Annotated in this window: 46 protein-coding genes and 2 pseudogenes (1 of these 48 running past the window's edge); 22 read left to right on the top strand and 26 right to left on the bottom strand. The window is 46.0% G+C overall.

From position 1 onward, the window contains the following. On the bottom strand, window positions 1-21 hold the 5' portion of the coding sequence (locus ACN0T0_RS16510; protein ID WP_417227828.1) for an aminotransferase class V-fold PLP-dependent enzyme. It extends 1,275 nt beyond the left edge of the window; only the first 21 of its 1,296 coding nucleotides appear in the window; it begins with the start codon at window positions 19-21; its stop codon lies off the left edge, out of view. A gap of 367 nt (window positions 22-388) precedes the next feature. On the opposite strand from ACN0T0_RS16510, the gene ACN0T0_RS16505 reads away from it, so the two are divergent. Then, the gene (locus ACN0T0_RS16505) at window positions 389-1,294 is read left to right on the top strand and encodes a LysR family transcriptional regulator (protein WP_417227827.1); all 906 of its coding nucleotides are present in this window, start codon (window positions 389-391) and stop codon (window positions 1,292-1,294) included. Window positions 1,295-1,543: 249 nt separating this feature from the next. Here the strand turns inward: ACN0T0_RS16505 and ACN0T0_RS16500 are convergent, their stop codons facing one another. Next, entirely contained in the window at window positions 1,544-2,470 is a 927-nt protein-coding gene (locus ACN0T0_RS16500) for a choline sulfate utilization transcriptional regulator (RefSeq protein WP_417227826.1), read from the bottom strand. A gap of 137 nt (window positions 2,471-2,607) precedes the next feature. Here ACN0T0_RS16500 and betC point away from each other — a divergent pair, with 137 nt between their 5' ends. Together betC and ACN0T0_RS16490 are read left to right on the top strand one after the other, a co-directional pair. After that, on the top strand, window positions 2,608-4,131 hold the full coding sequence (betC, locus tag ACN0T0_RS16495) for a choline-sulfatase (RefSeq protein ID WP_417227825.1): 1,524 nt from the start codon (window positions 2,608-2,610) through the stop codon (window positions 4,129-4,131). Window positions 4,132-4,236: 105 nt separating this feature from the next. Next, the gene (locus ACN0T0_RS16490; RefSeq protein ID WP_417227824.1) at window positions 4,237-5,193 is read left to right on the top strand and encodes a choline ABC transporter substrate-binding protein; all 957 of its coding nucleotides are present in this window, start codon (window positions 4,237-4,239) and stop codon (window positions 5,191-5,193) included. Between the two features lie 118 nt (window positions 5,194-5,311). Here ACN0T0_RS16490 and ACN0T0_RS16485 read toward each other — a convergent pair whose 3' ends face one another. Then, window positions 5,312-5,548 carry a helix-turn-helix domain-containing protein gene (locus ACN0T0_RS16485; RefSeq protein ID WP_417227845.1) on the bottom strand — a complete coding sequence of 79 codons (237 nt, stop codon included), beginning with the start codon at window positions 5,546-5,548 and terminating at the stop codon, window positions 5,312-5,314. 387 nt (window positions 5,549-5,935) lie between these two features. After that, complete coding sequence (locus ACN0T0_RS16480) at window positions 5,936-6,817, bottom strand: LysR family transcriptional regulator (RefSeq protein WP_417227844.1); 882 nt, start codon at window positions 6,815-6,817, stop codon at window positions 5,936-5,938. Between the two features lie 97 nt (window positions 6,818-6,914). Between ACN0T0_RS16480 and ACN0T0_RS16475 the strand changes: the two genes are divergently transcribed. The 3 genes from ACN0T0_RS16475 to ACN0T0_RS16465 all read left to right on the top strand — a co-directional run bounded on the left by ACN0T0_RS16475 (window position 6,915) and on the right by ACN0T0_RS16465 (window position 10,373). Then, window positions 6,915-8,096 carry an MFS transporter gene (locus ACN0T0_RS16475; RefSeq protein WP_417227823.1) on the top strand — a complete coding sequence of 394 codons (1,182 nt, stop codon included), beginning with the start codon at window positions 6,915-6,917 and terminating at the stop codon, window positions 8,094-8,096. A 50-nt stretch (window positions 8,097-8,146) separates the two neighbouring features. Continuing rightward, window positions 8,147-9,061 (top strand): TIGR03571 family LLM class oxidoreductase, encoded by a 915-nt coding sequence (locus ACN0T0_RS16470; RefSeq protein ID WP_417227822.1) that lies wholly within the window; start codon window positions 8,147-8,149, stop codon window positions 9,059-9,061. A 370-nt stretch (window positions 9,062-9,431) separates the two neighbouring features. Continuing rightward, window positions 9,432-10,373 carry a LysR substrate-binding domain-containing protein gene (locus ACN0T0_RS16465; protein ID WP_417227821.1) on the top strand — a complete coding sequence of 314 codons (942 nt, stop codon included), beginning with the start codon at window positions 9,432-9,434 and terminating at the stop codon, window positions 10,371-10,373. Window positions 10,374-10,442: 69 nt separating this feature from the next. Here the strand turns inward: ACN0T0_RS16465 and ACN0T0_RS16460 are convergent, their stop codons facing one another. The 5 genes from ACN0T0_RS16460 to ACN0T0_RS16440 all read right to left on the bottom strand — a co-directional run bounded on the left by ACN0T0_RS16460 (window position 10,443) and on the right by ACN0T0_RS16440 (window position 17,862). After that, window positions 10,443-11,198: an SDR family NAD(P)-dependent oxidoreductase gene (locus ACN0T0_RS16460; protein WP_417227820.1), complete on the bottom strand. Its 756-nt coding sequence runs from the start codon at window positions 11,196-11,198 to the stop codon at window positions 10,443-10,445. Between the two features lie 9 nt (window positions 11,199-11,207). Further along, complete coding sequence (locus tag ACN0T0_RS16455; RefSeq protein WP_417227819.1) at window positions 11,208-11,975, bottom strand: SDR family NAD(P)-dependent oxidoreductase; 768 nt, start codon at window positions 11,973-11,975, stop codon at window positions 11,208-11,210. Window positions 11,976-12,681: 706 nt separating this feature from the next. Beyond that, on the bottom strand, window positions 12,682-14,457 hold the full coding sequence (locus tag ACN0T0_RS16450; protein ID WP_417227818.1) for a SulP family inorganic anion transporter: 1,776 nt from the start codon (window positions 14,455-14,457) through the stop codon (window positions 12,682-12,684). Between the two features lie 322 nt (window positions 14,458-14,779). Next, a complete protein-coding gene (locus ACN0T0_RS16445) occupies window positions 14,780-15,754 on the bottom strand; it encodes a DcaP family trimeric outer membrane transporter (RefSeq protein ID WP_417227817.1) in 975 nt (324 codons plus the stop codon). Window positions 15,755-16,287: 533 nt separating this feature from the next. Continuing rightward, window positions 16,288-17,862 carry a sulfatase-like hydrolase/transferase gene (locus ACN0T0_RS16440; RefSeq protein ID WP_417227816.1) on the bottom strand — a complete coding sequence of 525 codons (1,575 nt, stop codon included), beginning with the start codon at window positions 17,860-17,862 and terminating at the stop codon, window positions 16,288-16,290. A gap of 624 nt (window positions 17,863-18,486) precedes the next feature. On the opposite strand from ACN0T0_RS16440, the gene ACN0T0_RS16435 reads away from it, so the two are divergent. Together ACN0T0_RS16435 and ACN0T0_RS16430 are read left to right on the top strand one after the other, a co-directional pair. Continuing rightward, the gene (locus ACN0T0_RS16435) at window positions 18,487-20,145 is read left to right on the top strand and encodes a thiamine pyrophosphate-dependent enzyme (RefSeq protein ID WP_417227815.1); all 1,659 of its coding nucleotides are present in this window, start codon (window positions 18,487-18,489) and stop codon (window positions 20,143-20,145) included. 84 nt (window positions 20,146-20,229) lie between these two features. Next, window positions 20,230-21,651 (top strand): aldehyde dehydrogenase family protein, encoded by a 1,422-nt coding sequence (locus tag ACN0T0_RS16430; RefSeq protein ID WP_417227814.1) that lies wholly within the window; start codon window positions 20,230-20,232, stop codon window positions 21,649-21,651. A 1,130-nt stretch (window positions 21,652-22,781) separates the two neighbouring features. Here the strand turns inward: ACN0T0_RS16430 and ACN0T0_RS16425 are convergent. From ACN0T0_RS16425 to ACN0T0_RS16415, 3 genes are all read right to left on the bottom strand, one after another. Next, window positions 22,782-24,308: a tripartite tricarboxylate transporter permease gene (locus ACN0T0_RS16425; protein ID WP_417227813.1), complete on the bottom strand. Its 1,527-nt coding sequence runs from the start codon at window positions 24,306-24,308 to the stop codon at window positions 22,782-22,784. Window positions 24,309-24,364: 56 nt separating this feature from the next. Continuing rightward, window positions 24,365-24,943 carry a hypothetical protein gene (locus ACN0T0_RS16420; RefSeq protein ID WP_417227812.1) on the bottom strand — a complete coding sequence of 193 codons (579 nt, stop codon included), beginning with the start codon at window positions 24,941-24,943 and terminating at the stop codon, window positions 24,365-24,367. A 112-nt stretch (window positions 24,944-25,055) separates the two neighbouring features. Then, a complete protein-coding gene (locus ACN0T0_RS16415; RefSeq protein ID WP_417227811.1) occupies window positions 25,056-26,024 on the bottom strand; it encodes a Bug family tripartite tricarboxylate transporter substrate binding protein in 969 nt (322 codons plus the stop codon). 460 nt (window positions 26,025-26,484) lie between these two features. On the opposite strand from ACN0T0_RS16415, the gene ACN0T0_RS16410 reads away from it, so the two are divergent. The 5 genes from ACN0T0_RS16410 to ACN0T0_RS16390 all read left to right on the top strand — a co-directional run bounded on the left by ACN0T0_RS16410 (window position 26,485) and on the right by ACN0T0_RS16390 (window position 31,542). Next, window positions 26,485-27,315: a universal stress protein gene (locus ACN0T0_RS16410; protein WP_417227810.1), complete on the top strand. Its 831-nt coding sequence runs from the start codon at window positions 26,485-26,487 to the stop codon at window positions 27,313-27,315. Between the two features lie 15 nt (window positions 27,316-27,330). Then, a complete protein-coding gene (locus tag ACN0T0_RS16405; protein ID WP_417227809.1) occupies window positions 27,331-28,080 on the top strand; it encodes a TSUP family transporter in 750 nt (249 codons plus the stop codon). 174 nt (window positions 28,081-28,254) lie between these two features. Continuing rightward, a complete protein-coding gene (locus ACN0T0_RS16400; protein ID WP_417227808.1) occupies window positions 28,255-29,715 on the top strand; it encodes a sulfatase-like hydrolase/transferase in 1,461 nt (486 codons plus the stop codon). 110 nt (window positions 29,716-29,825) lie between these two features. Beyond that, window positions 29,826-30,992, top strand: coding sequence for an alpha-hydroxy acid oxidase (locus ACN0T0_RS16395; protein WP_417227807.1), 1,167 nt, complete (start codon window positions 29,826-29,828; stop codon window positions 30,990-30,992). Between the two features lie 370 nt (window positions 30,993-31,362). Further along, on the top strand, window positions 31,363-31,542 hold the full coding sequence (locus ACN0T0_RS16390) for a hypothetical protein (RefSeq protein ID WP_417227806.1): 180 nt from the start codon (window positions 31,363-31,365) through the stop codon (window positions 31,540-31,542). Between the two features lie 163 nt (window positions 31,543-31,705). On the opposite strand, the gene ACN0T0_RS16385 is transcribed toward ACN0T0_RS16390, so the two are convergent. Next, window positions 31,706-33,244, bottom strand: coding sequence for a sulfatase-like hydrolase/transferase (locus ACN0T0_RS16385; RefSeq protein WP_417227805.1), 1,539 nt, complete (start codon window positions 33,242-33,244; stop codon window positions 31,706-31,708). Between the two features lie 275 nt (window positions 33,245-33,519). Next, complete coding sequence (locus ACN0T0_RS16380) at window positions 33,520-33,993, bottom strand: MarR family winged helix-turn-helix transcriptional regulator (RefSeq protein WP_417227804.1); 474 nt, start codon at window positions 33,991-33,993, stop codon at window positions 33,520-33,522. A gap of 650 nt (window positions 33,994-34,643) precedes the next feature. Here ACN0T0_RS16380 and ACN0T0_RS16375 point away from each other — a divergent pair. Together ACN0T0_RS16375 and ACN0T0_RS16370 are read left to right on the top strand one after the other, a co-directional pair. Then, a complete protein-coding gene (locus ACN0T0_RS16375; protein ID WP_417227803.1) occupies window positions 34,644-35,555 on the top strand; it encodes a 2OG-Fe(II) oxygenase family protein in 912 nt (303 codons plus the stop codon). Window positions 35,556-35,732: 177 nt separating this feature from the next. Then, window positions 35,733-36,035 carry a DUF1330 domain-containing protein gene (locus ACN0T0_RS16370; protein WP_417227802.1) on the top strand — a complete coding sequence of 101 codons (303 nt, stop codon included), beginning with the start codon at window positions 35,733-35,735 and terminating at the stop codon, window positions 36,033-36,035. Between the two features lie 40 nt (window positions 36,036-36,075). On the opposite strand, the gene ACN0T0_RS16365 is transcribed toward ACN0T0_RS16370, so the two are convergent. From ACN0T0_RS16365 to ACN0T0_RS16355, 3 genes are all read right to left on the bottom strand, one after another. Then, window positions 36,076-36,222 (bottom strand): hypothetical protein, encoded by a 147-nt coding sequence (locus ACN0T0_RS16365; RefSeq protein ID WP_417227801.1) that lies wholly within the window; start codon window positions 36,220-36,222, stop codon window positions 36,076-36,078. Between the two features lie 66 nt (window positions 36,223-36,288). Then, entirely contained in the window at window positions 36,289-36,699 is a 411-nt protein-coding gene (locus ACN0T0_RS16360) for a tyrosine-type recombinase/integrase (protein WP_417227800.1), read from the bottom strand. After that, the gene (locus ACN0T0_RS16355) at window positions 36,686-36,916 is read right to left on the bottom strand and encodes a hypothetical protein (RefSeq protein WP_417227799.1); all 231 of its coding nucleotides are present in this window, start codon (window positions 36,914-36,916) and stop codon (window positions 36,686-36,688) included. Before ACN0T0_RS16355 ends, ACN0T0_RS16360 begins: the two co-directional genes overlap by 14 nt. Window positions 36,917-36,968: 52 nt before the next feature. Here ACN0T0_RS16355 and ACN0T0_RS16350 point away from each other — a divergent pair, with 52 nt between their 5' ends. The 4 genes from ACN0T0_RS16350 (at window position 36,969) to ACN0T0_RS16335 (ending at window position 44,290) form a co-directional block, all read left to right on the top strand. Beyond that, a complete protein-coding gene (locus tag ACN0T0_RS16350; RefSeq protein WP_417227798.1) occupies window positions 36,969-38,567 on the top strand; it encodes a type I restriction-modification system subunit M in 1,599 nt (532 codons plus the stop codon). After that, complete coding sequence (locus tag ACN0T0_RS16345; RefSeq protein WP_417227797.1) at window positions 38,557-39,891, top strand: restriction endonuclease subunit S; 1,335 nt, start codon at window positions 38,557-38,559, stop codon at window positions 39,889-39,891. The genes ACN0T0_RS16350 and ACN0T0_RS16345 overlap by 11 nt, the downstream gene beginning before the upstream one ends. Then, window positions 39,884-40,915 carry a virulence RhuM family protein gene (locus tag ACN0T0_RS16340; protein ID WP_067985520.1) on the top strand — a complete coding sequence of 344 codons (1,032 nt, stop codon included), beginning with the start codon at window positions 39,884-39,886 and terminating at the stop codon, window positions 40,913-40,915. The genes ACN0T0_RS16345 and ACN0T0_RS16340 overlap by 8 nt, the downstream gene beginning before the upstream one ends. A 75-nt stretch (window positions 40,916-40,990) precedes the next feature. Continuing rightward, entirely contained in the window at window positions 40,991-44,290 is a 3,300-nt protein-coding gene (locus tag ACN0T0_RS16335) for a type I restriction endonuclease subunit R (protein WP_417227796.1), read from the top strand. A gap of 241 nt (window positions 44,291-44,531) precedes the next feature. On the opposite strand, the gene ACN0T0_RS16330 is transcribed toward ACN0T0_RS16335, so the two are convergent. Continuing rightward, on the bottom strand, window positions 44,532-44,654 hold the full coding sequence (locus ACN0T0_RS16330; protein WP_417227843.1) for a hypothetical protein: 123 nt from the start codon (window positions 44,652-44,654) through the stop codon (window positions 44,532-44,534). A gap of 220 nt (window positions 44,655-44,874) precedes the next feature. Between ACN0T0_RS16330 and ACN0T0_RS16325 the strand changes: the two genes are divergently transcribed. Together ACN0T0_RS16325 and panC are read left to right on the top strand one after the other, a co-directional pair. Further along, window positions 44,875-46,257, top strand: a complete 1,383-nt coding sequence (locus tag ACN0T0_RS16325; RefSeq protein WP_417227795.1) for an aspartate aminotransferase family protein — start codon at window positions 44,875-44,877, stop codon at window positions 46,255-46,257. Between the two features lie 241 nt (window positions 46,258-46,498). After that, complete coding sequence (gene panC, locus ACN0T0_RS16320; RefSeq protein ID WP_417227794.1) at window positions 46,499-47,386, top strand: pantoate--beta-alanine ligase; 888 nt, start codon at window positions 46,499-46,501, stop codon at window positions 47,384-47,386. Window positions 47,387-47,525: 139 nt separating this feature from the next. Here panC and mmsA read toward each other — a convergent pair whose 3' ends face one another. From mmsA to ACN0T0_RS16295, 5 genes are all read right to left on the bottom strand, one after another. Continuing rightward, window positions 47,526-49,055 carry a CoA-acylating methylmalonate-semialdehyde dehydrogenase gene (gene mmsA / locus ACN0T0_RS16315; protein WP_417227793.1) on the bottom strand — a complete coding sequence of 510 codons (1,530 nt, stop codon included), beginning with the start codon at window positions 49,053-49,055 and terminating at the stop codon, window positions 47,526-47,528. Window positions 49,056-49,285: 230 nt separating this feature from the next. Next, on the bottom strand, window positions 49,286-50,587 hold the full coding sequence (locus ACN0T0_RS16310; protein ID WP_417227792.1) for a TRAP transporter large permease: 1,302 nt from the start codon (window positions 50,585-50,587) through the stop codon (window positions 49,286-49,288). A 3-nt stretch (window positions 50,588-50,590) separates the two neighbouring features. Next, window positions 50,591-51,244, bottom strand: coding sequence for a TRAP transporter small permease (locus ACN0T0_RS16305; protein WP_417227791.1), 654 nt, complete (start codon window positions 51,242-51,244; stop codon window positions 50,591-50,593). 111 nt (window positions 51,245-51,355) lie between these two features. Further along, the gene (dctP, locus tag ACN0T0_RS16300; protein ID WP_417227790.1) at window positions 51,356-52,345 is read right to left on the bottom strand and encodes a TRAP transporter substrate-binding protein DctP; all 990 of its coding nucleotides are present in this window, start codon (window positions 52,343-52,345) and stop codon (window positions 51,356-51,358) included. Window positions 52,346-52,947: 602 nt separating this feature from the next. Then, window positions 52,948-54,411: a PLP-dependent aminotransferase family protein gene (locus ACN0T0_RS16295; protein WP_417227789.1), complete on the bottom strand. Its 1,464-nt coding sequence runs from the start codon at window positions 54,409-54,411 to the stop codon at window positions 52,948-52,950. A gap of 429 nt (window positions 54,412-54,840) precedes the next feature. Here ACN0T0_RS16295 and ACN0T0_RS16290 point away from each other — a divergent pair, with 429 nt between their 5' ends. Further along, the gene (locus tag ACN0T0_RS16290) at window positions 54,841-56,247 is read left to right on the top strand and encodes a PLP-dependent aminotransferase family protein (protein WP_417227788.1); all 1,407 of its coding nucleotides are present in this window, start codon (window positions 54,841-54,843) and stop codon (window positions 56,245-56,247) included. Window positions 56,248-56,295: 48 nt separating this feature from the next. Here ACN0T0_RS16290 and ACN0T0_RS16285 read toward each other — a convergent pair. The 3 genes and pseudogenes from ACN0T0_RS16285 to ACN0T0_RS16275 all read right to left on the bottom strand — a co-directional run. Beyond that, window positions 56,296-56,547 (bottom strand): annotated as a pseudogene (locus tag ACN0T0_RS16285) (transposase domain-containing protein); the annotation flags it as partial. Between the two features lie 12 nt (window positions 56,548-56,559). Continuing rightward, window positions 56,560-56,772 carry a hypothetical protein gene (locus ACN0T0_RS16280; protein ID WP_417227787.1) on the bottom strand — a complete coding sequence of 71 codons (213 nt, stop codon included), beginning with the start codon at window positions 56,770-56,772 and terminating at the stop codon, window positions 56,560-56,562. A gap of 89 nt (window positions 56,773-56,861) precedes the next feature. Continuing rightward, a pseudogene (locus ACN0T0_RS16275) lies at window positions 56,862-57,071 on the bottom strand (transposase); the annotation flags it as partial. Window positions 57,072-57,671: the final 600 nt, after the last annotated feature.

Raw genomic sequence — 57,671 nt, 5'->3', positions numbered from 1 at the left:
TTTCGAGTGGACGTTTTTCATGGATAAACCCTGCTGACTGATATGGTGGATATAAAGCAAGTACTCAACTGAGATTTTCCGAATGCTGTATAACCTTGGTAATCAGTCTAAAAAAGCTAATGCATAAAAAAAAGCGAATAGTTAGAATATTTTTTGAGTCTTTTTTTTCATATATTGGTTTTGTAATATCACCTTTACCCATAACCCTTACAATTAGCCTTAGACTAATCATCGAAAAAAGTGATATATATTTATCCTTAAGCATCTCTTTAGGGAAAACAACTGCTACTTATAGCTAGATTCCATAATATTGAGACATATACCAAAATATTCAGTGTCTTGATCCTCGTTGCGCAGTGGGGTTTTTAGAGAAAAAGGCGATCGGATAATGATTACATTCAAACAAATTGAAGCGCTCTTCTGGATATCAGAGTTGGGTAATTTCGCAGCAGCCGCTGAAAAACTACATACGACGCAGTCTGCAATTTCAAAAAGAATCAATGAGTTAGAAACGACGTTCGGTATGTCAGTATTTGATCGTTCCCGCCGCAATGCCAGGCTTACAGAAAAAGGTAGTGAGCTATTGCTGATGGCAAAAGATCTAATTGAGATGCGAGACGAAATGCTTGAGCGTATGGCTAATCCGCAAGTTCTGCATAAGCGTTTCCGGATTGGTGTTACGGAATTGACAGCACTAACGTGGTTACCAAAACTGGTAAAATTGATAGAAGAGAACTATCCACGCTTAATTCTTGAGCCGCAAGTTGAACTGAGTTCTGTGTTGTTCGATAAGATGAGCGATGATTCACTAGACTTTATTATTGTCCCTGATATTCATGAGGATGCACGTTTTAAGGTGCAACCACTCGGATCCGTAGAAAATGCTTGGATGTGTACACCTGATTACACTGATATTCAGGCGCCAATAGCGTTGCAAGATATTGCTCAGTTTAACGTGCTTATGCAGGGTGCGCGGTCTGGTACAGGACTTATCTACGATCGGTGGTTTTCACAAAATAAAGTACAAGCCAGCCAGGCATTAATTAGCAGTAATCTAGTTGCACAGCTTGGTCTGACATTATCCGGTTTCGGTATTACCTATTTACCATTAAAGGCCATGAACTCATTAATTGAGCAAGGGCAGCTTCGAACCTTAGACATCCACCCTAAGCTCCCTCAGGTTCGATATGCTGCAATTTATCGTGCTGATCGTGACTCACGGCTCTACACGGACGTAGCCGATTACGCTAAGCAGGCCTGCGATTTTAGTCGATTTCTGTTAAATGGTTTTTAGCTATTCATGCTTCTTTTCTATTAGGGCGTCCTTATTTTTATCATAACTAACGCTGCGCGTACTCCTTGATTATCCAATAGGGAGCGTTTTTGATTTGACGGTTCTCTGATAGAGAGGGGGTGAGTAGTGGGCACTGTAACTAGATTCGTTATGCGCCATAAGTGATTAACGGCTACGAAAAGTGGGCCGGTTCTATTTCACTAGATGTTTTTTGATTTTGGACGATTAAACTTTGCCTTGTTGCGCCGCTTAATCTAGCTCGCTTTTTATTCTCTCAGGCTTTTCTGTCAGCAACCAATCAAGAAAGTGCTGTTTAGCATTCAACTGCTCATTCGGTTTAGGCTCGATGACATAGTAGCCACTTTCAGAGCTCAGGCTAAATTCTCTCAATCCAACCAGAACTTTTCTTGCAATTAGATCATCGACTAGCGTGCCCCAGCCTAACCCCAACCCTTGGCCAGCAATGGCTGCTTGTATAAGTAAGGTGTAGTTATTAAAGGTCAGGACTGGCTCCCCCGGAACGATCTGGCTGCGCCGCTTCTGAAAATAGCTGTGCCAGTCAAGCCATTGCTGATCAGCATCACTTTTCAGCTTTAGTAAAGGCATGGATGCTAGCTTTTTATGACTAGCAACGGGGCTATTATCTTGCAGAAATGATGGGCTGCAGATGGGGAATACTTCTTCATTGAAGAGCTTAAATGAATATGGCTGTACTGGTTGAGGTCCATCAAAGACAATTGCAACGTCGACATTCTGCCCTGTAAAGTCGTACTGCCCTTGAGATGTAATGATTCGTACATCTATTGTCGGGTGTAATTCCCTGAAACGAGGCAGCCGAGGCAATAGCCAAAATGCGGCAAAAGCAAAATCAGTTGCGACATTTATTACTTGATGTAAACGAGTTTTTTGCAGTTTTTCCAGACAGGTAACTATCGTCTGAAAGCCTTCCTGAACTGCGTTATATAGCTGGATTCCTTCTTCAGTTAACGCGACACCTCGATAGATGCGACGAAATAGTGTGAGGCCTAAACGGGTCTCAAGCCCTTTTATTTGTTGGCTAACGGCTGATTGAGTGGACTTTAACTCGTGTGCGGCCCCAGTAAAACTCTTGTGGCGAGCGGCGGCCTCAAAGATGAGTAAGCTCTGAGCTGATGGTAAACGTTCTGAAAGTAACATAAGTACAACTTATATTTATTATTAAATTTCAACCCGTTTACAGTATCTTTTTTTCTGTTAAAAATCTAACTCATCAAAATGAAAACTGATCGTAAATTAAAAAGCTATCGACACACTGTATACGAGGTTTAAAGGGTATGAGTCAGGATCAACCAAATATTTTATTTATCATGGCGGACCAGTTGGCGGCCCCAGCTCTGTCAATGTATGGCGGAAAAACGGCAAAAACACCTAATCTTGATACATTAGCTGAAAAGGGGGTTGTGTTTGATTCTGCGTATTGTAACAGCCCATTGTGTGCACCTAGTCGTTACGTCCTGATGAGTGGGCAACTACCGAGTAAGATCGGTGCATACGATAACGCAGCGGAGTTTCCTGCCGATATTCCTACTTTCGCACACTATTTGCGCTCTTCTGGATACCGCACGGCGCTTTCCGGCAAGATGCACTTCTGTGGCCCAGATCAGTTGCACGGTTTTGAAGATCGTCTTACCACGGATATCTATCCGGCCGACTATGGTTGGTTTCCAAATTGGGACGATTTTGAAAATCGCCCAACTTGGTATCACAATATGTCATCGGTCACTCAGGCTGGGCCGACCCTTCGCACAAACCAGTTGGACTTCGATGATGAAGTCGTTTTTCACGCCGAACGCTATCTGTTCGATCATGTCCGAGGGCCTGATAAGCGTCCTTTCTGCCTTACCGTGTCTATGACACACCCTCATGATCCTTATGCGATTCCACAGGAATACTGGGATCGCTATACGAATGAAGAGATTGAACTACCGTCCTTTGAGCTACTTCCAGAAGAGCAGGATCCGCACTCTAAACGTTTATTACACGTTTACCAGATGGACCGTAATAATGTCAGTGATCAACAAATTCGTAACGCCCGTCGTGCCTATTATGGGGCGATCAGCTACGTCGATGATCAGATCGGTAAGTTGATGAAAGCGTTGGAGGATACCAAGCTTATTGATAATACCATCATAGTTTTTTCTGGCGATCATGGGGATATGCTCGGAGAGAGAGGCCTATGGTACAAGATGAGTTATTTCGAATGGTCTGCTCGCGTACCTATGTTGGTTTGTGCGCCTAAACACTTTGATGCTAAGCGTGTTGAAGCTTCTGTTTCCACTATGGATTTACTACCAACCTTTGCTGAACTTGCTAATAAGGGGAATGCTCCAGATTATGCGATGCCAATTGATGGCCGTAGTTTAATGCCGCACCTTACCGGTGGTGAAGGTCACGATGAGGTGATAGGTGAATATATGGGTGAAGGTGTTATTGCACCGATGTTTATGATTCGGCGCGGTGATTATAAGTTTATTTGTAGCCAGGCGGACCCTGATCAGCTTTTTAACCTGAAAGAAGACCCTCAGGAACGCGTTAATCTGGCAGACACCTCAACGCATGTAGCGTTGCTGAATGCGTTCAGAGAAGAGGCCGAGGCGCGTTGGGATTCTGATGCTATTACTCGCGATGTCATTATCAGCCAGAAGCGCCGTCGCCTGATCGCGGCTGCCCATAAGCAGGGTAAAGAGCCTAAGTGGGATTATCAGCCAATTTTTGATGCCAGCACGATGTACATGCGCAATAACGTTGACCTAGATGATCTTGAAAAACGTGCGCGTTTTCCTCAGGTCAGCGATTAACAACGTGTAACGAAAGAGGGAAAGGCTTGCGCCAGTTCAGCTTAAACCTACGGTGTAATTGATGCCGGCCCTTAAGAGACTCAATAAAAATGAAAGGAATGTTCTATGTTTACATATTCCAAAGTGAACAAACGAGTTAGTGCTATCGTTCTTGCAAGCTGCTTGTCGACGGGCCATGTCGTAGCCGCAGAACCTGCACAATGTGAAACGGTGCGATTCACTGGCCCCGGCTGGACTGATATTAGTTCTACAAACGCTCTGGCTAGCACGGTGTTAGAGGGGTTGGGTTATCGCACTGAGGTGAATACCTTGGCGGTGCCGATCGGCTTTGAGGGGCTAAAAAGTAACGAGATCGACGTGTTTCTGGGTAACTGGATGCCTGCGCAACAAAAGTTTATCGAGAAGTACGCAATACCGGGTGATATAGATATTGTTGGTGAAAATCTGGTTGGTGCTAAATTTACGCTGGCGGTATCCCGTTATACATATGATGCTGGGGTAAAAGACTTTGCTGATCTAGCTAAGTTTAGCGAAAAGTTTCGTCAACGTATTTACGGCATTGAGGCCGGTGCGCCGGCTAATCAGTTATTACAAAATATGATCGATAGTGGTGATTTTGGTCTGCACAAGTGGCGTCTGGTTGAATCCGGCGAGCAGGGCGTTATGAGCCAAGTTAAACGTGAGATCAAGCGCCAACAGTTCATCGTGTTCCTAGGGTGGGAGCCTCATCCGATGAATTCTAATTTTGATATAGTCTATCTGACCGGTGGTGATAAATATTTTGGTGCCAATTTCGGCGGAGCTACCATTCAGACGGTGACGCGTAAAGGTTATCGGGAGGAATGCGGTAATGTAGGTAAGCTGCTAACGAATCTGAAGTTTACTCTGGCAATGGAGAATCAGATGATGGGGTTCATCATGAATGATGGACAGTCGCCTACTGACGCCGCACAAAAATACATTAAGCAGAACCCCAGCGTACTGAATGCTTGGTTAACAGGGGTTACTACCATGGATGGCGGAAACGGTTTGAGCGCGGTTCAGAAGCATTTAGGACTATAGTTGTTCAGCCACTGTCGCATCGTCGACAGTGGTTCATGACTGCCCCCGAATGCCTAGACCGAACACCGTTATGCACTTTCATTTCCTGATGTGTTTAGTTCGTTGGTCTATTCACATTTCATAGCAGGTAATTGGTTGGCGTTCGCCTCGTCCACACTTTGAATGCCGGGGTACAAGAGCGTGATTCACTATAACCTAATGTGTGTACGATCTCTGATATGCTCAGTTTTTGGATAAGCAGTTTTTCAAGGGCAAGATTCCGCCTGATCTCATTTTTAATCTGTGGATAAGAACAGTCCTCGCGTTTAAGTTTGCGCCGTAGTGTTTGCGAACTGATATTGAACTGTTGTGCCAGCGTCTTAAATCAGCGCCTCAAAAAAGGGTAAGCGTCCGGTAAGCCCATCCATGAAGATGAGTCTATCACCTCGAATTAGGTGGCCAAGTTTATTGTGCCACTACAGTCTGTATTTTTTTGCGGTAGAGATGGGTATTTGTGAGCAGGCGACACTAAAGCGAAGTTGTTGAACTGTGCCGACTTTTTAACATTTATATGATGTTATTTAACACGGCTGTCGATGTATATCTACATCATACATGTGTACACGGTGTTGATGTAAAACAAACTGCTTCGCGAGGGGGTAGATGACTTAACCTTCAGCAATCAAGCTGGTGGAGGGCTTTCCTATGTTCAAAGAGCCAGTGATTCTATCTCTGCGAGGCAAGCCTGCTTGGTTTCACTGCCTTACAACTGCATTCGAGGGTGGATATAGTCCAGAAAAGCAGTAATGCGGCTGGAAAGGGTGGTGTTACGGTAGTAGACCGCATGTACCAACTCGCGGTTATTTGGGCTGGTGATATGGTTATCTAGCACTTTAACCAGCTGTCCGTTGGCTAAGTCTTCACAAATCATAAACTCAGATAGCAGTGCCAACCCTTGTCCGGCCAAGCAAAGTTGGCGAATGGTTTCACCGCTGCTACTGCTTAGGGTTGTGGACAATGCAACATGACGGGTCAGGGGCCAGCGATTCAGATGGGGCGCATCGGCAAAGCCAATGATCTGATGCTGCTCTAACGCTTCGGGGGTTTCCGGTGTGCCTTGTTGAGCAAGATATGAAGGCGAAGCGACGATATGCAGAGGGCTGCGTCCGAGAAAGCGGGCATGCAAGTTTGAATCCTGCAGGGTGCCAATGCGAATGGCCAGATCCGTCTTGCGCTCAATCAGATCAATGATGTTTTCATTGGTAACGAGTTCTAATTCAATCTTTGGATAGCTCTCACAAAAACCCGGTACCAGTGGAACCAACTGGTGCAGGATAAAGGGAGTCGCTGCGTCCACTCTGAGCCGACCTGCCGGTATACCTTTTAAAGTTCTGATCTTTTCTTCCGCTTCTGCTAGCTGATGTAGTCCGTTTCTGATCTGCTCGGTAAAAATACGGCCTTCTTCGGTGAGTTCCAGCTTGCGGGTGGTGCGATTCAGCAACGTGCAGTCTAAATCCTTTTCTAGTCGGCTGACAGCGCGCGACACCTTGGCAACTTGAATATCTAGGATGCGTGCGGCGGCTGAAAAGCTGCCGCTATCAATCACGGTTAGCAGAATCTCAAGATCTTCAGTACGGGATATTATTGTCATATATGCAAAGGTATTTTGCTACTAATGCTGTTTCTGTAAAAGATAGCAGTAGGCATACTCCGCAGCAACTAAAACATACAAGGAGATTTAAATGCCTATTGCTCTTTTTGCGCTGACACTCAGCGCATTTGCAATCGGTACCACCGAGTTCGTGATTGTTGGTCTGGTACCTACTATCGCCCAAGATCTGGGCGTTTCCCTGCCTTCTGCGGGACTGCTAGTTAGTCTTTATGCATTGGGCGTTGCTATTGGGGCACCTGTCCTCACCGCTTTGACTGGGCGTTGGCAGCGTAAAAGTGTGTTGTTGGCGGTCATGTCATTGTTCGTAGTCGGTAACTTGCTGGCTTGGATGGCGCCTACCTACAGCTCACTGATTACTGCGCGTATCTTGACCGGCTTGGCCCATGGGGTGTTTTTCTCAATTGGATCAACCATCGCAACTAGTTTGGTACCACGTGAAAAAGAGGCCAGTGCTATCGCTATCATGTTTACTGGCTTGACTGTCGCGCTGGTCACGGGTGTGCCTTTGGGGACCTGGATTGGTCAGAACTTCGGCTGGCGTGCGACCTTTATGGTTGTGGCTGCTCTGGGGTTAATTGCGCTGATCGGTAGTGCATTGCTTGTGCCAAAGAATCTCAAGCAGGCACCACCAGCACGTATTGCCCAGCAGCTAAGCGTATTGACTCAACCGCGCCTGCTGCTGGTCTATGCCATGACTGCGGTTGGTTACGGTGGCACTTTTACCGTTTTCACTTTTCTTGCTCCGATTTTGGAACAGGTGTCTGGCTTTGAATCGGGTGCTATAGGCCTAATCATGCTGGTCTACGGTGTATCGGTTGCCGTTGGTAATATTTGGGGTGGTCGTATGGCGGATCGTATGGGGCCGATCAAGGCATTACATATAATCTTTACTGCACTAGCACTTGTACTGTTAGCGTTTACCTTTACCGCCGGAAATCAAATTGCTGCGGTTATCACCATTTTAATCTGGGGGGCCTTTGCCTTCGGCAATGTACCTGGCTTGCAAGTGTATGTAGTTCAGTTGGCAGAGAAGTACACACCGCAGGCAGTTGATGTGGCCTCGGGGCTGAATATCGCAGCGTTCAATGTCGGTATTGCATTGGGTTCAATCCTCGGAGGGGTTGTTATCGAAAGAATGACACTGATGGATACCGCTTGGATTGGAGCGCTGATCGTTGCATTGGCACTCGTGCTTACTCGATTGTCCGGTTTTCTCGACAAGCGTGACCAGCTGCAGACCAAGACCATCTGAAGATATGAGAGTACAAGGGCGAAGCCTAGCTTCGCTCGGGAGTTGTTTAAATGAATATTGAAAAACTGACTAAGGGCGGCTTTTCCATCGGAGTGGAACTGCCTCTAGATAATGACTGGTCAACAAGCGGCGATGCTAATCGAAAGCGCGTTGGACGTCCCTTTGGTGTTCCGGATATGCAACACCATGCGGAGTTGATTAAACAGGCTGATGATCTTGGATTCCGCGCGGCTTGGGTGCGTGATGTACCCTTGTATGACCCTGATTTTGGTGATGCTGCACAAATATTCGAAACCTTTACTTATCTGGGTTATTTAGCGTCCCATACCCAAAATATTCTACTGGGAACGGCGGCTGTGGTACTGCCATTGCGTAATCCATGGCTGGTGCGTAAGGCCGCCGCAACGGTACAAACGTTAAGTAATCAGCGTTTGTTGTTGGGGGTTGCCAGTGGTGACCGTCCTAGTGAATATCCGGTTTTCGGCGTTGATTTTCATAGTCGGGGTGAAAGCTTCCGCCAGGCTGTAGAGATTCTGCGCGGGGAACAGGACAACAAATTGGCCAGTGGTATGCAGGTATTACCGGATGCACCGCAGCCTCCTTTACTGGTTGCCGGTTTAGCTCAGCAAAATCCCGCTTGGGTTGGGGATAACATGCAGGGCTGGTTGGCCTATCCGGGCGCCCCAGAGGACCATGTTAAACGCGTTGGGTTATGGCGCGACGTTGCCGGAGACAAACCTTATATCAGCTTTATTCATCTTGATCTTGTGGATAACCCGGACGCACCGATTAGACGCCATCGTTTTGGTGTCAGTACCGGTGTGAAAGGGTTGATTCAAGAACTGGAATCCATGAAAGCAGCGGGGGTGGATCATATTGGATTACATTTCCGTCGCAACCAGCGACCGCTGGAGGAAACCTTTGAACAGATCGGTAAATCAGTATTGCCGCTGTTTCATACTTAAAATAGAACGGTGCTGACCGGTTAACTCGAACTACGAGATAATCTAGAGGCGAATGCACCCCTGTCCAAGTACAAACGTCACCGTTAGGGTAAGAGAACGTGGTATGCGGCGATTTAAATCAATAGGTCAGGCGCAGAGATTTTTAAGTGCTTATGCTGTGTTATAACCTTTTCAATTTTGGTAGAGGGGTGATTTCAATATCGAACTATCGGAACTTCAGGGAAGGTGAGTTTAATGAATGGAGAGAAGCCACTGCTTAAGGCTTCTCGCTTGATTCGGGTTTGGGTGATGACGTTAACTTGTCAGTACCCGCCGGGATAGAATGTTGATATGTTGGGGATGCCTTACAGGGTCTTACACTGGATGAATTATGCAACATGAATTGACAAATTTACCATCACTGACGGCGTTGCGAACCTTTGAAGCGGCGGCTCGTCATTGTAGCTTCAAACAAGCAGCGGGTGAATTATGTGTTACTCAGGCAGCCGTGAGTCGGCAGATCAGACAGTTGGAAGAGCGGTTGGGGGTTAACCTGTTTCTGCGCAGTCATCGCCGGGTCGATCTGACAGAACAGGGGCGTCAACTGTTTCACACGGTGAACCGATCACTGGTCGATATCGCCACTACAGCCCGGGAAATTCAGTCTGATTCTAGCCTGAATCATCTTAATCTGTATGCTACCAGTTCTTTCTCGCGATTGTGGCTTGTACCGCGACTTAGCCAGTTGCGCAGGGCGCATCCAGAGATTCACCTGCACCTGATCAGCGTAGAAGAAAGCCCAGCAATGGCGGATAAATTTGATGCCGGTATTACCCTTGGGTTGGAGGATAATGCGGGTTATCAGTCTGACTTTCTTTTTTCAGAGAAGGTTTTTCCTGTCTGTACGCCGGCGTTTATTGAAGCCAATCCAGCTGCCTGCACCCTAGAGGGGTTGATGCAACAACCACTGCTTGAGTTGGATGCTAAGTTCTGGAACGCAAAATGGTGGTCTGCGGTGGACTGGCCATTCTGGTTAGATCAACAAGGCTTGGGCGCTAAAGCGGTAACCGCTGAGATGTCTTTCAGCCATTTTCCAATGCTGCTTGATGCAGTATTACAGGATGTGGGTGTCGGTCTTGGTTGGTGTCATTTGGTGCAGAATCTATTAGATGAAGGGCAGCTGATTCGCCCAGTGAGAGAAAGCTATTCGGCACCAAGTCGAAAACATTATTTTGTCTGTCGGAATGACCTGGTGGATAAGCCAGAGATAAAGTTATTACGTCGCTGGCTGCTGGAACAAACCGCAATTTTCAGAACTGAAGAACTTATCTAAAAGGTTAGTCTGGACTTCTTTCCATAAAACAACCGGTAATGCTTATTACCGGTTGTTTATGACTGGAAATTAGAAAGGCAACGGTAACTTAGCCGTCCTGCCGCCATCAACGACGAAGGTTTGTCCGGTTACAAAACCTGCCTCAGCAGACGCCAGAAACGCCACCATATTACCGATATCTGACGGTTCACCGGTGCGTCCGATCGGATGCATAGCATGTAGATCCTGTCGGGCTTGCTGTGGGTTATCCTGAGCATTGATGTAGTCATTGCTTAGGTCGGAGTTGATCCAACCTGGAGCGATAGTATTACAACGAATCCCGTCCTTACCCAGATCCACTGCCAGAGCGCGGGTGAAGCCATGAACGCCAGCTTTTGAGCCACAGTAGGCGGCATGGTAAGGATTAGCACCAATGCCTTCGATAGAGCCGATATTGATGATGCTGGCAGCACCTTTGGCTCGCATCTGTTCCAGTACTGCCTTGGCAAGGAATACCGGTGCCCGCATATTGACGATCATCATCCGGTCCCAGTTTGCTTCATCCATATCCTCGATGTGTTGCTCGAACATAAAACCGGCGTTATTTACCAGAATATCGGCGCCACCTAACTCAGCAGCTGTGGCAGCGATCTGATAAGGTGCGTCTTTTTCCATCAGATCAGACTGTATAAAAAAAACATTTTCACGACTGCTCAATTCAACATCCAGCGCTTGGCGCTGTGCGATCAGTATTCTGGCGCCTGCGGCCAGTAGTCTTTCAGTAATGCCACGACCGATACCTCGGCCACCGCCTGTGACGATGGCGAGTTTATTTTGTAAATTCATTCTAAATCCTCAACCGGATACTGGTTTTGCTCCGGTTACTTCAATGGTTTCACCGGCGATATAACGGGACTGGTCTGACGCTAAAAATGCGATCACATCGGCGATATCTTCTGGCTCGGCAATACGACCTAAAGGTACCGTCTTATTCAGTTCTTCTACTGCCTTATCAGGATCAAGGCCGCGGCGTTCAAAGCCGCTACGAATCATCGGTGTATTGATTTCGTGGGGGCAGACCGCGTTTACCCGGATTTGCAGTGGTGCACAATCACGGCCCAGATTTTTGGTCAGTGCTGCGACTGCGCCTTTACTAGTGCAATAGGCAACGTGGGCAGGACCTGGATGGGTGCCCCAGACGGAAGAGGTATTAACGATGGCCCCGCCGCCGCGCTTTTTCATATGGGGGATAGCCGCGCGGCACAGGTAGAAGACTGCGTTGAGGTTGACGTCTATCGCCAGAGACCACATATCATCAGTAGTTTCCTCTATAGTGCCCCGTGGAATGATACCGGCATTGTTAAGTAAAATATCCACACCGCCAAAAGTCTCTACAGTGGCTTCGATCAGTTGAGCGCAGTAGTTCTTATCCCGCAGGTCACCGGCATAAAAGGCAACGTCAGCACCTGTATTACGAGCCTCTTCTGCAACTTCGCGACAAATGGCTTCGTCCATATCGGCAATCATGACGCGCGCCCCTTCGCTGGCAAACAGCTTTACCAGAGTGCGGCCAACGCCACCGGCACCTCCAGTGATCACAGTAATCTGATTTTTGAATCGCATTATTTTTATCCTCGTTAATCGCAGTGCTCAGGTTTGATACAGCCGATGATGCAATAACGGAGATACAGGGGACAAACGATCTTTAGTGAGCTTTCAGGTAATTTCTAGTTAAGTAAAGGCTACCCGTGGTTCAGGGGCTAGAACTGTCACACAAATTCGACTAGGGATACTGTTATTAAGTCCTGCTTATTGAGCGATATCGATAATCAAAGCCGTCCGGCCGCATAATCGCCACTATCTGCTCGTTTGGCTCAATTTGAGCGGCTTAGGATGTGATTATTTGGATTATTTCATCGAGATAATTCAATCTATCAATCCGTTTGTTACGCCACTGACTCTTGCTGCAGTAATAAGAGGAATTGAGGGAGCGTTTAACACGATTTCAAAAATATAAATTTAAGAGCCTCTCACCCTGCAGTTTTAGATTATGAGAATCGCCTGTATTGTTAAAATATTATTAACTTTGCTTTTGTATTCTAAAAATTTATGCAGGTTGGATTTGTTGCGGCTTCTAATGACATTAATCTGGCTAAGTGAGCCGTTCTCGAATAGCTACGGGGGGAGAGCAAGAGCAGGATTACTTCATTTCTGACAATTACATTTTGAGTGTAGCTATTAGGGCCGGATGCCTTTACCTTACAGAGCAGATATTCTTCTGCAAACGACAAGCCTCAATTAAGGCGGTTCTTGATTAATAAGCGGATACTTAAGGACATTGCTTAAATACTTTGTGGCGGCATTGGCTACAGATATCGGAGTTAAAGCGGGGTGTAAGGCCGGCTAGCGCATCATCAACGGTTGCATAAAAGTTCTCTTCCCCCAATTTATCAAGGAAGTTCAATGCGGCTAGTTCGTCTTTTACGGTGTTTTTAAGGGCACAGAAACTAAGGCTGAAACCTTTTTTCTGAAGCAGCTTAGCTTCTTTTAGTAGCATCTCCGCTCCGGCGAAATCGATAAAGTTGATGCCGCTGCAGTTAATCAGAATATGATTTTGACCATGATTCTCTTCACTAAAGCGCTGCATATTCTTTTGGATATGATCCACTGCGCCAAAAAAGATAGAACCATCAATCCGGATGATTTTAAGTTGCGGGCATTCCGGTAACTGAAAACGTTGGACGCTGCGTAGATCCGTTCCCTGTGAAATCGATTTTGGGGCGACCTCCATGATGGTAGGGGTAGAGGTACGTTTCAAATAGAATATCAGTGAGATTAGTACGCCGAGATAGATTGAAAACTCTAAGGCGACGATGAGCGTCGAGCCAAAGGTTACCAGTAGAATCGATGCTTCCTGTTTATTGCTGTGAAGAATCTGCCGAATATGTTGAATATCAATTAAATTCCAAGCGATCAGCAGTATTGCGCCAGCCATTGCTGGTAAGGGCAAATAGCGGGTGATATGCGGTGCGAAAAGTAGGATTAATACTAAAATAAGTGCGGCAAACATCCCCGCTAACGGTGTTTTGGCCCCTGCATCATAATTCACGCCACTGCGGGTGAATGAGCCCGAGCTGACAAAACAGGTAAAAAAACTGCCAACCGTATTGGCTAAGCCTTGACCGATAAATTCTTGATTGCCGTCGATACGCTGTCCTGAATGAATCGCAATAGCCCGTGCAATGGCAACGGCTTCGACCAGCCCTAGAATGGCGATCGCTAAAGCGCCGGGTAGTAAAGCACTGAGGGTGTTGGCGGATAAGTCAGGCAGGAAAAAAGTCGGCAGTTGGCCGGATAATTCTCCCACCATCGGCACCCCTTGGGTTTCGCCTTTTAAGAGCCAACAACACAGGCTGCCTATAATCATACCGAACAGCATGGCGGGGATTTTCTTACTGATTTTCTTGATCAATAGGGTACTGAGAATGGTGACCAGAGCGATACTGAGTGAATAACCATTAAAAGATGACAGATGATCAAATATAAAGTCCCAGTCCGCGTAAAAAGGCATACCCGAAGGGACAGCCAGCCCGAGAATATGCTTAAACTGACTAGAGGCGATAAGAATCGCGGCACCGGCGGTAAAACCAATCACCACGGTATGAGAGATAAAATTGACCAACGTGCCCATCCGGGCGAGGCCAAAGCCAAATTGAAAGAGACCAGCAAGTAAGGTGAGAGTCAGCACTGCGGGTATATAAGCATCGGTGCCTTGAGGCACAATATTGTTGACCACGCTGAGCACAACGATAGAAATAGCGGCGGCAGGTCCCGAAATCATATGTCGAGATGAACCAAATAAGCCGGTAATAATGGGCACAATGATAGCGGTGTACAGTCCGAACTCTGGCGGTAAGCCGGCAATCATGGCATAGGCGACACTCTGAGGTAACACCATAATGGCACCGGTAAGCCCAGCGAGAAGGTCTGCGATGAGTGACTCACGGTTGATACGACGTCCCCAGACGAGAAACGGCATCCAGTTTTGCACAGTGCGATATGCAGGGCGTTTAGAACGATCAGAAGTCACAGTTTTATGGCTCATACTTGCTATCGGCTTATCATTTTTTGGGTTGGTCGGACGGGCTGTTGGTGTGTACCTAAGCTGAGGCAGACATCATACGAAAGCCTTGCCATCATGAAAAACGATATTAAATGGCTGCTATGGCCAAAAAAACAGGATGTCTGACCTGGTTAGTACAGCAGTAAAGTAACTGGAATGATCACGTGAGACTCATATTCGCAGGCCACTATTAATACCGTTTAATGTTTGCTTTTAGTACTCATCAAAAAGAGAGGTTAGTGTATGCAATAAGGGAAAAGGGGGCGCGTTGTCAACGGCCCCCTTTTATTGAAGACCTTAATCATTAGAAAGTTTTTTTAATATCAACACGGTAAGTATCATATTCGGTTGTGCTGCCATTAAAGTCCATATATTCAAAGCCAACCTGTACAGTCTTGGTTAACTGGCGATAATAGTTGAGGTAGCTACGGTCTCCTTCGCCAGTGCCGATGGGGCCGTCGATTTCCGCATGTTCATGGATTGCGCTAACCCAGTTGTTTTTATCAAAGTTATAGCGGACAGAGCCAGAGGTTACTGTACCGTCAACGCCATCATCATAGTTATGCCCTAAGCGAAAGCTGACCTTGCCTAATTGATAACGGGCACCGAGAGCGGCACGCCATTGGTTTTCGTCGCTGGTATCTTTATAAGATGCGAGCGCGATAGACGCGGCAAAGGGACCTTTGTTGTTATAGGCTAAGCGGCCAGCATAAAAGAAATCCGTCGATGATTCAGTTCTTAAGGGCTTATCTGCTTTCTCAACAGCAATTTTATAGCTAAAGCCTTCGCCAAACTTTTGTCCGTAGGCTATTTGTGGATTACGTTCGAGAGGGTTTGACGAGTGAATGTACCCAGTACTCGGCACTAGTGGCGCGGGCATCGCATCATCTACTGACTTGTGGTACGCCTCAAAATTACTGAAGGTACTCAGTGTTTGACCAAAGGTCCAGCCATTCCAGTTTATAACTGCATGACGAATACGGGGGACTAAATCTTTATCTTTTGTTTTGCCCGCGAAATCAAACTCGAGACGCCCCGTGGCTTTGCCCTCTGGGGTATCGGTTGAAGTTCTCAGATCAACTCGGGTCCGTCTGGCGGTCATATCAGAGACACTTCCAGCACCTTTTGTGTCCTGAACCGTTGTTTCTAGCTCTACAAAGCCACCAACTTTCCATTCAGTATCATTAATTTTTCCTGATAATCCAGCGAAGGCGGTAGAAGAGAGTGCTGTAGCACCGATGAGTATGCTGGCTTTAGTGAGTGTTTTTACATTCATCATGACTAAACCTTTGTTGTTTTTGTAGTTGAACTAGACCGCTTGACTGACAATTTGATGTTTCAGTACGTCACAATCGGTATGCCATTTCAGGTTGAAGGGGTCCTAATGGATATCGATGATCTAAGTTGTCTAAGCAACAATTATGCACTTAATAGATGTCTGGTCAACAAATAAAATTAACTTGTTAAGCTTGTTGATCAGTTTTCATTCATTTTTTCTAGCGATTTTCACAATACAAAGAAGGCTTTATATGTTTTAGAGTATTGCATTGTTCTTTTAAGTTGTTGTTATATATATTAAATTTATTTAATTGCTTTAGATTTATATTATCTGTTGTGTTTTTTTTGATACTTCTTGAAAAATAGTTGTTTTAACAATCTGTTTTTTTGTGTGGTTATAACTGGCTTTTTAGAGGTAATGACAAACAACGAGGCTGTTGTCGCGTTGTTTGTCATCAAAAGGTGTGTTGGTTATCGGGTCGTCTTTAGCTTTTTATATGAGGGGGTAAAAATTAGGGGTTGGTGTCCATACACCTACCAAACGCCAAACAACATCCCTTTGTTTCGGTATTTATTAGTGCGTTGTTCAACTGTCTGGTTACTGATAGTGGTACGCATTTTTAGGTGTCGTAACCAAGAATTGAGTGCGGTTTCCATTAGTTCTCTAACGTTTGCATGCTCATCGCAACTGCCTAGGTCAGATAGCTCCTGTGGATCATTGAGCATATCAAACAGTTGTGGCCGGAAGTGTTCATAATGTATGTATTTCCAGCGCTCATTTCTGACCATCAATGCGCGGGTTTCATCAGCTTTCATATCAAGCTCAAGACGCGCTGCACGCCATGCATAATCAGCCTCACTGAAGACAAAGGAACGCCATGAATCGATAGGCTTGTTATGTAAGTGGTCGAGTAGCGAGCGTCCTTCCAAAATATGATCGTAGCTTGGTGCGCCGGCAAAATCTAAAAATGTAGGTACAAGGTCGATTGATTCCACAAGATCATTGGAGATGGTTCCACGAGTGGAATCGGCATTACGAGAGGGATCGGCAATAATCAGTGGAATCCGTGCACTGGCTTCATGAAAAAGTTCTTTTTCTCCGAGCCAGTGGTCGCCAAGATAATCACCGTGGTCAGAGGTGAGCACGATGATGGTGTTATCGAGTTCTCCTTTGTCTTCTAGGAAGGCAACCATTCGTCCAATATGATCGTCTACTTGCGTAATCAGGCCCATATAGGTCGGAATGACGTTGTTGCGAACCTCCTCTTTTGAAAACTCGACGGATTCTTCATGGTGCATAAAGGCTTCTATGACCGGATGTACATTATCGAGCTCATTCTGGCTGCGGCAGGGGGGAATAACATCATCTACGTTGTACATGTTGTGGTAAGGGGCGGGGGCGATATAAGGCCAATGGGGTTTGATGTAGCTCAGATGTAAGCACCAAGGTTGATCACCTGTTTCTTCAATAAAGGCCATCGCTCGATCGGTGGTGTATGCCGTTTCTGAGTATTGTTCGGGGATACGGGCAGGTAAATGGCTATTACGCATATACCAGCCACTTAGGATCTCGCCGTCTGCACCCTCTGCTGCGTTTGTCCATTCATGCCACGGGTTTGCGCCTTCGAAACCCTGTTCTCTGAGGTATTTATTGTATTTTAGTTCCGGGTTAACTATCTGATCAGGGTGAAGACCATCATCTCTTTCATAGGGTTCAAAGCCACACTGACTGATTAATACACCTCGTGAAGAATTTGGATCTACGCCTAGACGAGACATTCCCTCTTCATCTCGCCGCATATGGGTCTTACCGACAACCGCAACACGGTAGCCTTCAGGTCTTAAATAATCACCTAATCCACGTTCGCTTAATTTTAATGGCACATTGTTATAGCTTGCCCCATGACTGAATGCATATCGGCCCGTGTAGAAAGACATTCGAGATGGGCCGCAAACGGGGGCCTGGCTATAGGCTCTGGAGAAATTCATTCCCCGCTGCGCTAACTTATCGATATTCGGTGTTTTTATCGTGGGGTGGCCGTTACAACCTAGGTAATCAGCACGTAGCTGATCAGCCATAATAAAGAGTATGTTTGGTTTTTTTTTCATCTCGGTCTTCTCTAAAAAGCTGTTCAGGGAGGGATGATCAATTAATTTAATTGTTAAGACAACTATTTTTATCACTCTATGATCTGGATATCAAATGTGGATTTTGCATGATTGTGACTGTGATGGATTCGGAAGGAGGCTCCGTTATCGCTTAAACCTAAGCAGAGCGGTCTATTGAGAGGGGGTTATCTTAAAATATTTATTTTAAGTTGTTCTACCAACTATAAAACTATTGGGCCTGGTAAATGCTGATATTCAGATAGCAGTGGCTTTGAATGCGTATACTTTCGATTCGGTAGCAACTGACCACATAATATTAATGTGCATAGGTCTTTTGGTAGGCTGTGGCGATTCACTATTAATATATATTTATCAATTAGTTATTTGTTTTTTCGGATCGTATTTAGTCATTTATCCTCGATTGTCTCTGTGTTTGTAAATGGTAGTCCATCTGTTGAAGTAGCTCTGTCTATGTTTGGCTCCATATATGAGATTGCTTGAAAGTCATCTTAAGACTTAGACTTGTGTAAATTATTTAGTTGTTTTAACATCTAATTATTGGCGATAGATACTCTCAATCTATCGCGTACTCTTCAGGCTAGAATAACAAACGGATTAGATGACATGACAAAGCGAATGACGGGTGGCGAAGCGATTATTCAGTCGGTTGTCGAGAATGGTGTTGATACTGTTTTCGGTATACCTGGTGCGCAAATCTATCCTCTGTATGACGGGATTTTTAAAGCCAACCTAAATTTGATTGTACCTCGACATGAGCAGAGTGCTGCCTATATGGCGATGGGGTATGCCAAATCTACGGGTAAAACGGGTGTGTTTTCCGTTGTGCCGGGACCTGGGATTCTCAACACCACCGCTGCACTGGTGACTGCAATGGGCGGCTGCGCCTCTATGGTGGGGCTGACCGGTCATGTGCCAACTTCTTTTCTGGGTAAGGGCCGTGGCCATCTGCATGAGTTGAGTGATCAAGCTGGCACGCTGAAAACATTAATTAAAGATGCCGTACATATCGATCATAACCAATCTATTTCTCGGCAGGTAAATGGTGCTTTTCATACTGCACGAAGTGGGCGGCCTGGGCCGGTCACAGTTGAAATGTGCTGGGATACGATGGCGGCGGATTATGATGTTGCCATTGAAGCTGCGGATCAGACTCCAGTGTATCCGGCTATTAACCTTGACGAAGTTAATGCTGCTGTTGAGTTGTTGGCCGGAGCTAAAAAACCAATGATTATGTGCGGTTCGGGCGCACAACATGCGGCTGAAGAAGTGATGGCGCTGGCTGAATTATTGAATGCACCAGTGTCTGCTTTCAGAAGTGGACGAGGGATTGTACCGGAAGACCATCCACTGGGGGTTGCGCCGGTTGCAGCCCGAGAATTATGGGACGATGTGGATGTATTAATTGGCTTAGGCACACGTCTAGAGATGCCCTATATGCGCTGGCAAAACTATCTTGAATATAAACAGAAACCTGATGGTGGCCCTAAGCTAATTCGTGTCGATATCGACGCACATCAAATGGAAGTGTTTATCCCAGACGTCGGTGTGGTTGCTGATACGGCTGAAGTCTGCCGGTTGCTGGTGGATAAATTGGCGAATCGTGTTTCACCGGATGCCAATCGCATCGATGAGATTGCTACTGCTAAAGCAGTTGCTTGGGATGCCATTCAGAAGCTTAGTCCGCAGTTGGATTACTTTAATGTTATTCGTCAGGTTATGCCTAGAGATGGTTTGTTTATTCCTGAGCTATCGCAGATGGGCTTTACGGCCTACACCGGAGCTTTGCCTATTTTAGGTGCTAGAACCTTTATTGAAGGTGGTTATCAAGGAACTCTAGGATACGGTTTTCCAACAGCTCTTGGGGTTAAGGTGGCCCATCCGGATAAGGCAGTATTGTCTATTTGTGGTGATGGAGGCTTTATGTTCGGCGTACAGGAATTGATAACGGCAGCAGAAAACAATATAGGTTTGGTGACAATCGTATTTAATAATCAGGCCTACGGTAATGTTCGTCGGGATCAGAAAATGGGCTTTGGTGGTCGTCTTTGTGGCTCTGAACTGCAAACGCCAGATTTTGTTAAGATGGCGGAGAGTTTTAACGTTGCGGGTTATCGGGTTACCTCACCAGCAACACTGAAACCGGTGCTAGAGCGTTGTATTAATGCAAATAAACCGGCGTTAATTGAGGTAGTCGTTGAGCGAGGTGCTGAAACCTCTCCTTGGGAGTTTATCCATATGAATAAACGTATTCAGGATAAATAAATAGAGACGAGATATGCGGATGTAAACGTCAGTTTTGACTTTTACTAGAGCGTCAATATAGCTAAACCACCAGAGAGAGCCAATATGAAGCATTATCGGATGACAGTGAATGGGCAGTCGCTGGATAGTCATGAGTCTATTCGTGTTATTAACCCTGCAACGGGTAACGTTTTTGCAACCTGTGCACAAGGGACTGCTGAGACAGTTGAACAGGCGGTTATGGCTGCGCGTCAAGCGTTTCCAGCTTGGAGTAAGTTACCCGATGAAGACCGTCAGGCTTTAATACATCAACTCGGTGATTTGCTTGAAGCGCATAGAACTGAGTTGGCGGAACTACTTACGTTGGAAACAGGTAAGCCATTGGAAGGGCTGAATGGTGTGGGCGCTAATATGGAACTGATGGGCGCGATTGGTTGGAGTCATGCTACTGCTGATTTAACACTTAAGGTTGATACGATTCAGGATGACGATGAGGCCTTAGTTGAGGTGCATCGTAAACCGATTGGCGTAGTTGCCTCGATTACCCCTTGGAACTGGCCTCTAATGATTGCTATCTGGCATATAGTGGCAGCCTTACGAGTGGGGAATACGGTCGTTATTAAACCCTCAGAGAATACACCACTAGCGACCTCTCGATTTGTTGAGTTGGCTAGCACGTTGCTGCCGCCTGGGGTTTTAAATTTAGTGAATGGTTATGGCGATATTGGTCATGCGCTTACAAGTCATGAGGATGTGAATAAAGTTGTTTTCACAGGCTCTACCGGCACGGGCAAGAAAATAATGTCCAGTGGTGCCAGTAATCTCAAACGTATGGTTTTGGAATTAGGTGGTAACGATGCGGCGATTGTATTGCCGGATGTGGAGCCTGCAGCGGTGGTGGCAGACCTTTTTGCGGCGGCTTTTCACAATAACGGTCAGACCTGCGCCTGCTTAAAGCGTCTGTATGTTCATGAAACTCTTTATGATGAAATTTGCTCAGGCTTGGCATCATTGGCGTCCCAAGTGAGAGTAGGTGATGGACTTAATGAGACGACTGCGCTCGGGCCGTTACAAAATCAGATGCAACTTGAAATTGTTGAAGCCTTGGCTGCATCAGCAAAAGCTGATGGTGGACGTTTTCTTGCCGGGGGGAAGCGAATAGAAGGGAATGGCTTCTTCTATCAACCGACTATTGTTGCGGGATTGACCAACGGCAGTGAACTGGTAGATAAAGAGCAGTTTGGTCCCATCTTACCGGTGATTAAATATCACACTATTGAAGAGGCCGTTCAATTGGCAAATGACAACCCTAATGGTTTAGGGGGCTCTGTCTGGTCTTCAGATGAGCGAGCTGCAGCACAAATAGCTGCACAGCTTGAATGTGGTATTGCTTGGGTTAACGGCCATGGTGGTTTACAGCCGGATGCTCCCTTTGGTGGGGTAAAACAATCGGGTATAGGTGTTGAGTTCGGCAGTTACGGGCTTAACGAGTGTACTACGATACAAACGATTAAAGTTCAGCGTTAGTTTCGATTTCTTGGTTTCACCTGTCGATTGGTTCATCCCTTTGGGCAGGTGCTTTTTAATACAAAAGCAATAAGTATGTATTGACTGTCGGGAACGACGAAAACTTTAATTCAGGTGGTATTGTTTGAAGAGCGAACTTTTTAGCCGAAGCCGTGTTTTATCCAAACAGTGAGACTGATACCATAATCTATAGCATCGACCTTCCTGCTGAGCGGGGGCATGCTTCCCTCTATGATCCACCCCATACCGGCTCTTCTGGCCACTGACACTAGATCTATTAGGTCTGCTTTGCCAAATTAAGCCATGCGATACCATCGATAAACACCATCTCTCTTGATTATCCTGCCTTGATCTTATTGGTTCGCATCCTCTGTTTTGCCTCCAGAAACTTACGCTGTCTGTGTCGATTGTTTGACAATAATACTTTATTGAATAACGGTTTAATTGGTCGAGAAGCTATTATCCGCAATCCTAATAGAGTGTTTCACTAAAATGCTCAACCACAAAACCGAGCGTTACCAGAACGTATTATTGATATAGATGAATACCTTTTCAGGTGGATGTTACGTCTCCAATAGAAGGCTTAACCGGCAAACCTTAAGGCGCTTCATTAGTGCTGAAGTTATCGTTTACCGGCATTTTAGGGGTGGCAGTTTTTTTTGGGGGGGGTGGCTGAAAACGCACTTACTCTTGATGACATTTGAGTCGGTTAAATCGATATGCTTTGGTGTCGTTGGTATGCCTGTATTTAAGGAAAGGCACAAATATGTAGGTAGCCGAATGTCATGGGGCTAAGCCGCTAGAGACTAAATTGGTGCTGGGCTCACCTAACACTTTACTGGCGAGATTAATGTGCTTTTCGATCAGGGTTACCTGTTCGCTCGAGCGTTATTGTATCCGCTGAGATGTCGGAATAGCGTTGTGGATAATCGATTATTGCTACTGTGAGATGTAACGAACTAAAGGAGCGACTAGAGGATATTATCGATTGGTCTTTTAGGTCTCTGTCTAGCTCATCGATGGAAAGGCACTGTGGTTAGTGGCTTGATTAATCAGTTTACAATAAAAAAGGCCAGTACAGATCGTTCTGTACTGGCCAAAAATCCCGTTGGTGCGGGGTGCTACTAGGGTTAATTCTTTGAGCTTTTAGCAAAGAAGAAAATGACAAAAACGGACAGTGCTAATAATCCAATAGACGTTGGGCTGTTGAATAAAAACCATGGGTCACCGCCGGTTGAATCGAAAGCTTGTCGGGCACCTGACTCTAACTTGCCTGCAAGCATATAAGCGATAACAAATGGCAGTGGTGAGATACCAGTTTTTCTAAATAGATAACCCAGTACGCCAAAGCCCAATGTATACCAGATAGCATTAATATCGGTTTCTTGTGAATAGATTGCCGTGAGCGAGAGCAGCAATACAATCGGTAAAATGTACTGTTTTGGTGCTCTGGTCATAATGCCCATGGCGCGCATGAAGGCACCGCCAATGGTCCAGTTTAGAAAGTTTGCGAATAGCATGATGGTAAATAAGCCAAAAGCGATCACCAGTTCTGGATTAATCTCTTCTACCGTGAATCTAAAGACTGAGGGGCCAGGATTGAAGCCGCCTATGGTCTCTGTTGCTAGGATGAGAAATACGGCGGCAGCATTACCTGGAATACCTAAAGATAAGACAGGAATCAGATTCGAACCAGACACTGCCGAATTTGCCGCTTCGGTTGACGCGATGCCTTGGATGGCGCCTTCACCAAACTTGGGGTCATCGGCGTGCTTTCTGTTTTGATAAAGTTTTTTACCGGTTGCATAGCCCAGAGTTGCTGCTAATGTCGAGCCGATACCAGGCAGAGCGCCAATAATAGTGCCAATAATGGCTGAATTGCGAATATAGGGCAGAATGATAATAATATCAGAGAGGGTGAGCTTGTTTGATGTTGAGTTAACAGCATTCTGGGGTTTGGTCCGTGGGTATTTATCTAACCATAGTTCTTCAATACCTTTAAATACTTCGCCGATAATCAGTACCCCCAAAATAACAGAGACAATTGGGAAGCCTGATGAAATGGACTCTATATCGCCGGTTAGCCGAGGATAGAAATCCTCACCGGTTCCAATATAAGCGATGAGCATACCTAGGCTCATACTAATAAGTCCTTTCGCGACTGAGTTACCCACAATTGCGGCGATAAACGACAGCGACAAAATGATTAATGCTGTTTTTTCTGGAAAGTCTAGATAGGACTCGACCAAAATGGCTAAAAACGGTGCGCAGGTAAAAAGTACTAGGTCAGAAAAGGTATCACCGGAGACGGATGAAAAATGAGCCACCCGTAGCGCCTTTCCGGATTGTCCTTTGGTGGTCATAGGATAGCCATCGAGAGTGGTCATGTAAGCATCGGGCGTTCCTGGTGTATTAAATAGAATCGCCGGTACTGCTCCTCCGATAGTAGAACCTTTCATAATCCCGATCAAAAAACCCATCACGGGTAGTAACGCATCAGGATTATAGCCAAACACGGAGATGAGTATTGGTAGCGAAACCGCCATTGCCATTGGCCCGGCGAGTCCTGGTGTGGCGCCCACTAAGATGCCTAATAGTAGGCCGCCAAAGACCATCACGATAGTAACTGGGATGCCGATACCGAATAGCTCGAACATGGCTGGGCCTTGAAAGACCGCGAGCACACCCATCCAAATATAATCTAGAGTATCCATCAAAAATCACCATTAGGAGGCAGCAAAATATTATCAAAAGGCACGTCATAGATGAGAATCAGAGTCACTACGGCAGCAAGGGCGATAAACATCGCTTTTAGGCTGAACTTGCGTTCCATCAAACAGATTAGACTGAACAGCATAAAGAGTCCGCCGGTGACATAGCCGATATACTTCCATGGTGCACTATCGCGCAACAGGCGGTAGCTGCTCTCTTCGTTTAAAATCCCCAGTAGCTTAGCCGTTTCGACGATCCAGGTTCCCGACCAATGCATGACATTAATCGTTACGACAAATAGACAGAACAATAGCAGTAGATATTTCATGTTATCGAAAGACAGCTCGATATCGGTATTGGCTCGTAACGATTGAAAGAACAAGAGTAGACCGGCAAAGATTAGTAATGCTGCAGCTATAGAAGGAGCTAATGCGTCACCTAGACGGACTCTTGAACGAACCTTTTCGAACAGGCCCGTTTCAACATCTGCGGGGATCCAAACAAATAAAATTATGCAGCCCAGAGCAATTGTTAAGAGTCCTATTGCCAGATTTGGATTTCTTTTAAACAGGCTGATCATATGATTACCTAATGAAAATATTTGAACAATAATGTGCGATATCGGTTAATTACTGTCGTACGTTGCCAATGGTGATTAGCAAAGTACAACAGTGAATATAGCCCGAGATCGATTACTCTGCAGCGGCGGCTAGCAAGGCTTTAGCGTTAGTTGATGTTGTAGCGAGGCTATTATTGAGTTCGTCACCGACTAATACTGTGGTTTTAGAAAACACCTTGGTAATGAACTGATGTGCTTTGGTTGATGGGTCTTGAACAACTGTGCTTATCGCCTCAGAAAGTGCAATGCGGGCCTCTTCAGGCAGGTTTGCTGGGGCAATAAATAGGAAGTAGCCATAGGCATTGAACCGTTTTAATCCAAGGTCGCTTAACAATGGCGCATCTGGTGAAATGCTCAGCGGTTCGCCAATGGCTGAGGCGAGGTTGACCATGTCTCCGGCGGCAACAGCTTTATTTTGAATGCCTGCAACTAAGCCCACATCGATATCATCGGCATTAATACCGTTCATGACAGCTTTGCCGCCTTTAACACTGATGATATTAAATTCTACATCATTGGCTTTGCCCAATAAGTACGCGAGGTCGGCTAGCATGGGAGCCATAACCCCAAACTTGATTTGTTTACCGGCTTTCGCGTCAGCAATCACATCGTGCATGCTGTTCCAGCCACGATTAGATTTGGCCACAATGCCGGTTTGGAAACTTGCTGTTGAGGCTAGTGGAGTAAAGTCCTCAAGTTTTAACTTAGCTCGAGGCGCTGCTAGCATGTTGTATCCCATCGTTTCAGCAACGACCATCCCGATAGAGGTACCATCATTGGGTGATTTTTTTAGGGACGCGGCCAGGTTTAAGCCGCCTTTTCCGGTCGCTTGTTCCGGAATGACTTGCCAGCCATAACGGGATTCTAGTGCTTCTGCAATGAGTCTCGCTTGCGTATCGGCACCGCCGCCAGCTTTGAATCCAATTTTTAATGTGATGGGGCCTGATGGTTGCCAGTCGGCCATGGCTGAAGTGCTTGTCATACCTAGTAGTAATGAGAATGAGAGGCATAGAGCGGCTGAGAGAAGCGGTAGTTTTTTCATTTTATTCTCGCTTTTATTTCTTATTGTTAAGTTAAAACGTTGAGGTCGCCATTATCAATGGCGTTTTTGTTTAGGTTACTGATTGCGGGCCACGCCTAAGCAATCACGTTGTAAATCAATTTAGATGTTAACTGTTGTTTTGTCAACCAATAATCATGGTGGGGTATGTTGTCAGCATATTAGAGTTAGTATTGTTTTAGATATATTCTAATTTTTTTATAATATATTTTAAATAAATCAAGTGCTTATGTTTGTTTTTATTTGCTCTGAAAGTGTGCTGTTAAATGAATATTAGATCATGTTTAGTCGTTAATTTTACGATTAATTAACTACATATTGTCAATCATAGCAGGTTTATTTGTTGACTAGACAACTTAATGGCTGGTATTTTTAGAGGCAATTGATTGGAAGACTCTTTCTGTTATGAGTGTTTCTGCATACCGTCACTTAAGGAGGTCTTATGCCTGTTAAGAATATTCTGTGCGCATATAACGGAAGCCCAGCATCTGAAGCGGCTTTGAAAGCGTCAATTTTGATGCATAAAAAATATGCGGCACATCTGACTGGTTTTTTTGCTCATGGTTGCTTGAGTGTTGATACCGGGCTGCGTTCATGGATGCCTCAAGCATTATGTGAATCTGTGTTGCAGGTTGAGTCGGGTTTTAATGCGAAAGTTAAGCAGCAGTTTTTGGCCAGTGTTGAAGGTCAGGTTGCGCCGGATAAGTTGCACTGGATCTCTGAGAAAGGCCGTTCAGATGCCACTGTGGCAGAATATGCCCGTTTATTTGATGTTACCGTTGTTGGCCAGTTCGACCCGCTACTCGGCCGTGAACACCTCGAGCTACACCCCGATCAGATCGCCTTAAAAAGTGGCCGTCCGGTGTTGGTGTTTCCAAGGGGGTGGGATCAAAACGAAATACCGGATCATGCGGTGCTCGCTTGGGATGGAAAACGTACAGCAACTCGAGCATTAGCTGATGCCATGCAGATTCTTGAAACCAAAAAAAGGATTACCGTTTTGACGGTGGCAACAGGGAAGGCATGTAAGCCTTTGCAGGGCATCGATGTTGTCGAAGCGTTACGGCGACACGATGTTGAGGTTGAGTTGGTGACTATCTCACCAAAGGGACGCTCGGTTGGCGACAGTATTCTCGATTACTGTGATCAGGTAGGTGCTCGGTTGCTCGTAACGGGGGCTTATGAACATAGTATGTTTAGAGAAGATCTAGTCGGCGGTGTGACGGATACTCTGGTTAGAAAAGCGAATATTCCAGTATTGATGTCACATTAAGAGGTTAATTTATCAATGACCTACAGCACCGTAATAAGCTTGATTGAGTTTGACCCTTTACTCTATTGCATTGCGTTTATAGTGATTGTTTTAGCAACTATTATGCAAAGTGCCGTTGGGATGGGATTTGGCATGCTGGCGGCACCCGTATTCTTGTTGATTGATCCGGCACTAGTACCGGGTGTCATATTGATTATTGGTGTGCCATTAGGCATATGGGTGACTTGGCGAGATCGAGCTTTTGTTGTTGTAAGCGAGTTGAAGTCAGCACTTATCGGCCGTTTAGTTGGATCGTTGGTTGCGGCGCAATTAATGGCGTCATTGCTTAGCCCCGAGTCTTTTAAGGTGCTTTTTTCGGTTGTAATTCTATTGATTGTACTGCTGAGCATCTTTCGTATATCGCCAGTGTTGAGTCTTCGCAATCTTTTCGCTGCAGGTCTAGTCTCTGGTATTACCGGAACAGTTGCTGGGCTTGGAGGCCCGCCTATGGGATTGATTTACCAGCATGGTTCGGGTGAAAAAGTAAGAGGTACATTGAATGCGATTCTTGCTTTTGGTGGTGTTGTCTCGTTGGTTGTGCTGGTGTTTTATCACTTAATTACCTTGAAAAGCCTTGTCTATGCCGTGGGGTTATTGCCTGGACTGTTGATCGGAATGAAAATGGCGCCTCTGGTTGAGCACTTTGTTAATCAACGTTTCAGACCTGTTATTTTAGGCGTTTGTGGCCTGTATGCGATATTCACGTTGGTGACGGCGATTTATTAAGTATTTGGGCGCTAAATTTCTTTATCTACACATAGCGCTCGTATGAGCAGGCAAGCGATAAATGTTGCGGTCAGTACTTAATTAGGTGATAATAGTTGTCAAGACAACTTAAATATAGTGTTGATTGCTTTCCTTAACAGCGCCTTTCTTAATTTATTTGCTATCTGGTGAATCATGGAAAACACAAATTTAGTCATATTATTGTCCGATGAGCACAGCCCTTTGGTCTCTGGTTTTCGTGATGATCCTTTTGTGTCTACGCCAAACCTAGATCGCTTAGCAAATCAGGGAACGCACTTTACAGCGGCTTACAGTAATTCACCTATTTGTGTGCCTGCTCGTGCAGCGTTAGCGACCGGTTTGCATACTCATCAGAATGAGTACTGGGATAATGCCTTTGGCTATGATGGTAAGAAAAGATCATGGGGTCATGTGCTTCAGCAAGAAGGTGTGAGGGTCGAATCGATAGGAAAGCTTCATTATAAAAGTGCAGAAGATCCTTGTGGTTTTGACCAGCAACATTTGCCGATGCACGTTAAAGGTCCAGGAATGCTCTGGGGATTATTACGTAACCCGCTTCCTGTATTTGAAAAACAAGCGGGAGGCATGCTTAGGCCTATTGGGGCTGGTTATTCGGAATACAATCAATATGACGAAAGCATCACTGCGAAAGCCTGTCATTGGCTTGAGCAGGTGAGTCGTGAAAACACGGAGAGACCTTGGGTTCTGTTTGTTGGCTTAGTTGCGCCTCATTTTCCATTGACCGTCCCCGAATCATTTATTAAACCCTATTTGGCGATGGACCTCCCCGAGCCGAGATTACGTCCAGAATCTGGTTATGTACGCCACCACTGGGTGGCTGATATGGCTTACAGCCAACCGGTAGATGAAAGCCTGTCTGCTGATGAGCGAAGAATGGCGTTGGCTAGCTACTATGGCTTGATCTCATTTATGGATCGTCAGGTGGGCTTGATTCTTGATCAGCTAGAAATGACGGGTTTGGTAAATAATACCCGAATCATTTATAGCAGTGATCATGGTGACAATATGGGGGTTCGAGGCTTGTGGGGTAAGTGCACTATGAATGATGAGTCGGCGGGGATTCCGATGATTATTAGTGGCCCAGGCATCCCCAGAGGGCATAAAGTCGATACGCCAGTTACGCTGGTGGATTTATACCCGACGGTATTGGAGGCGGTCGGGGTAGAAGACCGAACCCCGGATCAATACGATCGTAGCCATAGCCGCTCGTTGTTACAAATGGCAAATGATTCCGATGACGCAGACCGCCTTATATTAGCTGAATATCACGCAGTGGGCTCTCGCTCTGCTGCCTATATGCTGCGCAACAAGCGGTATAAGTATATCTATTACCTCGATTACGAACCTGAGTTATTTGATATGCAGAATGATCCAGGCGAGGAGGATAACCTTGCCGGCTTAGCTGAACATGCAAAAACTCTTATGTTTTTTGAGCAAAAGTTAAGAAGTATGCTCAGCCCAGAAGCGATTGATGCCAAAGCAAAGTCAGATCAGGCAGCTTTGATCGAACAATATGGAGGTCGCGAGGCATGTCTTGAGGGTGGACCAAAAGGGGCGACACCGGTACCAACGTTGAGGCCTCACGAGCAATAAATATGATCGAGGCATTCGTTTAGGGTTGATAGGGAATCCGGATTGACTGACTTTACGCGATGGCTATTTAGCTGGGCGTTTTAACCATTATTAGTATTTAGGTTTTAATTATGACAACACTAAAAAACTGTTTCAATATTGATGATCTTGGACGTCTGGCTAGAAAGCGTCTTCCGGTTCCGGTGACTGATTATGTGGAAGGAGGCGCTGATGATGAGGTGTCGTTGGCCAATAATATCTCTGCATTTAGTCGTTATCAAATTGTGCCTAAGGTGCTACAGGATATCAGTGCGCTGACCACTGCGACAGAGGTGATGGGCTGCAAGATACCGCATCCTTTTTATATTTCGGCAACCGGCTTCTCTGGCATGATGTGTCCAACGGATGCTGAATTAGCGGGAGTTCGAGCTGCAGCATCTCGTCGCACGTTATACACAGCATCTACTTTTTCCAATCTGCCACTTGAGGATATTGCCGAGGCTAGCCCATGCAACAAGTTATTTCAGGTGTATGTTCTTAATGATCAAGCATTGAGTAGTAAATTATTGGAACGGGCTGAGAAAGCGGGATATAAAGGTCTCTGCTTAACAGTGGATACGGTCGTGGGGGGGAATCGCGAACGGGATGCCCGAAGTGGGTTGGCTATTCCGCCGCGACTAACCTTGAAGTCAATGTTTCAGTATATGATGCGTCCAGCATGGACGATTAAATACTTGTTGAGTTCGAACTCAATGTCATTGGGGAACTTCCCCGAGTTGCCACAACCATCAATGGGTGACTCCCAAGCCTTTACGCAAGCCCTTGGCACGCTGTTCAAAAAAGACCTAACTTGGGACGATGCGAAGAAGATGATTGATAGCTGGGAAGGGCCCTTTGCCATTAAGGGGATTATGTCAGTCGCTGATGCGCTTAAAGCAAAAGAGGTCGGAGCAACTGCCGTGATTTTATCGAATCATGGTGGGCGTCAACTTGATGGTACACCGGCGCCAATTGAGCTTGTTGAAGAGGTTCGCGCCGCTGTTGGTCCTGATATGGAAATTATAGTTGATGGCGGTATTCGTCGTGGAACCGATATTTTTAAAGCGATTGCGTTAGGTGCTAATGCCTGCAGCATTGGTCGAGCCTATGTGCGGGGGCTATCAGCTGGCGGGCAGGAAGGCGTTGAGAAAGCATTAGATATTCTCACGTCTGAATTTGAGCGTTGTATGATCTTAGCCGGTTGTTCTTCACTGGAAGAAATTGGTCCTCAGCATATTCGCAAACGTATTAATGATTGATCAAGCAACTATTTTTGAAGCCCTGCTCATGTAGGGCTTTTTTTTGGGATAAAAATGAGTTATCTATATGAAAAAAATAGAGTTATAAGTTAACGTTGTTTCAGGTTATATGTTGTAGAGTCGAAATAGGCGTTTCTGTTTTCTGTTTTATTTGTTGTTCAACCTTCTATTCTTACCGCTTTTATCATTGGTCTTCTGTTCAACTGTCTTTAAACTCTGTTGAAATGTCATCTTTCGTTAGTTTATAAGAAAAATAGTATCGGTGTTATAGATTAGTTTTTTTAATGTCTTAAGTAAGAATAGCTCGCTTTTTATACGTAGAAATAGAGGTATTATCAAGTTATTGAATAAACTCAAAAGTGGTCACTATATGGATAATCATAACCGAAATATGATGAGGGTGTTGCGTGCTAATCCTGAACTACGGCAACAACTTATAAACCTAAGAAATCTGGGGCGTGCGGGCAAACGAGTATTGGGTTATATCACCCGTATTTTAACACTGCGTTTACCCTTTCTAGCTCATCCTTCCTACCACCTGCATGGCTGACAGATGCTTCTAGCTGTTCGAGTTTAGTTTTGCCATAGTGTCAGAGGTCGTGGGAATTACCGCACAGGTTTGAGTAGTTTAAGGGCTTTTAATGTGGGAGTGCTTAAACAAGTAGTTAAAAGGCAGGGTGGATATCCACCCTGTGAATCGATTTGCTAGTCGTTTAGGCAGGACCTGATGGCGTTCCAAGTGGCAACATATCATCGGGTCTAGCGTTAATCATATCGGTTAATTCTTGCTGCACTGATTTGTAATCGGGATTGTCGAAAAGGTTTTGCATCTCATGAGGATCATTAACCAGATCATACATTTCACCAGCGCCTGATTGTTGTTCAAGAGTTAGCTTATGGGTTTTGGTTCTGGCCAGTCGCAGGGTTAGGTTTAAACCGATACGTCCTGGTAACAGGTCCCATTCGTTTAAGGCGAAATCACGGGATGCATTGTCTGTTTCAATTAACGGGCGTAGCGATTGACCATGCTGCTCAGATAGTGGAGACGCATTGGCATAGTCAATGAGTGTCGGACTCAAATCCATTGTTGATACGGGCTCGCTTACCACTTTATTGCTTGGTACGCCTGGGCCTTTGACAATCATTCCAACTCTTAACAAGCCTTCATAATGAGCTGGTCCTTTTAGATAGAGACCGTGATCACCCATCAAATCACCGTGATCGGTGGTGAAGATAACGATGGTATCTTCTTCTAGCCCGGACTCTTGAAGGCTCAGTAGTATTCGTCCTACATTATGATCAATCAGAGAGATCATGCCGTAGTAATTGGCGGTCATCTCTCGAAGTTGCTGATCGGTTTGTGGGTCAATCCGGCTAAATTCTCGCCGAACTCGTCTTGACTCTGCAGTACCACCTTTAGGGTCTGTTTCGACGGATGCACGGTGCCACCAAGGGCGTTTGTCAAAATCCCGGGTTCTATGTTCTGGGATGTCTACTTCGTCGGGGTGGTGCATATAGCACCAAGGGGCAGGCGCATCGAAAGGATGATGGGGGTCGGGGATAGAGGCCCACATGCAAAACGGTTGATCGCTTTTTGCCGCGTCTTTAATGTAATCGATAGTTCTATCTGCAACCCAGGTAGTGTTATGAAAGGCTTCTGGTAGGGCTGAATTGAATGTTTGTGCAGCCGTTGATATTGGCGGCAGTTTTGTATGGTATTGCTCAATGCGTCGTTCGCCCATGCCGTTGGCATGGAAAAAACGCTCATAGTGTTGGCCTTCAGGAGGCTTATTGGGAAGAAAATAGTTATGGCCGGTCATCATCAGCTCAACATGCTGGAAGCCCATATAGGGGCCGTTCCAGTTTTCAGACATGGAGCGAGTTGTGGTGGTGCATTCCGGTGTACCGGTCGGCTGAAACGTATGATAGGTCGCAAAATGGGCTTTGCCAATAAAGCTTGTGTTATAGCCTGCGGCTGCGAGTGCGCCGGCAAATCCTTTTTCGCCGATTGCCGGGTTGAGGTCGATCCCATTGTCATGCACGCCATGAGTTCTTGGCAGAAGCCCCGTTAAGATTGATGCGCGCGATGGCTGACAGACAACATTGGGAGTTATACAGGCGTTGAAACGCGTACCCATACTGGCCATCTCATCTAGATGGGGAGTACGAACTTTTCGGCCTTCAAATCCATAACAATCTCCTCGATGCTGATCGGAGGTGATGATTAATATATTGGGTTGTTTTTTTTGCATGTTATGTAGCCTCTACATCCTTCAGATTAATACGGGCTCCTAAGAAATTTCATAAAAGATAGCGGAGTGTATTGATAGATATTATGTTGTCTTAACAACAAAAAGTGTAGTTGGTTAATGGTTGTTTTGTCAACAATATTTTTTGATATGAAAATGATTGAATAAAACATCATTATGGTTGAGAGAGGCGCTAGCGGTAAGGTGTATTAACGAAGGAGGGGATGGCCGAATAACAGCGAGGTACAGGCGCATTGCGCGCCTGTGATACGAGCGTTTTACTTTTCTTCAGCTTCTTTCAATAGAATATCTGATTGCCCTTGCAACTGTTCAACTAACTCAAATAGCATGGCTGTTTCGCCAGGGGTGAATTTTTCCAGTAAGAGCTCATGGCGTCTAACGCTTTGAGTGTAAAGTTGTTGCTGTAACTCTCGACCTTTATCCGTTAATGCAAGCTTTACACGACGGGCATCTTTTTGATCGGGCATTTTGGTAATCATGCCCTGTTCTAATAAACTGTTGACTGATCGGCTAATCCAGCCTTTATCGATTTTAGTCAGGTTGGTGATTTCTGAGATTGAAACGGTCGTGTTCTGGGCAATTACCGCTAAGATTCGATGGTCGGTAATACCGATGCTGAAATCTTTTTCGAGTTCAATGCTAACAGCACGGGTAATAGTGTTGGCCAAGGTGGTAAGTTTAAACGCGATTAATTGTTGTAGCTTTAAATAGTTGAGACTTGAGTTGTCCATGTTTTGAGCCTAAACGCTATTTATTGATAGCTGATATAAAGATATATCGCCGTATTATGTTGTTGATATTAACGAAATATCGTTGTTATAGCTAACTAATTTAGGCGTTACATGTTGTTAAATAGAGCTCAGATCAATGTGAATATCTCGACGCTAGGCACGTTGTGAATAAGCCCCTCCTCCTAGGGTGCTCTAAGAAAACGATTACATCACATTATCTTAAGGCTGGAAATGGTCAGCGCCCATATACACTCTCCACGATACTGGGGGTTCATTGCATGCCGAACGGGTACAGTCTGAGAGCCCGTAAAGGATATACGTTTACGAAATTACTGCTATGCGTACTCTTGCTGGGGGTCCCTCGATTTGGCCTACGCAATCATTATGAACTTCCCTCATGTGCTAGAAGGCAAAGGTTTAGCTCGAAAGTTATTCGCAGAAGAGACGTTAGCGAATTAAGTAAACCTGGGCTTTTATCACTGGTTCCCTAGATTCCAGAATGAGAATGTTTGTTACAGATTGATTATATGTAAAATCCTAATTCTGTTTCTCATAAGGGGCGGTTTTTATTCGTAGTAGTCGATGTAGTATGGCGTTTTCCACTGAGGCAAGAGCGGTTGCCTAGTGAGCTATCGGGAGCAAAACTGACTATGTCACTCAAACAATTACAGCGTGCACGGGCTTTAGATCTGCCTTCGAGAGCAGCAATGCTTTACCGCGAACCGTCAGTACAGCAGTTTTGGAATAAAAATCGAGAATTACTCAGCCATGCGTGGAAAGAGTGGGAGGGCGATGAGAAAGGTAATTTGATTCCTCTGGACAGCTCGCTGCTGAATAAAGATTTGAACAATGCGGTTATGCTGGCGTGGGAACATCCAGAGAAAGAGCTTGGTGTGCAAGAACTGTGGCAGGAAGTTGCTCCTGATGTTTTTCAGTGCCAATTCTTCGACCCGGATCGTCTTGCAGATTTACGAGGCTATCTAGACCATGTATGGGATGCGCAAATTCCGTTAAGACCGCCCTATGGTATTGTGCTCAACCGGGGCGGAGCGATGCTTGATCGCCGATCTGAGGGGTATCTTGCAGCACCAAGTTTTCAAGCCTTTTATGGTGAACTGCTGAATACCTATATGCGCCCGATCGCCCGCCTTTTGTTCCCTGAAACGATGGGTTACGACACACAGACCCTCGGTTTTTCTATTCATTACCAGCCAAGCACGGATGCATCAATTCAGCTGCATACCGATGCTTCTGCCGTTACTCTTAACATTAATCTGAACCTGCCAGGTGAAGAGTTTACCGGTTCATCGGTCGATTTTTTCGACCCAACCACGAACAAAATGAACGGTCTAAATTTCAAACCGGGCATTGCTATGATTCACCGTGGCAGAGTTGCTCATGCTGCTCAACCGATAACAAGTGGTCAACGCACTAACTTAATATTTTGGTTGTATGGGGATCGTGGGCAACTCCCACCTCAATCGGCTGCGCGTGTTGCTATCGATGCCAAAAAACGCTGGACGTTGCCAACAGTAGCGCTTGACGACTATGCCCCGTTTTAAGTATTTGTATCTATTAAGTTATTTTCAATAATTTATATAAAGTGATTGGCTGAATTTTCATATTATCAATTAAAAGTTCAGTTGTTAGTGTTGACTTCGTTTGTGTGAATTCAAATCAATAGAAGTAAGTCTTCACTCACTGATTGAAGATAATCGAAAATACATCGGAGAAAAATAATGGCTTATTACTCAGTTTTAGATGTGACACCTACCAGTGACGATTGGATTCCGGCCTATTCAGCCGTTTCAGATACACTGGTTTCTAAGCATGGCGGTCAGTATATTGCCCGTACTAGTAACCATGAACGCCTGGAAGGCGAGGGGGAGGGTGCTGCAATGCGGATCGTGATTGTGTGGCCATCTAGACAGGCGGCTCTGGATTTTATCAATGATCCTGAATATCAACCTCATTTGAAGGCCCGTACAGCGGGGTCTATCAGTAATCACTACCTCATCGAAGGTCTTGGCGATCGGTCCTGAGTATAAACTGGTTACGCTTAAGCACTTATTTATCCAATGCTTAATTAGGATACCCTTTATCTGGCTCAACTTCTCTTTGCTTATCATTTACTGTTGTAGCAACAAGTATCGGTACACCTGATTGGCTATTTCTCCAGATGGGGCGCCAGATTTCGTTATTCACGCTACGGTTATCTTCTTGAGTCACTTGAAGCTCCTCGGGCGGAGTTTGATAGGTGTGGCTGTTGCTCCTGCAGCACGTCAAGTGCCGGTTTTAACCGCTCGGCCCCGAACCGCGAGTTTTAGGCTCTTTGAAATAGCCTTTAACCCGCGCTTGGCGTATTTTGGCAACGCCTCTATCGAAATCTATATCATCCCAGCCGAGTGCAATGAGTTTCGATACACGCACGCCGGTCCAGAAAGCAAACTTCATCATAGTGACTTCCTGATAACGTTGGGTTGAGAGTATCTTAGTCATCTCAGATTTCAGAACAGGATCGGGCGCTTGTTTCATTACCTTGCGGTTTTCAATGAGTGAGAGTGGGTTGGTAGTAATAACGCCATCGGCTACAGCATCTTTAAAAATGCCTCTAAACATGATCATCATTGCATTAATGGTTTTGTTTTTAAGGTTGTTCAGATAGACCGCCGCCCATTGCTCAACCTCTGTTTTAGTCATTTTCATTGGCACGGCCAGAGAACAACCTTGCTGAAATAGATGCCGTTGTTAGTAGGTGAATGTAAAGTGATTTCATATTGAGAACCTCTTTATCAAGTTGATAAAGGGATTTGCCACTAAAAAAATAATGCAAGTCACCGCCCAAGTGCTGACGTGTAAAATCACCGACGACAGGGACACTCATTTCTGCCAAAATTAGGATCATAAGTTCGACCTTACCCACACAATAATACCCAGGATGGGTAAGGCATTCATACAATGGAATCGTTTCTGCAATGGCTAAAGCACCCGCAAAATCAAAGCAAACAAAAAATAACGGCACCTCATTTGAAGAATCCCTTTGGGACAGCGCCAATAAGCTACGTGGCAGCGTAGAGTCATCTGAATACAAACACATCGTGTTGAGTTTGATCTTTCTTAAATTTATCAGTGACAAGTTTGAAGTCCATCGCCAAGCACTCATTGATGATGGTAAAGAACAGTTTGTTGATATGGTGCCGTTTTATGCCCAGAGCAATGTGTTCTACCTGAGTGAAGAGGCACGTTGGGCGACGTTGATCAAACACAGCAAGCAGGATGATATCGCCCTTAAAATCGATACCGCGCTGCACACCATCGAGAAAACCAATAAATCGCTGGCGGGTGCCTTGCCGGATAACTACTTCTCGCGTTTGGGGTTAGAAAGCAGCAAGTTGGCGGCGTTGCTCGATACCATTAACAATATTGATACGCTGGCCAACGAATGCCAGATGAGCGAAGAAGATCTGGTGGGTCGGGTCTATGAATATTTCCTCGGTAAATTTGCCGCCAGTGAAGGTAAAGGCGGGGGCGAGTTCTATACGCCTAAATCGGTAGTGGCACTATTGGCCGAAATGCTGGAACCCTACAAAGGTAAAATCTACGACCCTTGCTGTGGTTCGGGTGGCATGTTTGTGCAATCGGTCAAGTTTGTGAACAGTCACAACGGCAACCAAAAAGAGATCTCGATCTACGGGCAGGAATACACCAGCGCAACCTATAAGCTCGCCAAAATGAACCTCGCGATTCGGGGGATTAACGGCAACTTAGGAGATGTTGCAGGGAATACTTTCTTTAAAGATCAGCACCCTGATTTGAAAGCCGATTACATTATGGCTAACCCGCCGTTTAACCAAAAACAGTGGCGCGCCGACAATGAGCTAGTTGATGATCCCCGCTGGGCCGGCTATACCGTACCGCCCACCGGTAATGCTAACTATGCGTGGATACTGCATATACTCAGTAAACTCAGCGAAAGCGGCACCGCCGGTTTTGTCTTGGCCAATGGCTCCATGAGTTCTAACACCAGTGGCGAAGGTACTATTCGCCAAGAGATTATCGACAACGACCATGTGGATTGCATGATCGCGTTACCGGGGCAGCTGTTCTACACCACGCAGATCCCTGTGTGTTTATGGTTTCTCACCAAAAACAAAGGTGAAGATAAAACCCGCGGCTATCGTAACCGCAAAGGGGAAACCCTGTTTATCGATGCTCGTCAGATGGGCACCATGGCCAGCCGTATTCATAAAGAACTGACACCGGATGATCTGGCTAAAATTGCCGGCACCTACCACGCATGGCGCGGTGAAGCGCAGGATGGCAGTGGCACACTTGAAGCCTATGAAGATGTGGCCGGTTACTGCAAAGCGGCCAGCTTAGCGGATATTCAAAAGAACGATTACGTACTCACCCCCGGTCGCTATGTGGGCGCGGCGGATATCGAAGACGACGGCACCCCCTTTGAAGATAAGATGCGCGAGCTCAGCCAAACCCTGTATCGCCAGATGAAAGAAGCGGAAGTGCTGGATAACACCATTCGTCAGAACTTAGAGGTGCTGGGTTATGGGGAGTGAGTGGAGAAAAATACCATTAGGAAATTTAATAGCTCTACAACGTGGTCATGACCTCCCATCTCAATATAGAGAGGCTGGTCATGTGCCGATTATGGGGTCGTCAGGCCTTACAGGATTTCATAGTAAACCCAAGTGTAAAGGGCCAGGTGTAGTAGTTGGGCGAAGTGGCAACTCAATGGGCGTGGTGAACTATTGTGATGTTGATTATTGGCCACTCAACACAGCATTATACGTTACCAATTTTAAAGGAAATAATGAACGGTATATTTATTACCTACTATCGCAGATTGACTTTGATCAATTCAACTCAGGTAGCGCACAAAAGTCTTTAAATAGAAATGCAGTATCCCCTTATGAGGTATGGGCAACTGAAGATAAGCATGAGCAAAAGCGAATAGGGAGGATTCTAGAAATACTTGAACACAAAATCGAACTCAATCGCCAAATCAACCAAACCTTAGAGGAGATGGCGCAAGCCCTGTTTAAAAGCTGGTTTGTGGATTTTGATCCGGTGATCGACAACGCCTTAGCCGCGGGTAAGCCTATCCCCGAGGAACTGCAAGCACGCGCCCAGCGCCGCCAGCAACAACTCGCCAAACCTGACCACCAACCCTTGCCCGATGATGTGCGCCAATTATTCCCCAGTGAGTTTGAAGAAACAGAAGCACTGGGCTGGGTGCCGAAGGGGTGGGAGGTTAGCAATATTAAAAGTTTTGGTCGGGTAGTTACAGGTAAAACTCCACCAAAATCAGTCGAAGGAGCTTACGATGAAGTTGGCTTTCCTTTTATCACGCCAACTGATATTGATGATTCTATTTTTGTGGTTAAGGTAAATCGTTATTTATCTGATGAAGGCGCATTTGTCATAAATAAGAATAAAATCCTCAAAGGTTCAGTGTGCGTTACTTGTATAGGTAGCCAGATGGGGAAAACGGTTATCAGCCCTACAGACGCTTACACTAACCAACAAATAAATTCTGTAGTCATGAGGGATGACTCTAGTCGAAATTATTTGTTTTATAACTTAAGAGGGCGGCGTGATGAGATTTTTTCGTTAGGCGCAAGTGGTTCTACAATGCCTATTTTAAATAAATCTTCATTTGAGAACCTATTAGTTTTAAGGCCCTCAGATAGAATATTACGAAAGTATCAAGAGTTTACGAGTGAACAGATGGAAGGAGTTCTTCAAAGGTTTATACAAATAGAATCCTTAGAATGCATTCGCGACACTCTTCTCCCCAAACTGATCTCCGGTGAACTACGTCTGCCTGAGTCTATGCTCGATAGCGAAACCAACCCGCCTGCTGAGACTGCTTATGAGTGATAAACCCCTCAGCCTGCAAGATCAAAGCACTGAGTTTCTACTTTACACCGCCCCGAGTGGTGATGTGAAGGTAGAGGTGTTGTTGAATAACGAAACCCTGTGGCTGACACAAAAACGAATGTCAGAGCTGTTTGCCGTGGGTGTGCCTGCCATTTCGAAGCACTTAAAAAATATTTTTGAAAGCGGTGAGTTAGATGAAAAAGTGGTTGTTTCCTTTTTGGAAAACACCACTGCCCATGGCGCTATAGCGGGCAAGACACAAAAAACCACCACAAAATACTATAACCTCGATGCGGTGATCTCGGTCGGCTATCGGGTCAATTCGGTACAAGCCACTCAGTTTAGAATCTGGGCGACGGCGCTAATTAAAGAATACATCATCAAAGGCTTTGCCATGGATGATGAGCGCCTTAAAAATGGTCGCTACTTCGGTAAAGACTATTTTCGTGAGTTGTTGGAACGGGTCCGCTCTATTCGCGCGAGCGAACGACGCATCTACCAGCAAATCACGGATATTTTTGCTGAGTGCAGTATTGATTATGACCCGAAATCAGATACCACTCGTCAGTTCTATGCCCATGTGCAAGATCAGTTTCATTTTGCGATTACGGGTAATACATCTAGCGAGCTTATCTACAATAAAGCCGATAGTACTCAGCCATTGATGGGGATGAATACGTTTAAGCATGCGCCCGAAGGCCGTATTTTAAAGTCTGATACTACGGTGGGTAAAAACTATTTAAGTGAAAAAGAGATCAAACAGTTAGAGGCCGCCGTGGCGGGCTTTTTTGATTATATTGAACGTATTATTGAACGACGTAATAGCTTTACGATGCAAAATTTTGCCCTCAGTGTGGAGAAATTTTTAAGCTTTAACGAATACGAAGTGCTGGAAGGCTATGGTACGGTTACACGGGATCAAGCGAAAGAAAAGGCTCATGCTGAATACGAGAAGTTTAATAAGCGGCAGCCTATCGAATCTGACTTTGATCGTATGCTGAAAAACTTGCCCAGCAGAGATTAAACCCTGTATTACCCAATTACATTGAAGCAACAGCTAAGACTACAACGCTGACAAAACACAACAGGATGTCGTGCCGTGAAATTTACCGAAGCCCAATTAGAAAGTGCCATTATCCAACTACTAGGGGAACAAGGTTATCCTCATGTTTTGGGCGGCGACCTTTGTAACGAGGCGGGCGGTGCGCGTTCGGCAATCGATGTACTGATTACTGCGGACCTTCGTGCTTTTTTGACTAAGCAATATGCCCATGAAGGTATCACCGATAATGAGATCGATGGCATTATCCGTCAGCTTGAATTGCTGTCGGCGAGTGATCTGTATGAGAGTAATAAAACCTTTTGTAAGTGGCTGAGCGATGGTTTTTTACTCAAGCGTGAAGACCCTACTGATAAAGACATTTACATACAGCTGATCGATTACAGCGACCTTGCGGCGATGCGCGTGCCTACAGCGGATGAGGTGGATCAGCTATCCATTGTTGCCGAAAAAGGCGCCAGCTATCAGGCCCAGCCGACCACGAATAACCTTTTTAAAATCGTTAACCAGCTAGAGATTGAAGGCGTAGCCTCGGCCAGTGGTGGTGAGCTGCGTATTCCCGATGGTATTTTATATATTAATGGTTTGCCGCTGGTGTTGTTTGAGTTTAAAAGCGCTATCCGTGAAGAAGCCACCATCCACGATGCTTACGTGCAAATCTGCACGCGCTACCGACGTGATATTCCCCAGTTATTTATTTATAACGCCCTCTGTGTGATCAGTGATGGCGTCAACAATAAGATGGGAACCCTGTTTGCGCCTTATGAGTTTTACTATGGCTGGCGCAAGGTCAACGGCAATGAGACGGCGGAAAAGGACGGCATCAGCTCGCTCACCAGTATGCTGCAAGGGCTGTTTGATCAGCAGCGTTTACGTGAGGTGATCCGGCACTTTATCTACTTCCCTGATAAGAGCCATCAAGAGATCAAAATCGTCTGTCGTTATCCGCAGTATTACGCGGCCACTAAACTTTACCAAAGCATTAAAGCGCATCAGAAACGGCCTAACAGTGCAGGTGATATTATCGGCGACGGTAAGGGCGGCACCTATTTTGGCGCCACCGGTTGCGGCAAAAGCTTTACCATGCAGTTTTTAGTGCGCCTGTTGATGAAGAGCGTGGACTTTGCCAGCCCCACCATTGTGTTGATTACCGACCGTACCGATTTAGACGATCAACTCTCTAAACAGTTTACCAATGCCAAAACCTATATTGGCGATCAGATTGTTGAAACGGTTACCTCCCGTACTGATCTGCGCGCTAAATTGCAGGGCCGCCAAAGCGGCGGGGTTTTCTTAACCACGATTCATAAGTTTACGGAAGATGTCGCGCTGTTAACGGATCGCTGTAATGTGATCTGCATTTCTGATGAGGCCCACCGTAGCCAGGTTAACCTCGATCAAAAAATCTCGGTGGTGACTGAAGGGAAAAACCGAGGGGTTAAGAAAACCTACGGCTTTGCTAAATATCTGCATGACTCTCTACCGAACGCCACCTATGTGGGGTTTACCGGCACACCCATTGATGCCACCTTGGATGTGTTTGGCAGGGTGGTTGATAGCTACACTATGAACGAGTCCGTCAAGGATGAGATTACCGTGCGCATTGTCTATGAAGGCCGTGCGGCAAAAGTGGTTCTGGATAACAGTAAGCTGAAAGAGATTGAAGCTTATTATCAACAATGTGCAGAAGATGGCGCTAGCGATTACCAGATAGACGACAGCAAAAAAGCGATGGCCAGCATGGGGGCGATTCTAGGTGATCCTGACCGTATACATGCCTTAGCCAAGGACTTTGTAGCGCACTATGAAGATCGCGTTGCTGAAGGCGCCACCGTGGCGGGCAAGGCGATGTTTGTCAGTAGCTCTCGCCAAATTGCCTATCAACTGTATCAGGAGTTACAGGTCTTACGCCCTGAGTGGTTTGAGGTGCTGGAGTGCGCCAAGGGGGAATCACTTAGCGACAAAGAGCGTAAGGAGATAAAAGCCTCTGCGCGGGTGCGCATGGTGATGACGCGCAATAAAGATGATGAGAAAGCGCTGTGGGATCTACTCGGCAGTAAAGATGATCGTAAAGAGCTGGATCGCCAATTTAAGCAGGCTAAGTCTAACTTTAAAATCGCCATTGTGGTGGATATGTGGCTGACCGGCTTTGATGTGCCGTTTCTCGATACCCTGTATATCGATAAACCCGTCTCACAGCATAACCTGATACAAACGATTTCACGGGTAAACCGTAAGTTTGCAGGCAAGAGCAAAGGGCTGGTGGTAGATTACATCGGCATTAAAACCCAGATGAACAAAGCGCTAAAACAATTTGGTGGCAGTGGCAGTGATAACTTTGAAGATATTGCCGCCTCTATTGTTGAGGTGCGTAACCACTTAGACCTACTGAACAAGGCTTTTTATCATTTTGATAGCTCAGATTATTTCACCGGTGATCCTGTTGGCCAGTTAAACTGTCTCAACGAAGCCGCTGAATATGCAATGCAAACGGAAAAAACCGAAAAGCGCTTTATGGATATTACCAAGCGCTTAAAGGCTGCCTATGACATCTGCTGTGGTAACGAGCAGATCAGCAAAGATGAGCGTGACCATATTCACTTCTATATGGCGATCCGCTCTATTATCCACAAGCTAACCCGAGGTGTAGCACCGGATACGGCACAGATGAACGCCAAAGTGCGCGATATGATCGCCGAAGCGATTAAAAGCGATGGTGTCGAAGAGATCTTCAAATTGGGTGATGAAGCTGAAGAGGGCGCGATTGATATTTTCGATGAAGATTATTTAGCTAAAATCGACAAGATTAAACTGCCGAATACCAAGATTAAACTGCTGCAAAAGCTGTTGGAAAAAGCCATTGGCGAAGTCTCGAAAACCAACAAGATGCAAGGGGTCGATTTCTCTAAAAAGTTCAAAGCGCTGGTGGATAAATACAACGAACGTAAAGATGATGTTTTAGAGAGCAGTGCATTAACGGATATATCAAATGATTTTGTAGGGCTTATCTATGCTTTAAAAGCAGAAATGACCTCGTTTGCCGATATGGGTATCGATTTTGAAGAGAAAGCGTTTTACGACATTTTAAAATCCCTGTCGATTAAGTATGACTTCACCTATCCCGAAGATAAGATGATCGAACTGGCTAAGCATGCCAAGGAAGAGGTCGATAGCGTTGCCAGCTTCCCCGCATGGAACCAACGAGAAGATATCAAAGCCGAGCTGCAAGTGAAGCTGATCTTGCTACTGGCCAAATACGGTTATCCACCGGTGGCCAACGATGATGCTTACAAAGAGATCTTGGAACAGGCGGAGAATTTTAAGAAGTATCGACAATAAAATAGGGTTGTCGTTATTGATGGACGTTATTTAACTTAAACGAGAATTCAACTTCGAAGTACGACTCTCTCTGCGGCCTGAACTAGCTCCCGAAATACCGTTTATGGCTGCGATACTTTTTAAGTCTTAGGCTCAATCTCTGTTTTGCTCGTTGTACGTCTTCATCTGAAATCTGACGTAGGTCTACATATCCACCCACTCCATATTTTTTCGTATCGTCTGCGTCATTAATGCTGAGAGATTAGTATGGGCGCATCAAAACTTCTGCACAGCCGAGCACCATCGTATGGGTGGCATCGGAGAGTGTGCCAACGCAGGCATCGATAATGATCGGCACCTTGGCATTTTCTAAGATCAAGCGAATATTATTGGGGTTTTACAGTCGCAGCCTGGAGCCTGTCGTAGCACCGAGGGGCATCACGGCAACGTACCCCGTCTCGTCCAAGAGTGGGTCATTGCTGGTATTAAATGTTCTAGAGGGCTGGGTCTAAGTGTTTTTTACTATATGCGTGAGTATTGGCTGACATATAACGCGCAAAATAGAGCGCACGTCTATTTAGAGATCATTATAAATAGGATGAAGCATGAATAATATGACACAAAATTTGGTTAGCGACGCAGTAGTAGAGCAAGATCGTAACCATGTATGGCATCACTTGTCCCAGCATAAACCCTATGAAAATAGTGACCCATTTATGATTGTTAAGGGCAAAGGCGTACGTGTTTGGGATGCCAAGGGTAACGAATACCTCGATGCCGTTTCAGGTGCGGTATGGACGGTGAATGTGGGTTATGGTCGTAGGGAAATTGCCGATGCCGTGCGGGACCAACTGGTCACCATGAACTATTTTGCCCAAACGGCAGGCAATGTGCCGGCAGCACAGTTTGCCAAGCGGCTGATTAGCAAAATGCCGGGGCTGAGTCGAGTATATTATTCTAACTCGGGTTCTGAGGCGAATGAGAAAGCCTTTAAGATTGTTCGCCAGATTGCAGATAAAAAGTATGGCGGCCAAAAACGTAAAGTACTGTATCGCGAACGGGATTATCACGGCACCACCATTACCACTCTTAGTGCTACCGGACAACATGAGCGTCGTCATCAGTATGGCCCCTTTACGCCGGGCTTTGTCGAGGTGCCCCACTGCTGTCAATATCGAGCACAGGAGGACGCGGACTTGAGCAACTATGGCGTATGGGCGGCAGACCAGATCGAAAAGGTCATCCTTGAGGAAGGCCCAGAAACGATTGGTGCTCTATGCTTAGAGCCCATTACTGCTGGTGGTGGCATTATCGAAGCGCCTGAAGGGTACTGGCCACGCGTGCAGGAAATCTGCAAAAAATACGACATTCTTTTGCATATTGATGAAGTGGTGTGCGGTTTAGGCCGTACCGGAACCTGGTTTGGTTATCAGCATTATGGTATTCAGCCCGATATTGTCACCATGGCGAAAGGGGTGGCGTCAGGTTATGCGGCGATCTCCTGTACCGTGACAACCGAAGCAGTATTTGAGGCATTTAAAGACGATGCCGACCCGCGCATGGGGTATTTCCGCGATATATCGACCTTTGGCGGTTGTACGGCAGGCCCTGCGGCAGCATTGATCAATATGGAAATTATCGAAGATGAAAAATTGCTGGCGAATGCTACCGAGCAGGGTGAGTATCTGAAAGGACGTTTGCACCAGTTGATGGATAAATATCAAGTGATCGGTGATGTGCGTGGTAAGGGACTGTTTGCCGGCTTTGAACTGGTGAAAGATCGCAGCACTAAAGAGCCTGTCGACGAAAGTCTGACCGTTGCGATTGCCGCACACTGTATGGCGAATGGCGTTATCATTGGCCGTACAAATCGTTCATTTGCAACCCTGAACAATAATATCTGTTTAAGCCCGCCATTAATTGTTACCCGGGATGAGATCGATGAAATTGTAACGGCATTGGATAATGCTCTACAGACACTGACCTGAATTTGAACAAAGTCGGCTGATACTGACGCACCGGATTTGATAGGTGAGTGTCTGCCTCGTCTATAGGGGAATCCCTGTTATGACGAAAATTCTTCCTCAGCCTTTGGGCTGGCTCCTTTGGCAGGCCTAATGTAGGCCTGCTTTTTTTTATGTGTTCAGCACCGCCTACCCATCAGCTTGATGAATTAATTCTGCATTAATCGGTGCTTATCTAAGCCACTTTTTTGATTGGAGATCGCTCATGCAAATATTACAAAAGGCCGAAGACCTTCGGTCTCTATTAACACGCTTTCGGGCGGTGGGAATGACGATTGGATTTGTCCCAACAATGGGCAACTTACACGGTGGTCATCTGAGTTTGGTCGAAGCCGCCCGTCGCGATTGCGATATTGTGATCGTGAGTATTTTTGTTAATCCGCTGCAGTTTGGTTTAGACGAAGACCTTGATACCTATCCTCGAACACTGGAGGCGGATAAACGCTTATTGGTTAATCATGGTTGCGATATTTTGTTTGCACCGTCTGTCACGGATATGTATCCAGATGGCAAAAGTATCGCGACTCTCGTCGATATGCCCAGTCTCTCTTCACTTCATTGTGGCGTTAGTCGGCCTCAGTTTTTTCGCGGAGTGGCCACAGTGGTGGTTAAGCTATTGTGTATGGTGCAGCCGGATATGGCTTACTTTGGGGAGAAAGATAGGCAACAACTCACCATTATCCGGCAGGTGGTTAGTGATTTATCTATCCCCGTTAAGATTATTGGTGTGGCAACCAAGCGAGCCACGTCGGGTTTAGCGTTGAGTTCGCGCAATCACTATTTGAGTGATGATGAGCGGCAGTTGGCAGCATCGCTGTATCAGGTGTTAATTGAAACCGGTCAGCAGATGTATCAAAGTAGTACTGATCTTAACCAGCTTGAAGCTGATGCTGGGGCCCGACTGATCGGGTTAGGGTTTGAGCTAGATTATGTGCACATCTGTCAGCAGGGCAGTTTGTTAAAGGCACAAGCGGGTGATCAAGAGATTGCGATACTCGTGGCGGTGACGCTGAATGGCACACGACTGATTGATAATATTGTGTTTGATCTGAGAGACCCTTACCCTTATGTTGCGGGTCATAAAGTCGATTGATATTAGTGCTTCAGGCCAAAGCCGTTTTTCATTTGATTTCAGGTGCGCTGCTATGCGGTTTATATTCACAGGCTAACCATTAGATGTAAAAAAGGCGGGAGCACACTCTCCCGCCTTAATCTTTCTTTTATGTCATGGGTTAGCTGGCAACACAGCTACGTACATTGGTACTGGCTGTTGCTGCCGGTGCCGCTTGGCCCGCTTTCGGATCAACGATTCGAACCGTGGCAACTTTACTCTGGGTGAAGAAGTCGATCGCGTCTTTACCCTGTACCTTGTTATTTCCGACCAGTGAGCCTTTGATACCACCGAATGGCAGGTAAGGGTGGGGGGCGCAGATACCCACATTGACGCCGACCATACCGACATCCGCTTCATTAATGAATTTCTCAGTATAGAAGCTGTTTTGGGTGAAGATAACCGCTCCGTTGCCCATCTCATGGTTTTTGATCATACGTAGTGCACCATCAATGCAGCCGACCTTCATGACGCTGAGAACCGGCCCAAAAATCTCTTCACGGGCGATCTGCATGCAGGGTGTTACCTCAGTGAACACAGTAGGGCCTACGAAATAACCGTCTTGGTTAGCATCTGCAACGTTCGGGTTACGACCATCGAGTGCGAGAGTCGCGCCTTCTGCTTGACCAATGTCGATGTAGTTCTCGATCCGTTGTTTGGCTTTGGCGGAGATTACAGGTCCCATGAAGACATCTGGGTCCATCGCATCACCTACGGTAATGTTTTGCGAGGCAGCGAGCAGGCGTTCAACAAACTCATCGTAGATTTCAGACACCACTGCGATATTAGAAACGGCTAAACAGCGTTGGCCTGCAGAACCATAACCGGACATAAGGATGTTTTCGATCATGAGGTCCATCGGGGCATCTTCCATCGCCACGAGGAAGTTTTTAGCGCCACCTAAGAGCATGGTTTTTTTACCGTTGCGACCACAGCCTTCGGCAATCGCTTTCGCTGTTGGGGTCGAGCCGACAAGGCAGACACCTGCGACATTATCATCGTCATACCACGCTTCTACCGTTTCACGGTCACCGTGAACGATGTTAACCACACCATCAGGTAGGCCAATATCTACTAGTAGCTGCATCATCTTTTGCATAAACAACGGTGATTCAGTCGACGGTTTATAAACAAAGGTGTTTCCGGTGCCGATAGCAAAAGGAATAAACCAACCAAATACCAATGCTGGGAAGTTAAAGGGAGCCACGCCACAGAAAACGCCTAGAGGTGCTTTAATCAGGCGGCCATTGATGTTGTTAGCGATACCTTGCACCGTTTCGCCTTGAATCATGGCTGGGATAGAGCAAGCCATTTGCAAGATTTCGATCACTCGGCCGACTTCGCCACGTGCTTCGGCAATGTGCTTAGCCTGATCGATAGCGATCGCTTCGGCCAGCATCTCGAGGTTGTCACGCATAATCTGCTGCATATCAAAGATGTAGTTCATCCGCTTGGGCAGCGGGGTGGCACTCCAAGCAGGGTAAGCTGCTGCGGCAGCCGCCGTTGCTTGACGCGATGTCTCTGCGGACGACAGTGGAACTTCGCCAATGACAGCGCCGGTCGAGGGATTTTTTAGTGGCTCATATTGACCATTGGTCTCGTCCAACCACTGACCGTTAATATGATTTTTTATTTTGATATAGGAGGTCATCTGTAAAGTCCTGTCTATCGGGTTAATGAAGAGTTTTTTGATTTTGGATTAATATAAAGTGCTTGCCGATCAGGTCTGTAGATCCACGAGAATTAATTTTCTAGCTCCAACTCGTAGGGCTGTTTTTTATGTGGAAATAAAATTTAAGCTATTGTTAATTAAGCTATAAATCTCTATTTAAAGAGAAGAAAAGTCATAGCTATCAACGATAGCCATAACTTTTTTTATGTTTAATAACCCATTAGCAGTTTTGGCAGAAATAGTGATAGTTCAGGTACGAAGGTCACCAGAAATACCATTGGGAGGTGGCCAAGGCAGAGGAACTTCAGCGTCGGTTTGATATATTTATCTAATGATAGTTTTCCGACGCCACCGGCCATATAGAGCATCGGTGCACAGGGGGGCGATACATTCCCTAAGCCTAAATTCACCCCGACAACCGCCGCAAAGTGAATCGGATCAATGCCCAGTTCATTGATGATTGGTAAGAAGATAATGGCAGCCAGTACGCTGCCGGATATATCGTCAACGATCATGCCGATCAGCAACAACAGCAGGTTGATCAATAAGAGTAGAACGTACTTATTGTCTGATATTTCGAGTAGTGCTAGTGCCAGATCTCGAGGGACCTGTTCAAGAATCATCGCGCGGCTCATGATAAATAGAAAGAACAGTACTGCCATGATAGAACCCGTCATGGTGACTGCTCTTACGGTGACATCGCCCAAACTGTTAAGTGACATCCCTTTATAGATAAACAAACCTACTGGGATTGCGTAGATAACGGCAATTGCAGCAGCTTCGGTAGGCGTTGCAATACCACTGTAGATAGCACCAAGAATGATAATTGGCATTAACAGAGCGAAGGCGGCATTGTAGCCCGACTTGACGACACCTTTAGCCGCTTGTCTGAACGGTAGTGGAGGGTCTACTTTAATATTGGTGTTGTTACGTAAGAACCAGATATTTAACACACAGTAGATGATGGTTAGCATAATGCCTGGAATAATCGTCGATAGAAATGCCGCTCCTACCGATAGGCCGCCTGTGATGGAAAAAACGATCATCGGAATACTTGGGGGGATAAGCAACGCGAGTACCGAAGAGCTGGCAACCAACGCAGTGGCATGACCTTCTGGATAGCCTTCACGAATCATTCTTGGAATCATTATCTGACCAACGGCAGCAATGGCAGCGGATGAGCTACCCGAGATGGCGCCAAATAGCGCACAGGTCAGTACGGTGACGGCCCCGAGGCCGCCTTTTATTCGACCCACGATCGAGTTAACGAAGTTTAATAAGCGTTCGGATATACCGCCTTCTGCCATTAATAGTCCGGCAAAAATAAATAGGGGGAGGGCTAGCAGTGCGAAGCTGCTGGCCGTTTTAAAGCCGTGGGGAATTAGAAATGAGATATTGTTTCCCGTGGTGAAGGCAAATAATACTGCGCCGATGCCGAAAGCAAACGCCACTGGGATTTCAATCAAAATCAGGACGATGATAACCAGCATCGAAATCAGAAATAACATCATGGTTTACACCTCCTGAGTCGTGTTGTTGCGTGAGGGTTTTCGTAGATAACGGAATTCATTGATGGCTTCGAGCAGAAAGTAGCCCACCATCATGGCGAAACCGACAAACATGCTGGCGCTCCATAAGCCTCGAGGCCACTGTAAAATTGTGCTGATGCGTCCTCTATCGATCTCTCTTAGGGCATATTGACTGGCAAAATAGCCAAATAGAATAGCTGCGAACATACAGGTTATTGAGCTGATAAAGCGGATGATGGCGACTTTATGGGGGTCTTTAACTAGGAGGCTAACGATCCCGCCGTGGATGTGTTCACGTTCACGGGTTGCGTAACCCATACCGAGAAAATAGAGCCATACGGCGAGCAGAATGGATGCTTCTTCGATGCCCGTGAACGGAGATTCGAAGACATAACGCATGACCACTTGAGTAAAGGTTAATAGTGCCAATCCCATGCCGACCATGACCATCGTTATGCGGAACAGTCCATTCAACAGCAGCTCAAAACGAATAAGGATGTTGTCTACCGGTGTTTCAGCTTGCTCTGGTATAGCGTGGAGATGGGGTGGGATCGGGTGGGTGCTAAGGTCTGGGTCGTAGTCGTAGATCTTAGTTTTACCCACCGATTTTGAGGGTTCAGATAGTTTTTCTTGTTGCATAATTCTGATCCTGAAAAAGGTGGCCTAGGAGGCTTCTCCCACTCACTGTCGAGTCGTGCAAATGATCGAGCACAATAAGTGAGAGAAGCGCAGCGGATATAACGGTCGGGATTACTGGATACCGGCGATATCGCGCATCATGTTCATAATTTTAGAGCCGACAATTTTTTCCATGAATGGCCATTCATTGGCGTACAGAATTTCTTTTGCTTTAGCCATATCTTCAGGGCTGAGTTCGACGACCTTGATACCAGCGCCGCGCACTTTATCTAGAAATCCTTCATCGATGGCTTGTGCTTCATCCCATACTTTGGCCATGGTGGCATCGGCGGCCGCAATCAGCTTGTTACGTTCTTGTGCTGGTAGACCTTCCAACCAAGACTTATTGACAACCCAGAAAGCATGCTCGAAATAATCCTTTGTGAGGATGTAGCTTTCGAGTACGTCTCGCATCTGCCAAATTTCAACGGAAGGGGCTGTACCACGGGCATCAACGGTGCCTAGCTGAAGTGCGGTATAGAGTTCGGAGAATGGCATGGGGACAGGGGTGAAACCGAAGCTTCTATAGCGCTCGATGCCTATGGGAATGGCCGGTACTCGCATTTTGATGTCTTTACCGTCTTCTGGGAAGCTGGTAGGTATTGTATCGACACCTTTACGCATCGCTATGGAACCAAATCCAGTAGGGATCACGCCGAGCACCACCAAATCAAGGTCACCCATGATTTCGTTATAGACGTTTGTCATCTTACCGTTTGGACCATATACCTCACGAGCTTCTTTCCAGTCATCGACCACATAGCTCAACCAAGAAAGGTCAAGGCGTGGGTCAAACTCTGAAGCACCGAAGCTCATTGTCATAGGGACGACACCTTCCATGCTTTGTTCAAACAAAGAAGCCCAATCACCCAGCGAGCCGCCCGGATGGTAATCGACCTCAATATCAGCTCCCTTGTTTTTTAGTTCGTCCATAAAGGTGGTTGAGGTCAGATGGAAAATATGGTCCGAAGGGTAAGCATGAGCGAGTTGCAGCTCCTCGGTGGCTTGGACTGATTGAGCGCCAGTCAGCGCCAGTGACGCGGAGAGTATGCAGGTAGACATAATAGATTTTGTACGGGTTGTTATATTCATCGTAACCTCTGGTCATTATTATTCTTGTCTTCAGTGTCAGCACATTGATAGGCGCTTCGTTCCGAAAAATCTAACTGAGCGAGGGCGCTGCGAAAGTACCTGTCTCGCTGCTTTGCTAGAGCGACCAATATAAATTTGGTTGCTGATACATCGATAGATCCAACGTCGAGCCGAAATGTAGAACCAGGCTGTGATGCCTGTGAAATGAGCGTTTCAGGTAAGTAGCTTGAAATATTTTTCGTTGCAAGAGAGCTGTTGTCCTGAGGTATTGTGCACTTACCTGAATGAACTTTTCAGTCTGGTTAAGCCATTCTTACGGGTTAGCACGAAGATCCATTGAAGACGAAGAAAGGTATTTGAGATTGTTTGATCTTGGTATAGGCGAGTAAAAACTGGGTTATATGGAATGAGTTGCGATGACTGTCTGTTGACGCCAGTGAGAGATACTATTTTGCGGGGGAATCATCGGTCTGCTGAATGCTTTGTTAATAGTGTTAACGGTCTTCGAACAAGAAATATGACATAGCCGTGATAGCGGGAAAAGTGCGCACGGCTAAGTTTAGATCTGCGTTTTAGGTCAGTGTGGCTATTATGTCGGCTAAACGAGCGATGCCGGGACGAATACGTTCGGTCGAGATCGATGAATAACCAAGTCGAAAGAAATTTAACGGAGGGTTTTGTTGGTTGAAATACAGATCGCCGGATTCAATTACCACGCCTTTGTCTAAGGCGCGTTTTTTTAACTCTCGGGCATCGAGGTTCGTAGGTCCCTTGACCCAATAAGACGAGCCTCCAAAGGAGGGAGACTCTGCTGACGCAGGTAGATATTCCTGTAGGGCGTCGCCAACCGCTTTCCAACGTTCTTCATAAACTTGCACAATGCTGCGAACCAGTGAGTCTTGATAGCCACGAGAGAGAAACAGACCGACAGCCCGCTGGTTGTTCATTGGCGGGTGGCGCAACATCATCCGTCGAAATTCACGTATTTGTTTGATAAGTTCTTTTGGTCCGACCATGTAGCCTAAGCGAAGGCCTGGTGACAGGGTTTTTGAGAGACTGCCGAGATAGATAACACGGTCATTATTATCCAAGCTTTTAAGCGCGGGAGTAGGGTTGGTAGCAAAGGTTGTTTCACACTCGTAATCGTCCTCAATGATGAGGAAGTCATCCCGTGAAGCCTGCTCTAATAAGGCTTTCCGTCGGTTCATGGGCATGGTGACGGTAGTGGGAAACTGGTGACTCGGGGTGGTAAAAATAAGATCGCAGTCTTGGAGTTGTTTGCCGACTTCTAGGCCATCATGATCAATCGTCAAATGTTTAATGGTTGCGCCGGTGCAGTCAGCCATCTGAATAAGGTCAGGATAGCCTGGTTCTTCAAGGCCAAAGGTGGTGCTTTTATTCAGTAATATCCGCAGTATCATATACAGCGCATGTTGAGCGCCAACGGTAATTAAAATCTCGTCGGATTCGGCCCAAACTCCACGCCGGGGTAACATCCGTGAACGTATCTGTTCGATTAACAAACTATCATCATCGTCATAACGATCTCCCGACCACTCACTAATTGCTTGTACAGATACGGATTCTTTACAGCATTCACGCCAGTGGTTAGTGGGGAACATCTTTGGGTCTAACTGACCGTAAATAAAAGGGTAGGGGTAATCCTGCCAACGGTTGAGCTTATTAAGTTTATGGCTGGCGGGTTTTATTTTTAGACAGCGATTCCAGTCGGGTTTGTTGCCCCCCTCAATAATTATCGGCGCTTCGTCTTTGACGCTGTTTTTGAGAATTTCAGCATTCACATAGAAACCGGCACGTTCTCGGGCGAGCAGATACCCATCATCAATGAGGTGTTCGTAAGCAAGAATAACGGTATTGCGAGAGACGCTGAGCATTTCAGCCATTTTACGTGTTGAGGGCAGTGGAATCTCCGGTGGAATATGGCCGTCGATTATGGCTTTACTGATATGTTCTCGAATCTGTTGCTGCAAACTAGCAGAGCTATTTGGCGAAAGGTGAAATAGGTGGTTCAGCATGGTGGCTCTCCTGCTGTATGTGTTGTTATTTGTACACACATAGCGACTATCTTATTGTTATATGGTGCTTAGGTTACGGTTATAGATCCAGAAAGCGTTAGTACCAGCATATTATATAATCTAGTACCAAGGCGTGTAGTGCCATGCGGAGCTTGGCTTGGTGGCTGATGGGTAAGGTTAATGATGTCGTTTTAAATTGACTGGTGAATTTACAGGAAGTTGTTGATGAAAATAGGATATTTGAACACCTCGCAAAGGGGGATTATCTACTCTTAACTAGGAGTTCTATAGCCGAGGAAAATTTAACAATTGGTATATTTTCAACGAGAGATAACCCGTTTACTTTTAGGTCTTGGCTAAAGTAAACTCGCGTAGTTAATAGGGTCAGGTTTAAAAAATAAAATTTAATAGATACAGATTGAGAGTGAAGTGGAATCGGAATACCGCTATCAGCAGTTAGAAAAATGGTTGCTACAAGGCATTCAAGAGCAGCGGTGGCGTTTGGGAGAGCGTCTTCCATCGATTCGGACATTGTGCCAAGAACAAAAGCTTTCTAAGGCAACGGTTCAGCATGCACTTCAGCGGATTGAGGCGCAGGGACTGATTGAGGCACGCCCGAAAGCGGGCTACTTTGTGACTCTTCAACCTGATGTTGTAAGAAAGCCGCAGGCTAGGGCCATCATTGATGCGCCAAGACAGGTAAGTGTGAGTGCTCTGTTACAAGACATCATGCGCCGTAGTGCTGCTTTTGATTTACTTCCCACATTTCGTTCGGGAGATTTGCCCCCCGGCATAGTGGCACTTAATCGATCAATTGGGCGCTCACTTCGGCGTCAGAGAGGTGAGGATTATCAGTATTACGATGAACCCGCCGGCGATGAGCGCTTACGAGAGCAACTCACTATTCACTATGCACGTCGTGGCTGGACGATTCCTAACGATCAGCTGTGTGTTACTTCAGGTTGTCAGCATGCACTTTTTTTAGCTTTGATGGCGAGTTGTGAGAAAGGCGATGTGGTTGCTGTTGAATCGCCAGGATTTTATGGCGTGCTTCAATTATTAGAACAACTGGGTCTGCGCGTGGTTGAGGTACCAACGTCTATGAGTTCTGGCATGGATATGGATGCACTTGAAGAGGTGTTAGAACGTTGGAAGGTTAAAGCGTGTTTCGTATCGCCGTCATTTTCTACACCAGGAGGTGCGCTAATGCCTCTCGAAAATAAAAAACGCTTATTGTCGTTAGCTGAACGACACGATCTGGCGATAATTGAAGATGATATTTACGCGGATACAGCGTTGTCCTTAGTACCTGACCCACTCAAGGCCCTAGATGAAAATGAGCGTGTTATTCTGTGCAGCTCTTTTTCAAAATCGTTATCTCGTGATTTACGCTTAGGGTGGATTTCGGGCGCTAGGTGGCATGCGAAGATTTTGCATCTTAAGTTAGTAACACAACTAGCGAGTAGTCGATATTTGCAAAGAGGTGTTGCTGACTTCATGGAAGAGGGGGGATTAAAGACACATTTACGTAGGCAGCGGCATGATCTTAAGCTTAATCGTGATCAGCTAATTGCTTCGCTTCATGCTTGGCCGCTGGATATTCGTGTGAGTACGCCCAAGGGTGGTTTAGCAGTATGGGTAGAGCTTCCCAAGCAGATAGATACCCTAATCGCTTATGGTGCTGGCTTAGTGGCAGGGGTGGTCATTACTCCTGGGCCACTATTTTCTATTTCAGGGCAGTTTAGTCATTGCTTACGTATTAGTTACGCTCATCCTTGGAATACTCAGCGGATCAGTGCGCTTAATCAATTGCCGGACATTTTAGTAAGTGGGTAATCGTCGTGCTGCTTACCTTCATATGTATTGGTTGTAAGCGGCCGGTTATCACACTTTGCTAAGAACCGCCGACGCCCAGTTGTGCGGTAGCAGCTCACCAATGGCATTGTTTTTCTGCGTTGGCAGCTTCGACAACACGTCTTTCAGGTAGGCATACGAATCGTGCCCATTTAGTTTGGCCGACTGGATCAACGTCATCACCGCCGCCGTACGTTGACCACTTCTTAGGTGATTGTTTGGATTGAGCCGCTCTCTCTTCATCAGACATGGCTTGAGCCAGTTCAGCTTCGATAGCGGCCAGATCGCTATCGATCAACTCATCCAGCAAGTGCCTTGAACTGCGCCCAGTTGTTCACTACGTCGGTCGAACTTGTGACGTTTCAGGATGGCCACTTCGTGAGTCAGTTTCTCGATGATGGCATTACTGCGCACCAGCGCCCGATCTTTCTGGCTCATTGCGTGTTCCTGAGATTCCAGCGAGGCCATTAACTCGGTGGCCAGCCAGATCTCGTCGATACGGATCATGGCAGCAGTTCGCGTAGAAACGTCGCGCACTGTTGGGCTTGGTCGGCGGGCTACTCCACCACTGGGCCGCCGGCACGGGGGATCTCAATTCAGATAGTGTGCGTCTTGCTGATAGGATGGGCTGCATTGTCAACCGTTGCCGGCAAACGAATGGGTACAAAGGCTGGCGACGAGCCTTGATCCATGATCTTTGATTCCTTGATCCAGCGTCGAAGCAGGTTAGTGTTAAGGTCATTATCCAAAGTGATGCGTGAAACAGACGTGCCGGGCTGCTGGCTTTGAGCAACCAGTTGGGCTTTGAATTCAGGGGGGGTATTGACGGCGTTTGCGGTATGGGCGAGTTACGCTTACGTTGTTCATTTATAGTGTCCACTAACGAATAAGTGGACACTTTCATGACGCCTGTCGCACCAGGCTCAAGATGGGCTTGCCGGACGCTTACGTCACTTGGCTGAAAAATGCTCGTCAGCATCAAGGGTTGAGTATGCGAGCCACACAGCTATATACAGAAAGTAGAGACGCTTGAGCGAAAGCTAGATATCTATGAATATGTTTAATATTGCGACATGCTGAAGATAGATCCAAGCGAAGGTATCAAGAAATACTTACAAGGGGTTTAGCAAAACGGAAACTGGACGAGATATCTGTACAACATCGATTATTTTTCGACGATGACGTAGCAACTTACCAAGTCTAGCGTTGAACTTTATCAAGGCGGGTGGCATCAATTTACTTTGCCGTACCACAAAACGCTTCATCACAGAAGTTCTCATAACAGTTTACCAACGCATCTATTGAGCATTTATAATTGTCTTTCTCTGAAGCGGAAAGTTTGCAATAAGGCTGATCGGACCAGAGTATTTCAGTTTTCAAACCGCTACCACAGAATTTAGATGCTT

The sequence above is a fragment of the Amphritea sp. genome, assembly GCF_048266285.1.
GTDB lineage: Bacteria > Pseudomonadota > Gammaproteobacteria > Pseudomonadales > Balneatricaceae > Amphritea.
The sequence above is the reverse complement of the archived record's forward strand: the minus strand, read 5'-3'. Positions and strand labels throughout refer to the sequence as shown.

Excerpts from the sequence above, each read along its gene's own strand:
- ACN0T0_RS16385 (WP_417227805.1), bottom strand. The coding sequence starts at position 33,244 with ATGCAAAAAAAACAACCCAATATATTAATCATCACCTCCGATCAGCAT.
- ACN0T0_RS16460 (WP_417227820.1), bottom strand. The coding sequence starts at position 11,198 with ATGAATTTACAAAATAAACTCGCCATCGTCACAGGCGGTGGCCGAGGT.
- ACN0T0_RS16370 (WP_417227802.1), top strand. The coding sequence starts at position 35,733 with ATGGCTTATTACTCAGTTTTAGATGTGACACCTACCAGTGACGATTGG.
- ACN0T0_RS16345 (WP_417227797.1), top strand. The coding sequence starts at position 38,557 with ATGGGGAGTGAGTGGAGAAAAATACCATTAGGAAATTTAATAGCTCTA.
- ACN0T0_RS16310 (WP_417227792.1), bottom strand. The coding sequence starts at position 50,587 with ATGATGTTATTTCTGATTTCGATGCTGGTTATCATCGTCCTGATTTTG.
- ACN0T0_RS16350 (WP_417227798.1), top strand. The coding sequence starts at position 36,969 with ATGGCTAAAGCACCCGCAAAATCAAAGCAAACAAAAAATAACGGCACC.
- ACN0T0_RS16280 (WP_417227787.1), bottom strand. The coding sequence starts at position 56,772 with ATGATCCGTATCGACGAGATCTGGCTGGCCACCGAGTTAATGGCCTCG.
- ACN0T0_RS16500 (WP_417227826.1), bottom strand. The coding sequence starts at position 2,470 with ATGTTACTTTCAGAACGTTTACCATCAGCTCAGAGCTTACTCATCTTT.
- ACN0T0_RS16420 (WP_417227812.1), bottom strand. The coding sequence starts at position 24,943 with ATGATCAGCCTGTTTAAAAGAAATCCAAATCTGGCAATAGGACTCTTA.
- ACN0T0_RS16395 (WP_417227807.1), top strand. The coding sequence starts at position 29,826 with ATGACAACACTAAAAAACTGTTTCAATATTGATGATCTTGGACGTCTG.
- ACN0T0_RS16505 (WP_417227827.1), top strand. The coding sequence starts at position 389 with ATGATTACATTCAAACAAATTGAAGCGCTCTTCTGGATATCAGAGTTG.
- ACN0T0_RS16435 (WP_417227815.1), top strand. The coding sequence starts at position 18,487 with ATGACAAAGCGAATGACGGGTGGCGAAGCGATTATTCAGTCGGTTGTC.
- ACN0T0_RS16340 (WP_067985520.1), top strand. The coding sequence starts at position 39,884 with ATGAGTGATAAACCCCTCAGCCTGCAAGATCAAAGCACTGAGTTTCTA.
- ACN0T0_RS16450 (WP_417227818.1), bottom strand. The coding sequence starts at position 14,457 with ATGAGCCATAAAACTGTGACTTCTGATCGTTCTAAACGCCCTGCATAT.
- ACN0T0_RS16465 (WP_417227821.1), top strand. The coding sequence starts at position 9,432 with ATGCAACATGAATTGACAAATTTACCATCACTGACGGCGTTGCGAACC.
- ACN0T0_RS16475 (WP_417227823.1), top strand. The coding sequence starts at position 6,915 with ATGCCTATTGCTCTTTTTGCGCTGACACTCAGCGCATTTGCAATCGGT.
- ACN0T0_RS16360 (WP_417227800.1), bottom strand. The coding sequence starts at position 36,699 with ATGAAAATGACTAAAACAGAGGTTGAGCAATGGGCGGCGGTCTATCTG.
- ACN0T0_RS16455 (WP_417227819.1), bottom strand. The coding sequence starts at position 11,975 with ATGCGATTCAAAAATCAGATTACTGTGATCACTGGAGGTGCCGGTGGC.
- ACN0T0_RS16430 (WP_417227814.1), top strand. The coding sequence starts at position 20,230 with ATGAAGCATTATCGGATGACAGTGAATGGGCAGTCGCTGGATAGTCAT.
- ACN0T0_RS16415 (WP_417227811.1), bottom strand. The coding sequence starts at position 26,024 with ATGAAAAAACTACCGCTTCTCTCAGCCGCTCTATGCCTCTCATTCTCA.
- ACN0T0_RS16305 (WP_417227791.1), bottom strand. The coding sequence starts at position 51,244 with ATGCAACAAGAAAAACTATCTGAACCCTCAAAATCGGTGGGTAAAACT.
- betC (WP_417227825.1), top strand. The coding sequence starts at position 2,608 with ATGAGTCAGGATCAACCAAATATTTTATTTATCATGGCGGACCAGTTG.
- ACN0T0_RS16490 (WP_417227824.1), top strand. The coding sequence starts at position 4,237 with ATGTTTACATATTCCAAAGTGAACAAACGAGTTAGTGCTATCGTTCTT.
- dctP (WP_417227790.1), bottom strand. The coding sequence starts at position 52,345 with ATGTCTACCTGCATACTCTCCGCGTCACTGGCGCTGACTGGCGCTCAA.
- ACN0T0_RS16295 (WP_417227789.1), bottom strand. The coding sequence starts at position 54,411 with ATGCTGAACCACCTATTTCACCTTTCGCCAAATAGCTCTGCTAGTTTG.
- ACN0T0_RS16375 (WP_417227803.1), top strand. The coding sequence starts at position 34,644 with ATGTCACTCAAACAATTACAGCGTGCACGGGCTTTAGATCTGCCTTCG.
- ACN0T0_RS16445 (WP_417227817.1), bottom strand. The coding sequence starts at position 15,754 with ATGATGAATGTAAAAACACTCACTAAAGCCAGCATACTCATCGGTGCT.
- panC (WP_417227794.1), top strand. The coding sequence starts at position 46,499 with ATGCAAATATTACAAAAGGCCGAAGACCTTCGGTCTCTATTAACACGC.
- mmsA (WP_417227793.1), bottom strand. The coding sequence starts at position 49,055 with ATGACCTCCTATATCAAAATAAAAAATCATATTAACGGTCAGTGGTTG.
- ACN0T0_RS16405 (WP_417227809.1), top strand. The coding sequence starts at position 27,331 with ATGACCTACAGCACCGTAATAAGCTTGATTGAGTTTGACCCTTTACTC.
- ACN0T0_RS16390 (WP_417227806.1), top strand. The coding sequence starts at position 31,363 with ATGGATAATCATAACCGAAATATGATGAGGGTGTTGCGTGCTAATCCT.
- ACN0T0_RS16325 (WP_417227795.1), top strand. The coding sequence starts at position 44,875 with ATGAATAATATGACACAAAATTTGGTTAGCGACGCAGTAGTAGAGCAA.
- ACN0T0_RS16400 (WP_417227808.1), top strand. The coding sequence starts at position 28,255 with ATGGAAAACACAAATTTAGTCATATTATTGTCCGATGAGCACAGCCCT.
- ACN0T0_RS16425 (WP_417227813.1), bottom strand. The coding sequence starts at position 24,308 with ATGTTCGAGCTATTCGGTATCGGCATCCCAGTTACTATCGTGATGGTC.
- ACN0T0_RS16440 (WP_417227816.1), bottom strand. The coding sequence starts at position 17,862 with ATGAAAAAAAAACCAAACATACTCTTTATTATGGCTGATCAGCTACGT.
- ACN0T0_RS16470 (WP_417227822.1), top strand. The coding sequence starts at position 8,147 with ATGAATATTGAAAAACTGACTAAGGGCGGCTTTTCCATCGGAGTGGAA.
- ACN0T0_RS16380 (WP_417227804.1), bottom strand. The coding sequence starts at position 33,993 with ATGGACAACTCAAGTCTCAACTATTTAAAGCTACAACAATTAATCGCG.
- ACN0T0_RS16410 (WP_417227810.1), top strand. The coding sequence starts at position 26,485 with ATGCCTGTTAAGAATATTCTGTGCGCATATAACGGAAGCCCAGCATCT.